This is a genomic window from Natronospirillum operosum (assembly GCF_004768465.1).
Classification (GTDB): Bacteria; Pseudomonadota; Gammaproteobacteria; order Pseudomonadales; family Natronospirillaceae; genus Natronospirillum; species Natronospirillum operosum.
The window spans coordinates 1-56785 of the sequence record NZ_SRMF01000013.1; the positions used below are offsets into that span (position 1 = coordinate 1).

Annotated in this window: 60 protein-coding genes (1 of these 60 cut by a window edge); 10 read left to right on the plus strand and 50 right to left on the minus strand. The window is 61.1% G+C overall.

Annotation, left to right across the window (positions count from 1 at the left end):
* Window positions 1-92 precede the first annotated feature (92 nt).
* From E4656_RS18315 to pomA, 12 genes are all read right to left on the minus strand, one after another.
* Window positions 93-554, minus strand: a complete 462-nt coding sequence (locus tag E4656_RS18315; protein ID WP_240754030.1) for a ClpXP protease specificity-enhancing factor — start codon at window positions 552-554, stop codon at window positions 93-95.
* Complete coding sequence (locus tag E4656_RS18320) at window positions 547-1176, minus strand: glutathione S-transferase N-terminal domain-containing protein (RefSeq protein WP_135484775.1); 630 nt, start codon at window positions 1174-1176, stop codon at window positions 547-549. The genes E4656_RS18315 and E4656_RS18320 overlap by 8 nt, the downstream gene beginning before the upstream one ends.
* 83 nt (window positions 1177-1259) lie before the next feature.
* Window positions 1260-1967, minus strand: coding sequence for a cytochrome c1 (locus E4656_RS18325; RefSeq protein ID WP_240754032.1), 708 nt, complete (start codon window positions 1965-1967; stop codon window positions 1260-1262).
* The gene (locus tag E4656_RS18330) at window positions 1964-3217 is read right to left on the minus strand and encodes a cytochrome b (protein ID WP_135484776.1); all 1254 of its coding nucleotides are present in this window, start codon (window positions 3215-3217) and stop codon (window positions 1964-1966) included. Before E4656_RS18330 ends, E4656_RS18325 begins: the two co-directional genes overlap by 4 nt.
* On the minus strand, window positions 3217-3816 hold the full coding sequence (gene petA, locus E4656_RS18335) for a ubiquinol-cytochrome c reductase iron-sulfur subunit (RefSeq protein ID WP_135484777.1): 600 nt from the start codon (window positions 3814-3816) through the stop codon (window positions 3217-3219). The genes E4656_RS18330 and petA overlap by 1 nt, the downstream gene beginning before the upstream one ends.
* A gap of 252 nt (window positions 3817-4068) precedes the next feature.
* On the minus strand, window positions 4069-4461 hold the full coding sequence (gene rpsI / locus E4656_RS18340; RefSeq protein ID WP_135484778.1) for a 30S ribosomal protein S9: 393 nt from the start codon (window positions 4459-4461) through the stop codon (window positions 4069-4071).
* Window positions 4462-4471: 10 nt separating this feature from the next.
* Window positions 4472-4900, minus strand: a complete 429-nt coding sequence (gene rplM / locus E4656_RS18345) for a 50S ribosomal protein L13 (protein WP_135484779.1) — start codon at window positions 4898-4900, stop codon at window positions 4472-4474.
* Window positions 4901-4990: 90 nt separating this feature from the next.
* Window positions 4991-5284 (minus strand): hypothetical protein, encoded by a 294-nt coding sequence (locus E4656_RS18350; protein ID WP_135484780.1) that lies wholly within the window; start codon window positions 5282-5284, stop codon window positions 4991-4993.
* 13 nt (window positions 5285-5297) lie between these two features.
* A complete protein-coding gene (gene prfC, locus E4656_RS18355) occupies window positions 5298-6875 on the minus strand; it encodes a peptide chain release factor 3 (protein WP_135484781.1) in 1578 nt (525 codons plus the stop codon).
* Window positions 6876-6963: 88 nt separating this feature from the next.
* A complete protein-coding gene (gene cmoB / locus E4656_RS18360) occupies window positions 6964-7971 on the minus strand; it encodes a tRNA 5-methoxyuridine(34)/uridine 5-oxyacetic acid(34) synthase CmoB (RefSeq protein ID WP_135484782.1) in 1008 nt (335 codons plus the stop codon).
* A gap of 6 nt (window positions 7972-7977) precedes the next feature.
* Window positions 7978-8937 carry a MotB family protein gene (locus tag E4656_RS18365; protein WP_135484783.1) on the minus strand — a complete coding sequence of 320 codons (960 nt, stop codon included), beginning with the start codon at window positions 8935-8937 and terminating at the stop codon, window positions 7978-7980.
* A 26-nt stretch (window positions 8938-8963) separates the two neighbouring features.
* Window positions 8964-9716 carry a flagellar motor protein PomA gene (pomA, locus tag E4656_RS18370; RefSeq protein WP_135484784.1) on the minus strand — a complete coding sequence of 251 codons (753 nt, stop codon included), beginning with the start codon at window positions 9714-9716 and terminating at the stop codon, window positions 8964-8966.
* A gap of 130 nt (window positions 9717-9846) precedes the next feature.
* Here pomA and E4656_RS18375 point away from each other — a divergent pair, with 130 nt between their 5' ends.
* From E4656_RS18375 to dxs, 3 genes are read left to right on the plus strand one after another with little or no spacing between them, the layout of a single operon-like run.
* The gene (locus E4656_RS18375) at window positions 9847-10077 is read left to right on the plus strand and encodes an exodeoxyribonuclease VII small subunit (RefSeq protein ID WP_135484785.1); all 231 of its coding nucleotides are present in this window, start codon (window positions 9847-9849) and stop codon (window positions 10075-10077) included.
* Window positions 10074-10973, plus strand: coding sequence for a polyprenyl synthetase family protein (locus E4656_RS18380; RefSeq protein WP_135484786.1), 900 nt, complete (start codon window positions 10074-10076; stop codon window positions 10971-10973). The genes E4656_RS18375 and E4656_RS18380 overlap by 4 nt, the downstream gene beginning before the upstream one ends.
* Window positions 10974-11032: 59 nt before the next feature.
* Complete coding sequence (dxs, locus tag E4656_RS18385) at window positions 11033-12949, plus strand: 1-deoxy-D-xylulose-5-phosphate synthase (RefSeq protein ID WP_205849272.1); 1917 nt, start codon at window positions 11033-11035, stop codon at window positions 12947-12949.
* A 27-nt stretch (window positions 12950-12976) separates the two neighbouring features.
* Here dxs and E4656_RS18390 read toward each other — a convergent pair whose 3' ends face one another.
* Genes E4656_RS18390 through nrdR form a run of 8 tightly spaced genes read right to left on the minus strand, consistent with a single transcriptional unit; the run spans window position 12977 to window position 19802 of the window.
* On the minus strand, window positions 12977-14581 hold the full coding sequence (locus tag E4656_RS18390; RefSeq protein WP_135484787.1) for an HD domain-containing phosphohydrolase: 1605 nt from the start codon (window positions 14579-14581) through the stop codon (window positions 12977-12979).
* Between the two features lie 25 nt (window positions 14582-14606).
* Entirely contained in the window at window positions 14607-15122 is a 516-nt protein-coding gene (locus E4656_RS18395) for a phosphatidylglycerophosphatase A family protein (RefSeq protein WP_135484788.1), read from the minus strand.
* Window positions 15106-16137 (minus strand): thiamine-phosphate kinase, encoded by a 1032-nt coding sequence (thiL, locus tag E4656_RS18400; protein ID WP_135484789.1) that lies wholly within the window; start codon window positions 16135-16137, stop codon window positions 15106-15108. Before thiL ends, E4656_RS18395 begins: the two co-directional genes overlap by 17 nt.
* A 6-nt stretch (window positions 16138-16143) precedes the next feature.
* Window positions 16144-16578 carry a transcription antitermination factor NusB gene (nusB, locus tag E4656_RS18405; RefSeq protein WP_135484790.1) on the minus strand — a complete coding sequence of 145 codons (435 nt, stop codon included), beginning with the start codon at window positions 16576-16578 and terminating at the stop codon, window positions 16144-16146.
* A complete protein-coding gene (gene ribH, locus E4656_RS18410; protein ID WP_135484791.1) occupies window positions 16579-17055 on the minus strand; it encodes a 6,7-dimethyl-8-ribityllumazine synthase in 477 nt (158 codons plus the stop codon).
* A complete protein-coding gene (gene ribBA, locus E4656_RS18415; protein ID WP_135484792.1) occupies window positions 17052-18182 on the minus strand; it encodes a bifunctional 3,4-dihydroxy-2-butanone-4-phosphate synthase/GTP cyclohydrolase II in 1131 nt (376 codons plus the stop codon). Before ribBA ends, ribH begins: the two co-directional genes overlap by 4 nt.
* Before the next feature lie 19 nt (window positions 18183-18201).
* Complete coding sequence (gene ribD, locus E4656_RS18420) at window positions 18202-19347, minus strand: bifunctional diaminohydroxyphosphoribosylaminopyrimidine deaminase/5-amino-6-(5-phosphoribosylamino)uracil reductase RibD (RefSeq protein ID WP_205849273.1); 1146 nt, start codon at window positions 19345-19347, stop codon at window positions 18202-18204.
* Window positions 19344-19802, minus strand: a complete 459-nt coding sequence (gene nrdR, locus E4656_RS18425; RefSeq protein WP_135484794.1) for a transcriptional regulator NrdR — start codon at window positions 19800-19802, stop codon at window positions 19344-19346. Before nrdR ends, ribD begins: the two co-directional genes overlap by 4 nt.
* Before the next feature lie 434 nt (window positions 19803-20236).
* Here nrdR and E4656_RS18430 point away from each other — a divergent pair, with 434 nt between their 5' ends.
* Entirely contained in the window at window positions 20237-20530 is a 294-nt protein-coding gene (locus tag E4656_RS18430) for an HlyU family transcriptional regulator (protein ID WP_167856139.1), read from the plus strand.
* 19 nt (window positions 20531-20549) lie between these two features.
* Entirely contained in the window at window positions 20550-21902 is a 1353-nt protein-coding gene (gene xseA / locus E4656_RS18435) for an exodeoxyribonuclease VII large subunit (RefSeq protein ID WP_135484796.1), read from the plus strand.
* 1 nt (window position 21903) lies between these two features.
* Here the strand turns inward: xseA and der are convergent, their stop codons facing one another.
* From der to ndk, 8 genes are all read right to left on the minus strand, one after another.
* Entirely contained in the window at window positions 21904-23256 is a 1353-nt protein-coding gene (gene der / locus E4656_RS18440; protein ID WP_135484797.1) for a ribosome biogenesis GTPase Der, read from the minus strand.
* 6 nt (window positions 23257-23262) lie between these two features.
* The gene (locus tag E4656_RS18445) at window positions 23263-24411 is read right to left on the minus strand and encodes an outer membrane protein assembly factor BamB (protein ID WP_167856140.1); all 1149 of its coding nucleotides are present in this window, start codon (window positions 24409-24411) and stop codon (window positions 23263-23265) included.
* Window positions 24412-24427: 16 nt separating this feature from the next.
* Window positions 24428-25072 (minus strand): YfgM family protein, encoded by a 645-nt coding sequence (locus tag E4656_RS18450; protein WP_135484799.1) that lies wholly within the window; start codon window positions 25070-25072, stop codon window positions 24428-24430.
* Between the two features lie 30 nt (window positions 25073-25102).
* Window positions 25103-26383 carry a histidine--tRNA ligase gene (gene hisS, locus E4656_RS18455; RefSeq protein WP_135484800.1) on the minus strand — a complete coding sequence of 427 codons (1281 nt, stop codon included), beginning with the start codon at window positions 26381-26383 and terminating at the stop codon, window positions 25103-25105.
* 52 nt (window positions 26384-26435) lie between these two features.
* On the minus strand, window positions 26436-27566 hold the full coding sequence (gene ispG, locus E4656_RS18460; protein WP_205849274.1) for a flavodoxin-dependent (E)-4-hydroxy-3-methylbut-2-enyl-diphosphate synthase: 1131 nt from the start codon (window positions 27564-27566) through the stop codon (window positions 26436-26438).
* Window positions 27559-28323: a tetratricopeptide repeat protein gene (locus E4656_RS18465; RefSeq protein WP_135484801.1), complete on the minus strand. Its 765-nt coding sequence runs from the start codon at window positions 28321-28323 to the stop codon at window positions 27559-27561. Before E4656_RS18465 ends, ispG begins: the two co-directional genes overlap by 8 nt.
* Before the next feature lie 3 nt (window positions 28324-28326).
* The gene (gene rlmN / locus E4656_RS18470) at window positions 28327-29475 is read right to left on the minus strand and encodes a dual-specificity RNA methyltransferase RlmN (protein WP_276605991.1); all 1149 of its coding nucleotides are present in this window, start codon (window positions 29473-29475) and stop codon (window positions 28327-28329) included.
* Window positions 29476-29548: 73 nt separating this feature from the next.
* Window positions 29549-29977 carry a nucleoside-diphosphate kinase gene (gene ndk / locus E4656_RS18475; protein ID WP_135484803.1) on the minus strand — a complete coding sequence of 143 codons (429 nt, stop codon included), beginning with the start codon at window positions 29975-29977 and terminating at the stop codon, window positions 29549-29551.
* A 178-nt stretch (window positions 29978-30155) separates the two neighbouring features.
* Here ndk and E4656_RS18480 point away from each other — a divergent pair, with 178 nt between their 5' ends.
* The gene (locus E4656_RS18480; RefSeq protein WP_135484804.1) at window positions 30156-31559 is read left to right on the plus strand and encodes a hypothetical protein; all 1404 of its coding nucleotides are present in this window, start codon (window positions 30156-30158) and stop codon (window positions 31557-31559) included.
* 34 nt (window positions 31560-31593) lie between these two features.
* On the opposite strand, the gene E4656_RS18485 is transcribed toward E4656_RS18480, so the two are convergent.
* The 12 genes from E4656_RS18485 to iscR all read right to left on the minus strand — a co-directional run bounded on the left by E4656_RS18485 (window position 31594) and on the right by iscR (window position 41767).
* Window positions 31594-32169 carry an HNH endonuclease gene (locus E4656_RS18485; protein WP_135484805.1) on the minus strand — a complete coding sequence of 192 codons (576 nt, stop codon included), beginning with the start codon at window positions 32167-32169 and terminating at the stop codon, window positions 31594-31596.
* A gap of 124 nt (window positions 32170-32293) precedes the next feature.
* Window positions 32294-32716 (minus strand): GNAT family N-acetyltransferase, encoded by a 423-nt coding sequence (locus E4656_RS18490; RefSeq protein WP_135484806.1) that lies wholly within the window; start codon window positions 32714-32716, stop codon window positions 32294-32296.
* A gap of 99 nt (window positions 32717-32815) precedes the next feature.
* Entirely contained in the window at window positions 32816-33847 is a 1032-nt protein-coding gene (locus tag E4656_RS18495; protein ID WP_135484807.1) for a CobW family GTP-binding protein, read from the minus strand.
* A gap of 49 nt (window positions 33848-33896) precedes the next feature.
* Window positions 33897-34316 carry a SufE family protein gene (locus E4656_RS18500; RefSeq protein WP_135484808.1) on the minus strand — a complete coding sequence of 140 codons (420 nt, stop codon included), beginning with the start codon at window positions 34314-34316 and terminating at the stop codon, window positions 33897-33899.
* 20 nt (window positions 34317-34336) lie between these two features.
* On the minus strand, window positions 34337-34870 hold the full coding sequence (gene sufT, locus E4656_RS18505; RefSeq protein WP_205849275.1) for a putative Fe-S cluster assembly protein SufT: 534 nt from the start codon (window positions 34868-34870) through the stop codon (window positions 34337-34339).
* A gap of 30 nt (window positions 34871-34900) precedes the next feature.
* The gene (locus tag E4656_RS18510) at window positions 34901-35269 is read right to left on the minus strand and encodes a HesB/IscA family protein (protein ID WP_135484809.1); all 369 of its coding nucleotides are present in this window, start codon (window positions 35267-35269) and stop codon (window positions 34901-34903) included.
* A gap of 23 nt (window positions 35270-35292) precedes the next feature.
* The gene (locus E4656_RS18515; protein ID WP_135484810.1) at window positions 35293-36558 is read right to left on the minus strand and encodes an aminotransferase class V-fold PLP-dependent enzyme; all 1266 of its coding nucleotides are present in this window, start codon (window positions 36556-36558) and stop codon (window positions 35293-35295) included.
* Window positions 36555-37862: a Fe-S cluster assembly protein SufD gene (gene sufD, locus E4656_RS18520; protein ID WP_135484811.1), complete on the minus strand. Its 1308-nt coding sequence runs from the start codon at window positions 37860-37862 to the stop codon at window positions 36555-36557. The genes E4656_RS18515 and sufD overlap by 4 nt, the downstream gene beginning before the upstream one ends.
* Before the next feature lie 3 nt (window positions 37863-37865).
* On the minus strand, window positions 37866-38615 hold the full coding sequence (gene sufC, locus E4656_RS18525; protein ID WP_135484812.1) for a Fe-S cluster assembly ATPase SufC: 750 nt from the start codon (window positions 38613-38615) through the stop codon (window positions 37866-37868).
* Window positions 38616-38652: 37 nt separating this feature from the next.
* Entirely contained in the window at window positions 38653-40095 is a 1443-nt protein-coding gene (gene sufB, locus E4656_RS18530) for a Fe-S cluster assembly protein SufB (RefSeq protein ID WP_135484813.1), read from the minus strand.
* A gap of 22 nt (window positions 40096-40117) precedes the next feature.
* Window positions 40118-41269, minus strand: coding sequence for an aminotransferase class V-fold PLP-dependent enzyme (locus tag E4656_RS18535; RefSeq protein ID WP_135484843.1), 1152 nt, complete (start codon window positions 41267-41269; stop codon window positions 40118-40120).
* Window positions 41270-41287: 18 nt separating this feature from the next.
* Window positions 41288-41767: a Fe-S cluster assembly transcriptional regulator IscR gene (gene iscR, locus E4656_RS18540; protein WP_135484814.1), complete on the minus strand. Its 480-nt coding sequence runs from the start codon at window positions 41765-41767 to the stop codon at window positions 41288-41290.
* Window positions 41768-41889: 122 nt separating this feature from the next.
* On the opposite strand from iscR, the gene E4656_RS18545 reads away from it, so the two are divergent.
* Window positions 41890-43464, plus strand: coding sequence for an endonuclease/exonuclease/phosphatase family protein (locus E4656_RS18545; RefSeq protein WP_167856141.1), 1575 nt, complete (start codon window positions 41890-41892; stop codon window positions 43462-43464).
* On the opposite strand, the gene trhO is transcribed toward E4656_RS18545, so the two are convergent.
* The 4 genes from trhO to E4656_RS18565 all read right to left on the minus strand — a co-directional run bounded on the left by trhO (window position 43448) and on the right by E4656_RS18565 (window position 46753).
* Window positions 43448-44446 (minus strand): oxygen-dependent tRNA uridine(34) hydroxylase TrhO, encoded by a 999-nt coding sequence (trhO, locus tag E4656_RS18550; protein WP_135484816.1) that lies wholly within the window; start codon window positions 44444-44446, stop codon window positions 43448-43450. The two genes, E4656_RS18545 and trhO, sit on opposite strands and share 17 nt — an antisense overlap.
* 117 nt (window positions 44447-44563) lie before the next feature.
* Complete coding sequence (locus E4656_RS18555) at window positions 44564-44974, minus strand: response regulator transcription factor (protein ID WP_135484817.1); 411 nt, start codon at window positions 44972-44974, stop codon at window positions 44564-44566.
* 151 nt (window positions 44975-45125) lie between these two features.
* Complete coding sequence (gene cysE, locus E4656_RS18560) at window positions 45126-45959, minus strand: serine O-acetyltransferase (protein WP_135484818.1); 834 nt, start codon at window positions 45957-45959, stop codon at window positions 45126-45128.
* The gene (locus E4656_RS18565; RefSeq protein ID WP_240754034.1) at window positions 45959-46753 is read right to left on the minus strand and encodes an RNA methyltransferase; all 795 of its coding nucleotides are present in this window, start codon (window positions 46751-46753) and stop codon (window positions 45959-45961) included. The genes cysE and E4656_RS18565 overlap by 1 nt, the downstream gene beginning before the upstream one ends.
* A 211-nt stretch (window positions 46754-46964) precedes the next feature.
* Here E4656_RS18565 and E4656_RS18570 point away from each other — a divergent pair, with 211 nt between their 5' ends.
* Window positions 46965-47723, plus strand: coding sequence for an inositol monophosphatase family protein (locus tag E4656_RS18570; RefSeq protein WP_135484819.1), 759 nt, complete (start codon window positions 46965-46967; stop codon window positions 47721-47723).
* Window positions 47724-47815: 92 nt separating this feature from the next.
* Window positions 47816-48877, plus strand: a complete 1062-nt coding sequence (locus E4656_RS18575) for a patatin-like phospholipase family protein (RefSeq protein WP_135484820.1) — start codon at window positions 47816-47818, stop codon at window positions 48875-48877.
* A gap of 231 nt (window positions 48878-49108) precedes the next feature.
* Here the strand turns inward: E4656_RS18575 and secF are convergent, their stop codons facing one another.
* The 5 genes from secF to queA all read right to left on the minus strand — a co-directional run bounded on the left by secF (window position 49109) and on the right by queA (window position 54603).
* On the minus strand, window positions 49109-50056 hold the full coding sequence (gene secF, locus E4656_RS18580) for a protein translocase subunit SecF (RefSeq protein WP_135484821.1): 948 nt from the start codon (window positions 50054-50056) through the stop codon (window positions 49109-49111).
* On the minus strand, window positions 50044-51927 hold the full coding sequence (gene secD, locus E4656_RS18585) for a protein translocase subunit SecD (RefSeq protein WP_135484822.1): 1884 nt from the start codon (window positions 51925-51927) through the stop codon (window positions 50044-50046). Before secD ends, secF begins: the two co-directional genes overlap by 13 nt.
* Before the next feature lie 96 nt (window positions 51928-52023).
* A complete protein-coding gene (yajC, locus tag E4656_RS18590) occupies window positions 52024-52374 on the minus strand; it encodes a preprotein translocase subunit YajC (protein ID WP_135484823.1) in 351 nt (116 codons plus the stop codon).
* A 53-nt stretch (window positions 52375-52427) separates the two neighbouring features.
* Window positions 52428-53561 carry a tRNA guanosine(34) transglycosylase Tgt gene (gene tgt / locus E4656_RS18595; protein WP_167856142.1) on the minus strand — a complete coding sequence of 378 codons (1134 nt, stop codon included), beginning with the start codon at window positions 53559-53561 and terminating at the stop codon, window positions 52428-52430.
* Window positions 53554-54603, minus strand: coding sequence for a tRNA preQ1(34) S-adenosylmethionine ribosyltransferase-isomerase QueA (gene queA / locus E4656_RS18600; protein WP_135484824.1), 1050 nt, complete (start codon window positions 54601-54603; stop codon window positions 53554-53556). The genes tgt and queA overlap by 8 nt, the downstream gene beginning before the upstream one ends.
* A 193-nt stretch (window positions 54604-54796) precedes the next feature.
* Here queA and E4656_RS18605 point away from each other — a divergent pair, with 193 nt between their 5' ends.
* Window positions 54797-55249 carry a hypothetical protein gene (locus tag E4656_RS18605; RefSeq protein ID WP_135484825.1) on the plus strand — a complete coding sequence of 151 codons (453 nt, stop codon included), beginning with the start codon at window positions 54797-54799 and terminating at the stop codon, window positions 55247-55249.
* Between the two features lie 99 nt (window positions 55250-55348).
* On the opposite strand, the gene E4656_RS18610 is transcribed toward E4656_RS18605, so the two are convergent.
* Window positions 55349-56785, minus strand: partial view of an acyl-CoA dehydrogenase gene (locus E4656_RS18610; protein WP_135484826.1) — the 3' portion only. The gene runs 1011 nt beyond the window's last position; only the last 1437 of its 2448 coding nucleotides appear in the window; its start codon lies beyond the right edge, outside the window; it ends in the stop codon at window positions 55349-55351.

A 56785-nucleotide genomic window follows, 5' to 3' on the forward strand; every position in this document is an offset into this window, starting at 1 on the left:
GCCGTGTCAACCACCAGACCCTAACTAATCAGCAGATTTTTCTTTGCAGATCAGACGCTTGGGTTGTTTTTTGATCAACCGAAGAAACCGAGTCACTTGACGACCTTGAGTTTCGGCCGCTTGTTCCCGTCCTGACTGCCACCATCCTTGCCCTTGGGACCGCTGCCCTTGCCCGGACCCGGGTCACGAGGGCCACCACCTGATGGCGGGCCGTCATCTTTCACCTCGAACACCATGCCCTGCCCGTTTTCGCGGGCAAAGAGGGCGGCCACAGCATGGCAGGGCACCCGGATATGCTCGAGCTCACCGCCGAAGGTTGCGGAGAGAATGATTTCCTTGTTGCCAAGGTTCAGAGACTGTACCGACCGCAGCGCGATATTGAGGGTAATCCGTCCATCCTGAACATAGGCCTGCGGCACCTGAACACCCGGCACATCGGCCTGCACCACCATATAGGGGGTGCAGCCGTTGTCGGTAATCCATTCGTGCAGGGCTCGAATCAGGTACGGACGGTTATCCGACATCGGCGGTGGCGGTGGCGTCTGTTCACTCACGCATTTCACTCTCTACTTCAGACAGGCTGACCTTGAACGACTCGCGCTCGAACACCCGCTGCATGTATTTACCCAGATTCTTGTCCGCCCGGTCTTCCACATCAACGCCCAGATCGGGGAGCCGCCACAGAATAGGCGCCACACAGCAATCGACCAGCGTGAAGTCCTCACTCATGAAGTAGGGCTTCTCGGCAAAGATGGGCGCGATGCTGATGATGCTTTCGGACAGTCGCTCGCGCGCTTTCTGCACCTCGGCACGATCACGGCCAGCCGTGATGATATCCACCAGAGCACACCAGTCGCGCTGGATGCGGTGAATGTACAGCCGGCATTCGGCACGCGACACCGGGTATACCGGCAACAACGGCGGATGCGGGAACCGCTCGTCGAGATATTCCATCATGACATTCGGCTCGTAAAGCACGAGATCCCGGTCTACCAGGGTAGGGAGACTGTTGTAGGGGTTGATATCACTGACTTCGGTCGGCACGTTGTCCGGATCGGCATCAATGGTATCGACTGCAACGCCCTTCTCGGCAAGCACAATCCGAACCCGGTGGCTGTAATGCGACGCGGGATCGGAGAAAAAAGTCATGGATGACCGCTTGGCCACTACGCCCATGTACGCTCTCCCAGTTATCTAGACACAATGAAGCGCGACAGCCGAAGCTGTCGCGCCGATTCAGGCTTCAGACGCGCCCTGGTTTACTTGACGTCTTTCCAGAGTTCGCGATACAGCAACCATGCGAACACCAGGAAAACACTCAGAAAGGCCATGACGAACCAGCCGATCCGTTGACGCTGCACCTGCACGGGCTCACCCATGTAATCCAGGAAATTGGTCAGATCGACCATGGCCAGATCAAATTCTTCCGGCGACATGGAGCCTTCGTAGACCAACTCCTCGCAGCCGTTTGCACCTGGTGCCTCGGCACAGAGACCCTGCTGATTCACCATGGCATGTGGCATGCCCACATTGTTGTAGAGGGCATTGTTCACGCCATAGGGGCGAATCGGGTCCTCGTAGAAACCGGTCAGGAAGGTGTAGATCCAGTCGGTGCCACGCACCCGAGCGACCAGGGTCAGGTCCGGTGGTGTGGTACCGAAGAACTGGGCACCCAGCGCTTCCGGCATGGCGATCGTCATCAGGTCGCCAATGGGACGGTCGGCATCAAGCAGGTACTCTTCAAACAGGTCTTCCGGGATACTGAGATCACGGGCCACGCGATTGAAGCGGGCATATTCCAGCGAGTGACAGCCGACACAGTTTTCGAAGTAGAGCTGCGCGCCCCGCTGCAGTGACTCGATGTCACGTACATCATTGTCCACGGGACGAACTTCTCCGTAGCCCAGGGCCGACCCGGAAACGAGGGCCACCAGGGCAATGATGATCAAACGCTTCATAGTATTCATCGATTCGTCACCCTCTCCGGTACCGGTTTCGTTTTCTCATAGCGGGTATAGAACGGCATACCCAGGAAGAACGCGAAGTAAATGGCAGTACAGATCTGCGCCAGGATGGTATTCAGCGTGGTTACAGGCTGAATGCCGAGCCAGGTCAGAATCGAGAAGGCAACCGCGAATACCACGATGGATACCCGGCTGATCATGCCCTTGTAGCGCCAGGACCTTACCGGGCTGCGATCCAGCCAGGGCAGCACGAACAGGATGGCAATGGCTGCCCCCATGGTCAGTACGCCCAGCAGCTTGGCTTCGATGAAGAACAGATCGAAGTCCATGGCCCGCAGAATCGAGTAGAAGGCGCCAAAGTACCAGACCGGGTGAATGTTCTCCGGTGTGGTCAGCGGGTCCGCAGGTTCGAAGTTGGCAGTTTCAAGGAAGAAGCCGCCGGCGGTCGGGAAGAAGAAGATAATGCCACAGAACACCATCAGGAAGATGATCACACCGACCAGGTCCTTGCCAATGGTGTAATAGGGGTGGAACGGAATACCGTCACGCGGCACGCCGTTTTCATCCAGGTCCTTCTTGATATCGATGCCATCCGGGTTGTTGGACCCGACTTCATGCAGCGCCACGATATGCAGGAACACCAGCAGCGCCAGCACCAGCGGCAGTGCGATGACATGCAGCGCAAAGAAACGGTTCAGTGTGGCACCTGAAATCAGGTAGTCACCGCGAATCCACTCGACCAGCGGCTCGCCGATAACCGGCACGGCACCGAACAGGGAGATGATGACCTGGGCACCCCAGTACGACATCTGACCCCAGGGCAACACATAGCCCATGAAGGCTTCTGCCATCAGCAGCAGGTAAAGCAGCATGCCGAAGATCCACACCAGTTCACGCGGCTTCTGGTAGGACCCGTACAGCAGGGCGCGGAACATGTGCAGATAGATGACCACGAAGAACATGGAGGCACCGGTGGAATGCATGTAGCGAATCAGCCAACCCCACTCGACATCACGCATGATGTACTCAACCGAACGGAAGGCTTCTTCCGCCGAGGGCACATACTTCATGGTCAGCCAGATGCCAGTCACGATCTGGTTGACGAAGACCAGCATGGCGAGAACGCCAAATACATAGAAGAAATTGAAATTCTTGGGCGCGTAATACTTGGTGACGTGCTTTTCAATCGTGCGCGTCACCGGCAGGCGGGCATCAATCCAGCCCATCAGCCCGTCCTTGTCTTGATTGCTCATCAGGCAGTCTCCCCGTCTTCACCAACTGTCAGCAGATTTCCCTCGCGGAAGTGCGGCGGGACGGCCAGATTGGACGGTGCCGGTACACCCCGGAACACCCGACCGGCCATGTCGAAGCGCGAACCGTGGCAGGCACAGAAGAAGCCACCGAGCCAGTTGTCGTCGAAGGTCTGGGGCGCTACCTCGGGGCGGAACTGGGGTGCGCAGCCCAGATGGGTACAGAACCCTTCCACCACCAGAATTTCTTCTTCACGAGAGCGCACGTCATTGCGTGCGTACTCGGGCTGTTGATCGGCATTGCCCGAATCCGGGTCGGAAAGACGACCTCGCAGCTCGTCAGAGCGCAATGTTTCGAGCATTTCCGGCGTCCGATGCACGATAAAAATCGGCTTGCCACGCCATTCTATTGAAATCATTTCACCCGGCTCCAGGTTCCCGATATCCACGGTTACCGGAGCACCCACGGCTTTGGCCCGCTCACTGGGCTGCCAGGACGCCAGCAGGGGCCAGGCCACGCCGACCCCGCCTGCGGCACCCATCACACCGGTGGCGCCCATCAGGAAGCGGCGGCGGCCTTTATTCACGCCGTCTTGAGTCATTATGGTTTCCTCTGAAATACGAAGGGATCACGATCTTAAAAATGCCGTTGATCTTAATGAAAAAGCACGGCGCTTACAAGGAACTGACACCCTCACTGCAGACTTTACGCTGTGGCAAAAAACGTTGCCAAAACAAGTCACTGCGGCGTCCCTGGCAGGCCTGTGCAGCCCCATCGAAGACACGTCGATCAGCACAAACAAAAATGCCCGCATAAAGCGGGCATTGGCGCACCAACCAGCGAAACCGCCGGATCAGCGCTTGGAGAACTGCGGACGCTTGCGCGCTTTGCGCAGACCCACTTTCTTGCGCTCGACGGCACGCGCATCACGAGTCACATAACCCGCAGCACGCAGTACCCCACGCAAGGTTTCATCATAGTCCATCAGGGCCCGCGTCAGACCGTGGCGGATCGCGCCGGCCTGACCGTTGGCACCACCACCGGCAACGGTGACGAAAACATCGAACTTGCCGGTGTTTTCAGTCAGTTCCAGCGGCTGACGCACGATCATGGATGCTGTTTCACGACCAAAGTACTCATCCAGCGGACGCTGGTTGACTGTGATCTTGCCGGTGCCAGGACGCAGGAATACACGCGCCTTGGAGGTTTTGCGACGGCCGGTACCGTAGTATTGAGTCGTAGACATAGCTTACCTCTCAGATATCCAGTTCTTTGGGCTGTTGGGCGGTGTGAGGGTGTTCGGGACCCGCATACACCTTCAGCTTCTTGAGCATGGAACGGCCCAGAGGGTTGCGAGGCAGCATGCCCTTGACAGCCTGCTCAATAATGCGCTCCGGCGCATGATCACGCAGCTTGTCAAAGCTCATGGACTTCAGGCCACCCGGGTAGCCGGTATGGCGGTGGTACATTTTCTGCGACGCTTTACGTCCGGTGACATGCACCTTCTCTGCATTCACGATAACGATGTAGTCACCGGTGTCCGCATGCGGCGTAAAGATGGCCTTGTGCTTGCCTTTCAGGCGCACAGCCACTTCTGTAGCCAGGCGCCCAAGGGTTTTACCCTCGGCGTTGATCACGAACCAGTCACGCTGGACGTCTTGCGCTTTTGCACTGAAAGTTTTCATTGAAATCTCTAACTCCACCTATAGTGGGGGCTCAGGGGAAGTTATTGCCATGTTTGGAGCGGCGGATTCTATAGAAAGGCAGGGCCTGACTCAAGAAAATTCGCGGTTTTTTTTCAGCAGCAGGATACCGGCCGGAAACATGACCGTGGCCAGCACGGACTCGACCAGCAGACCCGCCGCCGCCCGGTCGCCATCAGTCAGCATGGCCCCGGCAGCGACAAAGACACCCACCAGCAACAGACCCAGCAGAAAGCAGATCATGAAAATACCGGTGGCCACGTCGTCGGTCAGGTCGCGCTGCTGCTGCAGCCACTGTGCCAGTCGCAACGAGGCCAGCCAGGCGGCAACGGAGCAGACAGACACCAACAACAGATAAAGCAACATTCTCTAGTTCTCTCTAATTCTCTCGTATAGCCAGGAAACGCACTTCCGGATGGCGCTCGATCGCCAGCTGAAGATTTACCATGGTAGGTGCAATGTACGTCAGGTTATTGGCGCCGTCCAGCGCCAAATTATCGTAAGCCTTGTCGCGAAACTTCTCCAGTTCCCGTTCGGAGTCGGCCATCACCCAGCGCGCCGTAGCCACATTGATGGACTCATAGAGCGCCTCGACCTTGTACTCCGTGCGCAGGCGATGCACCACCACATCGAACTGCAGGGCCCCGACGGCGCCCACGATCAGGTCGTTGTTACGCAGTGGCCGAAACACCTGCACCGCGCCCTCCTCGGCCAGTTGCACCAGACCTTTCTGCAACTGCTTGGTTTTCAGCGGGTCCTTGAGACGGATGCGTTTGAACAGTTCCGGAGCAAAATTGGGAATGCCGGTAAACTTGAGGGCCTCGCCAGCGGTAAAGGTGTCACCAATCTGGATGGTGCCATGATTGTGCAGACCGATGATGTCACCCGCCCAGGCATCCTCGACCTGAGCCCGGTCACCGGCCACAAAGGTTACGGCGTCGGCGATACGTACATCCTTGCCCAGACGGACATGACGCATTTTCATGCCCTTCTCGTAGCGGCCGGACACAATGCGCATAAAGGCGACCCGGTCACGGTGATTGGGGTCCATATTGGCCTGTATCTTGAACACAAAGCCGGTAAAACGGGTGTCCGCCGCCTCCACGGTGCGCACATCCGTGGCCCGGGACTGGGGCGCAGGCGCCCATTGGGTCAGGCCTTCCAGCATATGGTCGACACCAAAGTTGCCCAGTGCCGTGCCCCAGTACACCGGTGTCAGTTCGCCCGCCAGGAACAGGTCCAGATCAAAATCATGCGAGGCGCCGCGCACCAGCTCGATCTCATCACGCAGTTCGGCGGCATAGTCACCAATGGCGGCATCCAGATCCGGATTGTCGATTCCCTCGATGTGACGCTCTTCCTGAATCACACTGCCCTGGCCGGTGCTGTAGAGAATCACCGTGTCTTCCAGCAGGTTGTATACACCCTTGAAGCTCTTGCCCATGCCGATTGGCCAGGTAATGGGGGCACAGGCAATATTCAGTACTTCCTCGACCTCATCCATCAGCTCGATGGGGTCACGGACATCACGATCCAGCTTGTTCATGAAGGTAATGATGGGTGTGTCGCGCAGGCGCGTGACTTCCATCAGCTTGATGGTTCGCGCCTCCACACCCTTGGCCGCATCAATTACCATCAGACAGGAGTCCACTGCCGTCAGTGTGCGGTAGGTATCCTCCGAGAAATCCTCGTGCCCGGGTGTGTCCAGCAGGTTGACCAGACAGTCTGCATAGGGGAATTGCATGACCGAGGTGGTGACGGAAATGCCCCGCTCTTTTTCCATTTCCATCCAGTCGGATTTGGCATGCTGACCGGACTTCTTGCCCTTGACGGTACCCGCCTTCTGAATCAAGGCCCCGTGCAGCAATACCTTCTCGGTAATCGTCGTCTTACCGGCATCGGGGTGGGAAATAATAGCGAAGGTGCGACGTTTCGCGACTTCCTGCTCTGGAGACATGGTTCTCGGGACACCTGTATGCAAACTGGGAGTGAACGGAAAAGGCCGCGTAGTATACGGATTCAACAGCCGTCAGTCACCCGATGTGCTAAAGATGATACCGCTGCAGCCGACCACCCTCGGGACGTCGGGCGAGCAGCGTGGCGCGCACTGGCGCCGGATGCCCCTCAACGGTCCTGGCCGGGTTGTCAGGGTCCAGATAGTCGGCCAGCGACTGCCCGCGCTTCCAGTTGGTGACGCGCTGTTCCTGCACCGTGGTAGCCGACTGATCCACGCAGCGGACATCCTCGAAGCCCATCTTTTCGCACCACTGGATCAGGGTCGGCACGCTGGGCAGAAACCAGACATTGTTCATACGGGCATAGCGACCCGGCGGCACCAGCGCCAGCCCCTGCTCACCCTCCACAACCAGGGTTTCCAGCACCAGTTCACCACCGGGTCGCAGCGCCTGGCGTAACTCTTCCAGATGATCCAGCGGCGACCGGCGGTGATACAGCACACCCATGCTGAATACGGTGTCGAAGGCTTCCAGTTCCGGCGTGAGGCTTTCCAGCGTCAGCGGCAGCACATGGTGCCGGGCATGCCGGGCATAGCGGTTCACGGCAAAGTGCTGCACCACGGACAGCCAGGACGGGTCGATGCCGATCACCTGTCGGGCGCCGGCGCCCAGCATGCGCCAGCCGTAATAACCATTGCCACAGCCCACATCAAGCACGGTGCGGCCATGCAGGTCGGCCAGATGCGGAGCCACCCGGGCCCACTTGAGATCACAGCGCCATTCGCTGTCGATCGTCAGGCCGAAGAAATCGAACGGCCCCTTCCGCCACGGCATCAGAGCCCGCAGTCCGGTTTCAAGTTGCTTCTGCCGAGCATCGTCGAGGGCATCGGGGTTGAGCAGCGTCACCGCCGACGCGTCGCCCGCCAGTTGACTTGCGGGCAGGTCAGGCAGCCTTGAGAGTGCATCCAGAAACCGGGGCAGATTGCCGTTGTTGTGCTGCTGCAGGCGTTCATGCAGTTGCACTGACAGCGGCGTTTCCCAGTGCGCCAGCGGGGAATCCGCCAGCCCTGCCAGCAGATCATCGTAATTCAGCAACATGAGTACTCAGAATACTTGGTCGGGGTCCAGGCCAAACAATCCCGGGTCACCAAAGTCGACAGGTTCGCCCTGGGCATCCAGTGGAATGCGCTCGCCTTCGAAGTCCGGGTTATCGCGCTGGATGATAATCTCTACACGCCGGTTTGTCGCCCTGCCCTCAGGGGTTTCATTGGTGGCGATCGGCTTGGAGGCACCATGGCCCACCACGGTAAAGCGGTTTTCTTCCATCTCCGGCGCTGCCCACAGGTACTCACCAATCGACAATGCACGGGCTGTCGACAGCTCCCAGTTGTTGCGGAACGGCCCACTGGCAATGGGCACCGAGTCCGTGTGCCCCTCGACCCGAATATCGCCCGGCGTCGTCAACAGCACTTCTCTGACCCGGTCCAGTATGGGCAGAAATTCATCGGCAATGAAATCGGAACCGGAGGGAAACGACTGCTCACGAACGCGAATCACTATGGTCTCATTGAGGGTCTCGATCTGCAGCGCGCCCTGATCGATGTAGTCACCCAGGCGGCCGGCGATCTCTGCGGCTTCTTCCTGCGCCTCTTCGATCATCTGCTCTGTGACGACGATGTCCCGGGTCAGCTCCCCGCGGTCACCCTGACGATCTTCCTGCTGCTGAATTTCATCCTGCGCCAGCACTTCCAGGCTGTCTTCCAGGTCACGGATGGTGTCCTGGCGCACTACATTCAGCGGGGTAGGATCAGGTCGGCCGGGACTGAACTCCTGCGCAATAATCGAGGTACCTCGGGGAATGGCATCGGCCGGCACATCCTGCTGCACACCAAAGGCATTGCGCAGCGAACCGGCAAGACGCTGGAAGCGCAGGGCCTCGATTTCAGAAAATGACAGCAGCAACACGAAGAAGCTGAGCAACAACGCCATCAAATCAGCAAAGGTGGCCATCCAGGGCGGCAACCCTTTCTTTTCTCGTTTGTGCTCCTGATCTTCATCACTCATGGCTCATTCCACCCTTGTCCATGAGATCAGTCGGCACCGCGCTGGCCGGCCGGCAGATAGGTTTTCAGCGCCTGCTCGATAATACGCGGGTTCTGTCCGGCCTGAATGCCCAGCAACGCATCCCGGATCATCTGCTGGGCCATGGTTTCCTCGTCGGAGCGCAGCATGCACTTGTCCTTGATGGGAATGGCGATGACGGTGGCCATGATGGAGCCGTACATCGTGGTCAGCAGCGCTACCGCCATCTGCGGACCGATGGCTCTGGGGTCGTCCAGCACGGCCAGCATGCCGACCAGGCCGATCAAGGTACCGATCATGCCCATGGCGGGTGCCACGTCGCCCAGGGCGCCGAATATACCTGCACCCTGTTCGTGGCGCTCGCGCGTCAGGCGAATGTCACGGTTCAGCAGGGTGCGAACCACATCCGGGTCGTGCCCGCCCACCAGCAACTGGATACCCTTGCCCAGAAATTCATGACTGACCTCCTTGCCTTCCAGCGACAACAACCCTCCTTTGCGGGCCGAGTCGGCCAGCTCCACGACTTCCTCGATGATTTCTTCCGGTTTGATAGCCCGGTAGGAGTAAGCCTTGCCGGCAATCTTGAAGGCGCCGAGAAACTGCTCCAGCGTGAACTTCTGCATGGTCACGAACAGAGAGCCGATCAGAACGATCAAAACGGAAGGCAGATTGTAGTACACGACCGGGTCACCACCGACGATCATCGCCATGATGAGCATCCCGACGCCACCGATCAGGCCGACTATGGTTGCTAAATCCACTGGTAAAGGCTCTCCGTAATTCCTGGATCAATCAGTGAACAGTCAGACAGCACGCATAAGCGTGCCGCTTTATTGACCCCACACAAGCAATTCAGTAGTGTTTGCGCTCCCTGAACTTGGGTGATCATCCATGTCCACTCCTACTAGATCGAACAATTTTGAGAAATCATTAGCGGATCTGGAAAAAATAGTTGCGCAGCTTGAACAGGGAGACCTCTCTCTGGACGAGGCCATGCAGGCGTTTGAACAGGGTGTCCGGCTGACTCGAGACTGCCAGCAACAACTGGATTCCGCCGAGCAGAAGGTTCGCATATTGCTGGATGAAAGCCAATCTTCCGCAGCAGGTGGACCCGCCGAATGACCGAACTCGCGCCGCAGCTCGGGCCGGCGGCCAGGCGTTTCAATGAGTATCTGCACGGCCTGCCGGACCGCTACCCCGCCCGCCACGAGCGCCTGCAGAGCGCTCTGCGCTACGCGCTGCTGGGTGCCGGCAAGCGTGTACGTCCGCTGCTCTGCCATGCGGCGGCACGCGCAGTCGATGCCAGTGACGACGATACCTGGCTGGTGCCGGCGGCGGCACTGGAACTGATACACACCTATTCGCTGGTTCATGACGACCTGCCCGCCATGGACGATGACGCCTGGCGGCGCGGCCGTCCCACCACCCATATTGCCTTTGACGAGGCCACAGCCATCCTGGTCGGCGATGCATTGCAGGCGCTGGCCTTTCAGGTGCTGACCGATGATGGCCCGGTGCCAGTATCACCGCAACAGCAACTGGCCTGGGTGCGGACGCTGGCCCAGGCAGCCGGTGGCCAGGGCATGGTCGATGGTCAGTCCATGGACTGCTTCGCCGCTGCCGGCACCATGGACCTGACAGCGCTGGAGACCATGCACCGGCACAAGACCGGCGCCCTGATCAATGCAGCTGTGGTCATGGGGGCCTGGTGTCGGAGCACGCCACCGTCCGACGACCAGATCACGGCGCTGACGCGATACGGGCAGGCCGTCGGGCTCGCTTTTCAGGTGGTGGACGACATCCTTGACGTGACGTCCGATACCGACACACTGGGGAAGGATGCGGGCAGCGATGCCGCACATGACAAGGTCACCTACGTCTCTCTGCTGGGCCTGCCGGCAGCCCGACGCAGGGCCGGCGAACTGCAGGCCGAGGCCCTGGCCGCACTGCAGACACTGCCGGGTGACACCGCACCGCTGGCCAGCATCGCGGATTACATCGTGGAACGTCTGCACTGACGCAAGACTGACTGGTTATGGCCGGGAGCAGGCAGCTCCCGACAATTGAACGGACAATAATGAGACTATTCACGAACATCCCCACAGAGCGCCCGGTCACCCCACTGCTGGACCGGATAAACAGCCCGCAGGAACTGCGCAGCCTGAACGCCGGGGATCTGTCCCGACTGGCCGATGAGCTGCGCGCCTATCTGCTGTGGTCCGTCGGTCGCAGCGGCGGGCACTTCGGTGCCGGCCTGGGCGTAGTCGAACTGACCATTGCCCTGCACTACTGCTTCAATACGCCGGAAGACCGGCTGGTGTGGGATGTCGGTCATCAGGCCTATCCGCACAAGATACTGACCGGGCGCCGTGAACAGCTGCCCAGCATTCGCCAGGAGGGTGGTCTGGCCGCCTTCCCGGCGCGCGAGGAAAGCATCTACGATACCTTCGGGGTGGGTCACAGCAGCACCGCCATTTCGGCGGCACTGGGCATGGCCCTGGCGGCCAGAAACAGCGGTCAGCAGCGCCGTGCCGCGGCCATTGTCGGCGATGGCGCGCTGACCGCCGGCATGGCGTTCGAAGCGCTGAACCATGCCGGACATACCGACACCAACCTGCTGGTGGTGCTCAACGACAACGACATGTCGATTTCGGAAAATGTCGGCGGCCTGTCGCAGTACTTCTCGCGCCTGCTGGCCAGCCGCACCTACACCAGCATGCGTGAAAACGGCAAGAAGGTTCTGCGCCACTTCCCCGAAGCGGCCCAGATCCTGGCACGTCGGGCCGAAGAACACATGAAGGGCATGGTCACCCCCGGCACCCTGTTCGAGGAACTCGGTTTTCACTACCTGGGCCCGGTGGATGGTCACGACCTGCCCCGCCTGACCGAGGTTCTGGACACCGCCCGCAGCCTTGACGGCCCGCAGTTTCTGCATGTGATCACACAGAAGGGCAAGGGCTTTTCGCCCGCCGAAGCGGCGCCGATCAAGTATCACGCCATCAGCAAGATAGAACCCCAGACGACAACCGGGAAGGCGCCGGCGGCGCCGGCAAAACCCAAATACTCCAACATCTTCGGAGACTGGCTGTGCGATATGGCTGCCGTGGATGAGCGCCTGCAGGGCATTACCCCGGCCATGCGCGAAGGCTCTGATCTGGTCCGCTTCTCACGCGAATACCCGCAGCGCTATTTTGATGTGGCCATTGCCGAACAGCACGCGGTCACTCTGGCGGCGGGCATGGCCTGCGAAGGGGCCAAGCCGGTGGTGGCCATCTACTCCACCTTTCTGCAGCGGGCCTATGATCAGCTGATTCATGACGTGGCGCTGCAGAATCTGGACGTGCTCTTTGCCATCGATCGGGCCGGACTGGTCGGGGAAGACGGGCCGACCCACGCCGGCAGTTTCGACCTGACCTACCTGCGCTGCATTCCCAACATGGTCGTCATGGCGCCGCGTGACGAAGCTGAGCTGCGCCGCATGCTGACCACGGGCTACCACCATCCGGGCCCGGCGGCCGTGCGCTACCCGCGCGGCAGCGGCCCCGGCGTGGTGCCGGACAGCACCCTCGACAGCCTGCCCTTGGGCAAGGCCGAGATCTTGCGCGCGAGCGGCGCCAAGGCCGCCAAGCGTATCGCCCTGCTGGCCTTCGGCAGCATGGTCAGCCCGGCCGCCACGGTGGCCGAGACCCTGGATACAACCCTGGTCGACATGCGTTTCATCAAGCCACTGGATACGGACTGCCTGCAGCAGATCATGGCCGACCATGATGTTGTCGTGACGCTGGAAGAGAATGTGGTGGCCGGCGGTGCCGGTTCAGCGGTGGCGGAATGGATGGCGGCCGAAGATCACCGCATACCGATATTGCAGATTGGCCTGCCGGACCGTTTTCTGGACCATGCCAGCGCCCAGCGCCAGCATATGCTGGCGGAGCTGGACGCGGCCAGTCTGGAGCAGCGGATCGGCGCCTGGACCGCGCGTCAGTTCGAGCGCTGACAGCGGCAGAAGCTCCAGTCAGGGGCTCTAGAGGTAGACAGTCGCGTCGTCGACATCCTTCTGGGCCTCCAGCAGATGTCGCTCGGCGTATTCCTTCCACACCCCGCTGCGCAGGAAGACCTCATACACATCGGCATCGATGTGCTCTTCATCGCGCATATTGCGCAGGATGCTGAAGGCCTGACTCAGGGGCATCGGCTTCTTGTAGGGGCGTTCCTTGGCCGTGAGCGCCTCGAAGATATCGGCCACCCCCATGATACGAGCCGGAATCGACAGCTGATCCCGGGTCAGACCGCGCGGGAAGCCCTTGCCGTTCATCTTCTCATGGTGGCCGCCGGCGTACTCCGGCACCCGGCGCAGGTTGCGCGGGAACGGCAGCGCTTCCAGAATATCAATGGTGATGTCGATATGCCGGTTGATAATGGCCCGTTCGTCATTGTTCAGTGTGCCGCGTGAAATGCAGAGGTTCTCTATTTCCACCTCGGTCAGCAGGGGCTCGGGCTCACCGTCCGCATTCGTCCAGGTCAGGTTGCCCAGCGCCCGCACGCGTTCCTGATCTTCCGGCCGCATGAATTCACCCCCGGTGTTGGCCCGGGTGACGAATGCACAGTCATCATCGATCTGCTGCAAACGGGCCTGCAGGTCGGCTTCCAGGGCCGCTCTCTGGCCCTCGGACACCGCCAGCATGCGCTGCAGATAATCGCGTTCCGTCTGCGCCCGCAGCGCGGAGAAACGCGCCCGCACTGCGTCTATGCCGTCCCACAGCATGTGCAGCTTGGTAGCCTTGTCGACCACATAGTCGGGCGTGGCCAGCTTGCCGCAGTCATGCAACCAGGCCGCCACACTCAGCTCATACCACTCCTCGTCATCCAGATTGAAATCCTTGAAGTAGCCCGTCTTGTCTTCACAGGCCGCCCGCGCAATCAGCTCTGTCAGTTCGGGTATGCGCTGGCAGTGCAGCGAGGTGTGCGGCGAGCGCACATCGGTAATGGAAGCCAGGGCCTTGATAAAGGAGTCGAGCAGTTCCTTGTGGCCATGGATCAGAATCTGGTTGTTCAGTGAGATCGCAGCGTACTTGGCCAGCGCCGCTACCGAGGACAGCACATCTTCGGCAAAGGGGACCACCTGCCCCCGGGGATCCCGGGCGTTAAGCAGCTGCAGTACACCAATCACTTCGCCCTGATGGTCCAGCAGGGGCTGGGTCAGAAAACTGCACGATCGGTAACCGGTCGACTCGTCAAAGCGTTTGGTGCCGGAAAAGTCGAATTCATCAACCTTGTAGGCATCTTCGACAATGACGGGTTTGCGGCTCAAGGCCGCATGACTGGCCACATTGTGATGGTTCGGCTGGCCGTCGCGGAACAGGGGAATCGGTGCCATGGGCACTTCATCACCTTCGTAACCATTGATCTGGATACCCAGCGAGTCGGTGCGCACCACCGAGAAGTGCAATTCCCGGTCCAGGCCATCGCCCTCCACCAGATAGAGGGTGCCACCATCTGCATTGGTCAGTTGCATGGCCTCGGAGACGATACAGTCGAGCAGCGAAGCCAGATTGTTTCGAGATGCCAGCCGAGTCAGCAGATCTTCCTGCTGCTGACCGCTGACCATTGCTTGTTCTGCCGTAGTCATACTTCTTCTCACCTGTGGACAAAAATCAGCCACCAGCAGACAGTGTAGCCGCCCATCCACTAACTAACCAGAGGTGTAGTAAAAGCAGTGCCATCAATCCCGCCAGAACATCATCTACCATGATGCCGAGCCCCCCCTTGACGCGCTTGTCCAGCCAGCTGATGGGCCAGGGCTTGAGGACATCGAAGAACCGGAACAGCAGGAACCCCAGCACCAGATTGGACCAGGTCAGCGGCACGGCAATAAAGACAATCCAGAGGCCCACAAACTCGTCCCAGACAATACCGGGATGATCATGCACGCCGAGATCCCGCGCTGTACGGTCACACAGCCAGATTCCAAGCGCCCCGGTCAGCAGCACCCAGGCAATCTGCCAGGGCCAGTCGAACTGGGCGAACACCGGCACAAACACCAGTGCTGCCAGAGTGCCCATGGTGCCGGGCGCCCTGGGGGCCGTGCCGGTGCCAAAACCGAAGGCGAACCAGTGAATCCAGGAACGGAGCTGGGTGTCATGAGAGCCGGAATTACGCAAAATGGTCATATCCTGTATTGGAGGTACGGAGGCTGAACGGCCGACCCTGCCAGCGAGCCGTCAGTTGCCGGGGCTGGTCGGGCTCATTGGCACGGAGTCGGCCAATGCGGCTGATCGGCTGTGCCTGGTGCTGCGCCAGTGTCTGCAGACGGGTCGAATGTTCCGGCGGAGCGGTGAACAGTACCTGATAATCCTCGCCGCCATACAGCGCCCGGTCCAGCGCCTCGGCCCGGGTATCATGGTGCAGCAGGTCCGGGTTGACCGGCACTTCGTCCAGAAGCAGCTCAGCCGACAGCGCGCTGGCCGACAGCAGGTGCTGCAGGTCCGAAACCAGGCCATCGGAAATGTCGATGGCAGCTGACAGCAGGGGGTTGGCTGCCTGCATGAAGGTCAGTGGCAGCGCCGGTCGATAGAAGGCATCCTGCAGGGTCGGCAGCAGTGGGCGTTCGCCCTGCAGGCCAGCCAAACCGCCGGCGGAGCCGCCCAGAGTGCCGGTCACCCAGAGGTCTTCTCCGGCCCGGGCATCACAGCGCGTGAGCGGTCGCTCACTCAGGCCGTGCACCTGCACACTGAAAACCAGCCCCGGCCCACGCGTCAGATCACCGCCCAGACACCGCACCTGCCAGTGTCGGTTCTCGGCCCTCAGGGTGTCGTGCAGCGCCTGCCAGTCAGCATCACTGAGGCCGTCCGGCAGCACCAGGCCCAGGGTGTAGAACCAGGGCCTGGCGCCCATGGCGGCCAGATCGCTCAGGGCAGCACGCAGCGCCTTGACGGCGGCATCGGCCACTGCGGCAGCGGCCGGGAAATGGGTCCCGGCCACCGCCATGTCCATGGAAATCACCAGCGGCTCGGCGGGCCTGACCGCAAGCGCATCATCACCGTTGTCGATCAGCGTGCGGGGGACGAGATCGCCGAGGCCGGGCAGGTCATCCGCCAACGGCAGCAGCCAGCGGCCGATACGGGCGAACTCACCGTCTGCCGGCGCCCTGCCCTCGGGGTTGAATGCATCGGAACGCCGGGCCATGGTCGTTCAGCGCGCTTGCTCGGCCTGGCGGAGCGTGCGCGACAGCTTGTCGAGCACGCCATTCACATAGCGGTGGCCCTCGGTGGCCCCGAAGGACTTGGCCAGTTCCACCCCTTCATTGATAACCACCCGATAGGGCACATCAATGCGGTGCTGCAGCTCATAGGCGCCCAGGCGCAGAATCGCCATTTCCACCGGTGTCAGTTCGCTGACCTTGCGGTCCAGCACGGTGCCCAGCAATTCATCGAGCTCACCGGTGCGTCCGGTGACCTGATGCAGCAGTTCATGGAAATAGCTCTTGTCGACCTTTTCCATGTTCTGATCCACCATGAACTGGGCCTCTATCTCATTGGCAGACGCCTTGCTGATATGCCATTGATAAAGGGCCTGCATTGCCATGTGGCGGGCCTTGCGTCGGGCTGCGGGTTTGAAATCACTCATTCAGTCATCCATCTGCTGCAGCAGGTTGACCATTTCCAGTGCGCTCAGGGCGGCTTCTTCACCCTTGTTGCCCGCCTTGGTGCCAGCCCGCTCGATGGCCTGCTCTATGGTATCCACCGTCAGTACGCCAAAGGCTACCGGCACATTGTAGGTCAGGGCGGCGCGGCTCATGCCGCTGGCACATTCTCCGGCCACAAAGTCGAAATGCGGGGTACCACCGCGGATCACGGCGCCCAGCGCAACAATGGCGTCGTACTTGCCCGAGGCAGCGGCTTTCTGCACCGCCAGGGGTATTTCATAGGCCCCCGGCACGCGAATCAGGGTCAGTTGGTCGTCCTGAATACCGCGCCGAGTCAGTGCCTCCAGAGCGCCTTTCTCAAGGCTGTCGACAATAAACGCATTCCAGCGCGCAACTACGATGGCATAGCGGCCATTGTTGGCTCGCATATCCCCTTCCAGGGTCTTCACGGTGGTCATCGGGATTCCTCTTGCTTGGGAGCTGTGGGACCCTGCAGGTACTCCACAATCTCCAGATCAAAACCGGATATGCCCCCGAAACGAATCGGGGAGCTCATCAGGCGCATGCGGCTGACGCCCAGATCACGCAGAATCTGGGCACCGGTACCTATGGTCACGTAATTGCCGGAGCGGTTCACGCTGCTGGCCGGGCGCTTGCGGTCCGGATGATCCAGGCGATGCAGCTCATCCATGATGTCGGCGCCGGTATGCTGGTCAATCAGCACCACCACGCCACGACCTTCGCGATTCACTTCGGCCAGTGCCGACTGCAGCGACCAGCCACCGGTATCCACGCCGAGCAGATCGCGCAGCGTCTGGGCGCCATGTACCCGCACCAGCACCGGCTCACCCTGACCGAACTGACCCTGTGACAGCGTCATGTGACGCCCGCCGTCGATCTGATCTTCGTAGACCCGCAGATCGAAATCTCCCCAGGGCGTGCTGATGGGGCGCTGCTCCAGCAGACGAATGGTGCGCTCATTCATCATGCGGTAATGAATCAGGTCGGCGATAGTGCCGATTTTCAGACCATGTTTCCGGGCGAACTTTTCCAGATCCGGGCGGCGCGCCATGGTGCCGTCGTCGTTCATGATCTCGACAATGACCGAGGCCGGGTGGCGACCGGCAAGCCGGGCCAGATCGCAGCCCGCTTCGGTATGTCCGGCCCGGCTTAGTACGCCGCCGGCTTCGGCGCGCAGCGGAAACACATGTCCGGGCTGTACAATGTCATCCGGGCCGGAATTCGGATCAACAGCCACCTGCACCGTGCGCGCACGGTCGGCGGCACTGATGCCGGTGGTAACCCCGGAAGCCGCCTCGATGGAGACGGTAAAATGGGTGCCGTACTTCTCGCTGGAAGACTGCACCATGGCCGGCAGGCTGAGCTCATCACAGCGCTGACCGGTCAGGGTCAGGCAGATCAGGCCGCGGGCCTCCCGGGCCATGAAATTGATGATTTCAGGGGTGACACACTCGCCGGCAACCATGAGGTCGCCCTCATTCTCCCGGTCTTCGTCATCCATCAGGATGACCATCTTCCCCTGTCGGATATCTTCAATGATTTCCTCTACCGTGTTCAGCTCCAAACCGTCTCTCCCCTGTTGATCAGTCAGCTGCGGCGGCTGACGCTGAATGCTTTTCCGGCACGGCGATTATACGCCAGTCGGACCCGAATTGTCGCTGTTCCCGTATCTGCAGACCCAGGCTGTCAGCCATCTGATCCAGTGGCAGGTCGACCACGGGCAGACCCCGGCTACCCAGCCAGCGCGGGGCCATGTACAGCACCACTTCATCGATCAGGTGCTGGCGAATAAAGGCACCACTCAGCCTGGGCCCGGTTTCCACCAGTACCTCGTTGACCCCGCGTTCACCCAATGCCAGCAGCAATTCATCCAGATCCAGATGTTCGCCCCGCCGCGGCAGGCTGATCACCTGTATGCCCCTATGGGTCAGCGCCTCCAGCACCGGGCCCGACTGATCGGCGGCGGTACACACCAGCACATCGGACACATCGGCATAGAATGGGTGGTCCGGCGGCACGCGCAACTGGCTGTCCACCACCACCCGTTTGGGCCCCTGCAACGGAGGATGATCCGGCCAGCGCCGCTTGAGCAGGTCGGGCCTGACCTTGAGACGCGCCTGGTCGTGCAACAGGGTGTCGGCACCGGTCAGCACCACACAGCTGCGGGCGCGCCAGTACTGCACATCGGCCCGGGCGGCTTCGCCGGTGATCCACTGGCTCTCGCCCGAGGCCATGGCCGTGCGGCCGTCGAGGCTGTGGGCGATCTTGAGGCGCACCAGCGGCCGGCCGGTATGCATGCGCTTGAAAAAACCCTGATTGAGCGCATCGCAGGCTTCGGCCAGTACCTCGGTGATCACCTCGATACCGGCCGCACGCAATTTCTCCACACCACGACCGGCGACGCGCGGGTCCGGATCGATATTGCCCACCACCACACGTGCTACCTGTGCGGCGACCAGGGCATCGGCACAGGGCGGTGTGCGCCCGAAGTGGCTGCAGGGTTCCAGATTGACATAAGCTGTGGCGCCGCGGGCCGCTGTTCCGGCTTCCCGCAAGGCAAACACTTCGGCATGCGGCTCACCCACCCCGGGATGCCAGCCGGCGCCGATCTCGACCCCGCCCTTGACGATGCTGCAGCCGACGCGGGGGTTGGGGGCGGCGGTGAACAGGCCCTTTTCAGCCAGTCGGAGGGCGCGTTGCATCCAGCGTTGATCCTGACCCGATCTCATGGACGCAGTTTCTCCAGCCGCTCGATCTCGGCCCGGAACTCGGCAATATCCTGAAAACTCATGTACACCGAAGCGAAGCGGACATAGGCCACCTGATCAAGCTGCTTGAGCGCCTGCATGACGGCCTCGCCCACATTGCGCGAGGAGATTTCCCGCTCGCCGCCGGCACGCAGCTGGTGCTCGATATGGGTGATGGCCGACTCGATGTCTTCCATCGGCACCGGGCGCTTTTCCAGCGCCCGCATCATGCCGGCACGCAGTTTCTCGGCATTGTAGGGTTCACGCGTACCGTCCTGCTTGACGATCTTGGGCATCACCAGTTCCGCCGTTTCGTAGGAGGTGAAGCGCTCTCCGCAATGCACGCACTCGCGGCGGCGACGCACTTGCTGGCCTTCGGCCACCAGGCGGGAATCGATCACTTTGGAATCGGGCTGACCACAGAATGGACAATGCATAGTTCGGGGCCTGTTTTAGCGTGGGGCGATTTTACCGACACAGGATGCACTTGCCTACCTTGGCGCAAAGACTTTGCCGGATCGGCTCAAAGTACTGGCATTTGCAAGCCTTTTCTGCCCCTGAGTCCGAACTTTATTCACATTGGTGCATGACAGAGCCGAGCAGAGGAAAATCCTCTTGCCAGACTCCGAACTGGCTGTCAATATTTTTTTAAGATATTGATTTTAAAGAATTTTTTGAATTGTGCATTTTTTGAACAGTCCAAGTACCCCCTTATGACACCGGCCTCCACGAGCCTTTTTAAATTGTTACTCACAGAGTTATGCACAGAATCTGTGGAAGACTCGCGACAGGCCAGTCATACTCGGGTCAGGCTCGCAGAGCGGCGGACAAACCGCTACAATGGCGCTCCCATTTGCACAGGAAGAACCATATGCTGAACTGGTTGAAATCCCTTCTGGGGGGCGGCGACAGCGCCGCCGGGGCGAACACTGTCCAGCATGAAGAAGACTACAACGGCTACCATCTGGCCATCAGTCCCATACGCGTGGGCGGCCAGTACCGCGTGGCCGGCACCATCAGCCGGGTCGACGATCCGGACCGGGTCTATCGCCTGATTCGTGCAGACCTCTGCCCGTCCATGGATATCGCCGTCGAACAAAGCCTGATGAAGGCCCGCCAGACTGTCGACCAGTTGGGCGACCGCATGTTCGACCAGTCACCCTGAAGCGGAGACTGAATCTGCAATGACTACTGCCGGCGACAACACGCCCATCTCGGTCGCGCAGCTGAACCGTCAGGCCAAGTTCATTCTGGAGCAGCACTTCCCCACCCTGCTGGTACAGGGCGAGATTTCCAATCTGGCGCGCCCCCGTTCCGGCCATATCTATTTCACGCTCAAGGATGCCGATGCGCAGGTGCGCTGTGCCTTCTTTCGCGGTCAGGCCGCACGCCAGCGCCACCCCATACAGGAAGGCGATGCGGTGTTGGTGCGCGGGCGGCTGAGCCTGTACGAAGGACGCGGCGACTATCAGATGATCGTCAGCGGCGTCATGCCGGCCGGCGCCGGAGCGCTGCAGGTGGAGTTCGAAGCTCTCAAGCGCCGCCTGGAAGCCGAAGGGCTGTTTGATCCGGCGCGCAAGCAGCCGCTGCCGACCGCAGTCAGCCGGCTGGGGGTGATCACCTCCGCTACCGGGGCGGCTCTGCAGGATGTGTTGCAGGTACTGCAGCGGCGTGACCCGGGCATGGAAGTTCGGGTCTACAGTTGCCTGGTACAGGGGCGGGAAGCGGCAGCGGATATTCGCCGCGCGCTGCGCTACGCCATCACCGACAATGCCGTGGACGCCCTGCTGCTGACCCGGGGCGGCGGTTCGACAGAAGACCTCTGGTGCTTCAATGACGAAGCACTGGCCCGCGACCTGGCAGCCTGCCCGCTGCCCATTGTCAGTGCCGTGGGTCACGAGACCGACTTCACCATTGCCGATTTCGTGGCTGACGTGCGCGCGCCGACGCCTTCGGCCGGGGCCGAACTGCTGTCGCAGGATCAGCAGGTCTGGCGCCAGCAGTTCCAGCGCCTGGATCAGCAGCTGCGCCTGGTGTTCAACCGTTACCTGACCAGTCAGCGCCAGCGTGTTGATCATCTGTACCAGCGCCTGCGTCACCCCAGTGAGCGCATACGCGAGCAACAGCAGCGCCTGGACGAACGCAGCACTCGTCTGGAGCGTGCCATGCTGGTTCGCCTGCAACACCAGCGGCAACAGCAGAACGCGCTGCAGCGGCGCCTGCAGGCCGCCTCACCGGCTACCCGTCTGCATTATCAACGTACAGCCCTGAACCGTCTCCGGGAGCGTCTGCCCGGGGTCATGCAGCGCTGGCTGCAGAACTATCGTGGTCGCCTCGAGCAGCAGGCCCATGCGCTGCACCTGGCCAGCCCGCTGGCCACCCTGCAGCGTGGCTACAGCATTACCCTGGATGAGCAGCAGCGGGTGATCCGCAGCATCACCCAGGTTGCGCCCGGGCAGACGCTGGAGATCAGAATTGCGGATGGCCGCATCAGGGGCCGCGTGGACAGTACAGAAAAAGCAGAGCGCGGCGACTGATTCAGCGCCGTTGCTTGCGCTTGTTCGAAGTGCTGGCGTAGGGGTTGTCCCCCGAGCGGAATTCCAGCCGCACCGGCGTACCGCGCAGCTCCAGCACTTCCCTGAAAGTGTTCTCCATATACCGCTTGTAGCTGCCCGGCAGCTTGTCGACCTGGTTGCCATGCACCACGATCACCGGCGGGTTGCGCCCGCCCAGGTGCGCATAGCGCAGCTTGATGCGCCGTCCGTTGACCATGGGTGGCTGATGCTCCTGCACAATGCCCTGCATCAACTCGGTCAGGAAATGGGTTGACCACTGTGATGTGGCCGCCTCATAGGCCCGCTGGGCCGACTTGAACAGATGGCCCACATTGGTGCCATGCAGAGCGGAAATGAAGTGCAGGTCGGCCCAGCCCATGAAATCAAGCCTTCGGTTCAGACCGCGCCGTACTTCATCTTTCTGCTCTTCGCTCATGCCATCCCATTTGTTGACCGCCATGACCACGGAGCGGCCGGATTTCAGCACATGGTGCAGCATGTGCAGATCCTGCTCGACCACACCGTCACGGGCATCCAGCACCAAAATCACCACATTGGCACTCTGGATGGCCTGCAGGGTCTTGATGATGGAAAATTTCTCCACCGCTTCGCGTACACTTTTGCGGCGGCGGATGCCCGCCGTATCAATCAGGGTATAGTTGATCTCATCCCGGGTGAACGGAATGGCGATGCTGTCCATGGTGGTGCCGGGGTGATCATAGACCACCACCCGCTCCTCGCCCAACATGCGATTGACCAGTGTCGACTTGCCGACATTGGGCCGCCCCACTATGGCCAGGCGGATGCCCTGCCCGTACAGTGCTTCGGTATCGACCGGCTCGGCGTCCGGAAAGCCGTCCAGCACATCGGTAATCAGGCTGGTCACGCCACGGTTGTGTGACGCCGCCAGTGGGAAGGGATCGCCCAGACCCAGTTCATAGAAGTCGTTGAGTACGGTGTCTTCATTCAGGCCATCGACCTTGTTGACCACCAGTTGCATCGGCTTGCCGGCCTGGCGCAGGTGGTTGGCCAGGCTGTGATCACTCGCCGTCACACCGTCGCGCGCGTCGACCAGAAAGATAACGAAATCGGCTTCCTGAATCGCCGCATAGGACTGTTCAGCCATTTCGGAATCCAGCCCCTCTTCATAGCCGCTGACACCACCTGTGTCGACCACGATATAGGGCTGCTCACCCAGCTTGCCCTCGCCATACTTGCGGTCCCGCGTGAGGCCGGGCCAGTCGGCCACCAGCGCATCACGGGTACGGGTGAGACAGTTGAACAGTGTCGATTTGCCCACATTGGGCCGCCCGACAAGGGCGATAACGGGTGTCAAGGTGGCTTACTCCCGGCCCGGACGTTCACGCCCGGAAATGATCATGCCTTCCATGGATTGAGCATAGAAGCGTTCGCCATCGGCGACTGCAGGCACGGTAAAATGGCGGCTGCCACTGAAATCGAGGCGGCCTATGGTGTCCCCGTTGGCGCTGTCCAGCACATGGATATAGCCCCGCCGGTCGGTAACCACCAGGCGATTGCCGGCTACTGTGAGACCGGTCAGCGGCCGACCACTGTAGCCCTGCTGACGCCAGCGCTCGCCCTGAGTCTGCAGATCATAGGCCACTATCTCGCCGCCTCGGTCGGCCACGAACAGGCTGCGCCCATCGGTGGCCAGACTGGCGGTAACGGACTTGTCGATGGTCCAGCTCGGCTCACCCGTATCGGCGGCCACACCCAGTAACCGGCCCTCAAAGGAACCGGCAAAAATACGGCCATTGACCAGCAGCGGCGAAGTGTCCACATCGACCAGGCGCTGCAGATCCGTGCTGCCGCGCGGATCGGACAGGCGCTGGGCCCAGCGCAGTTCGCCGGTACGCAGGCTGAAGCCAGCCAGGCGGCCATTGGCAAAGCCGGCCACTACCTGGTCACCCACAATCAGCGGTTGCGCCTGGCCATGCAGGGTCAGGCCGGGCTGTTCGCTGTCATAGATCCAGACCCAGCTTTCATTGCTCAGGTCCCACAGCCGCAGTGAACCATCGCGGCCTATCAGCGCCACACGGTCACCTTCTACCACGGGCGCGGCCAGAGTCGACAGATTGAGATGCGATGACTGAAGCAGACTGCCGTCTTCCGCCGACAGTGTTTTCAGATCGCCGGCCTTGCTGACCAGATACAGCCGACCATCGGCCAGGGTCACCCCGGCCTGCCAGGGCTCGTATTGCTGCCGCCACTGAACCCGTCCGGTGTCGCGGTCCAGCGCCGCCACCTGGCCATCCTGATAGGCCACGTACAGATGATCGTCACCCAGTGCCGGGCGCAGACGTTCGGGCCCCTGTCCGGGCTGCCAGTCACGCACAAAGCGGAAGCCCCAGTCCAGGCGCACCCGATCATCGGTCAGGGCCGGCGGCTCCGGAGGCGGAGTGCGCGCCAGGTTACCGCATCCGGTCAGCACCAGCAGGGCTGTCAGCAGTACTACGATTGAAACGCGCATCGACATCAATGACCTCTCAGAGTACACCATAGGTTTCAGCTTTGGCCTGCAACAGCGGCCGGTTCAGGCCCTGGGACTGAGCCAGTTCCCAGGCTTCGGCATAAGCAGCCCGGGCCGCATCACGATCACCCAAGCTGGCATGCACATCACCTCGCAGTTCGGCATAGCCGACGCGCTGGCTGCCCGGGTCCAGGCTGTCCAGCGTGGACAGCACGGCATCGTATTCTTCCTGCGCAAACAGCACCCGCGCCAGACGCAGGTTGACCAGCCGCTGCAGGGACTGTTCCGGTTCCTGATCAAGGACCCAGCGCAAGCGGTCTTCAGCCGCTTCCAGCTCACCCTCGGCAACTGCATAGCGGGCCTGCAACATGGCGGTATAGAGCGTATAGGTGCTCTGCGGGTGATCCGCCGCCAGGCTCTCGAACAGACTGTCCAGCTCGGTGCGCTGATCATCGGTCAGTTGCTGAGCATCACCCACCAGGCGCAGCACCTGCTGATACTGGTCCGAGGCTGCTTCGCGTGCCTGCTGCTGCTGATTCTGATAGAACCAGAAGCCTCCATAGGCCAGAATGGCGACCAGAAAACCACCGATAATCAGGTTGCCCCAGCGGGCAAACCACTTCTTGATCGCTTCTATCTGTTCTTCATCAGTATCGTACACGCTAGACTCCTTGAGACCCTTCTTATTCGCTTATTCGTTGTTCAGCGCCGCAGTCAAGCGGGCGCTGTCATTCCAGGCCAGTTCATACTGGTCCTCGCCGGTGCGCAGGTCCTTGACCGTGAACACCTGCTGCTGCAATTCATCCTCACCGAGGATCAGGGCCAGCCGGGCCCCGCTGCGATCAGCCTTTTTCATTTTCGACTTGAAGCCGCCGCCGCCCAGGTGTGTCTGCAGACGCAGCGTCGGGTTGGCCTCACGAATCCGCTCGGCCAGTGGCAGCAGCGCCATGTCAGCGTCCTCACCCATGCTGATCAGATACGCATCCACGGTCGTGAATACCGACTCCGGCACCACGCCCAGGGTTTCCAACAACAGCAGCAGGCGCTCCACGCCCATGCCGAAACCGATGGCCGGCACCGGCTTGCCGCCCAGTTGCTCGACCAGGGCATCATAGCGCCCGCCGCCCAGCACAGTGCCCTGGGCTCCGAGCGCATCCGTAATCCACTCGAAGACAGTGCGGCCATAATAGTCCAGCCCGCGCACCAGCCGCGGATTGACCCGATAGCTCACGCCGGCCTGGTCCAGCTGTGCGCACAGCACACTAAAATGCGCGGCCGACTCGTCATCGATGTAATCCATGAAATCGGGCGCGTCATTGAGAATCGACTGCGTGTCCGGGTTCTTCGAATCCAGAATGCGCAGCGGATTGGTCTCCAGACGGCGCCGTGAATCTTCATCCAGACGCGCTTCATGCGTGCGCAGGAAGGCTACCAGATCATCCCGATAGCGCCCCCGGCTGGCCGCTGTACCCAGAGTATTGAGCTCCAGCCGCAGATGCTCGGCAATGCCGAGCTGCTGCCACAGGCGCGCGGTCATGATGATCAGCTCGGCATCGATGTCCGGCCCTTCCAGACCAAAGATCTCGGCCCCGAACTGATGAAACTGGCGGTAACGGCCCTTCTGCGGCCGCTCGTACCGGAACATGGCCCCCGTGTACCAGAGTTTCTGAATCTGGTTGTGCAGCAGGCCATGCTGAATGGCCGCGCGCACGACACCCGCCGTGCCTTCCGGACGCAGGGTCAGGCTCTCGTCATTGCGATCGGCGAAGGTGTACATTTCCTTCTCGACAATGTCCGTCACTTCGCCGATGGAGCGCTTGAACAGCGCCGTATCCTCGACCACCGGTGTGCGCACTTCCCGGTAGCCGTAGCGGTCGAACAGCACTCGCATCTGCTGTTCGAGATACTGCCAGGCCGGCGAGCGGTCGGGCAGTACATCATTCATGCCACGTATGGCTTGCAGGTTTTTCAAAACGATTCCTTAACCTGTAGATTTGATCTGTTGTGCACGGCTGGCACCGGGATCATTCGGTATCACCGCTGCGCGCGATGACTGCGCGCTCGGCAGCCTCCCGCTCGGCTACCTTGTCCCGAATCATGCGTTCGAACTCGTCCACCAACTGGCCATTGCTGAGCTTCCGGTTGGGACGGCCATTCAGATAGATCAGATTGGCCGGTGAGCCACCGGTAACGCCCAGGTCGGCTTCTTTCGCCTCTCCCGGCCCGTTAACGATGCAGCCGATCACCGCCACATCGAGAGGAGTCTTGATGTCTTCCAACCGCTCTTCAAGCTGATTCATGGTGCTGATAACGTCGAAATTCTGCCGGGAGCAACTGGGGCAGGCAATGAAATTAATGCCTTTGTTGCGTAAACGCAGGCTTTTCAGGATATCGAAGCCCACCTTGATCTCTTCCACCGGATCGGCGGCCAGCGACACCCGCAGCGTATCACCAATGCCGTCCATCAACAGCATGCCCAGACCCACCGAAGATTTGACAGTGCCGGAACGCAAACCGCCTGCCTCGGTAATACCCAGATGCAGGGGCTGATCGATCTGATCGGCAATCAGGCGATAGGCCGCGACCGCCATGAACACATCCGACGCCTTCAGACTGAGCTTGAAGTCACGAAAGTTCAGCCGCTCGAGAATATTGATATGGTCCAGCGCGGATTCCACCAGCGCCTCCGGGGTGGGTTCCCCATATTTGCGCTGCAGGCGTTTTTCCAGCGAACCGGCATTGACCCCGATGCGGATCGGGATGCCCATATCGCGCGCCTTGTCGACAACCGCGCGCACCCGATCTTCCTTGCCGATATTGCCCGGATTGATGCGCAGGCAATCGACCCCCAGATCAGCCACCCGCAGGGCGATCTTGTGATCGAAATGTATATCGGCGATCAGCGGTACATTGACCTGCTGACGAATCTTGCCGAACGCCTCGGCGGCATCCATGCTGGGCACGGAGACCCGCACCAGATCAGCGCCCGCGTCTTCCAGCCGGCGGATCTGTGCCACTGTGGCATCGACATCCGTGGTTTCGGTATTGGTCATGCTCTGTACCGAGACGGGGGCATCTCCCCCCACCGGCACATTGCCGACCATGATCTGTCTGGATGGCCGACGCCGAATCGGTGAGACCATCTGCTTATTCATCGTTGCGACTCCGCAGGTAGCGACTGTCGGGGAAGCGTTCTTCCAGCAATTCCAGCAACCCCGAGTAGGTTTCTTCGCGGTCCATGGCTTCGGTTACACGCAGTCCCAGAATCAGGCTGTCTTCCGTATGGTCGGTGACATCGGCCCGCACCAGATTTTCAAAACCTTCGAAATAGTCCAGGGCCCGCTGGGTATTGCCCTGCACCAGGTGGATATTGGCCATGTGCCAATAGGGCATGGGCAGCATGCGGTTCAACTGGATGGCGCGATCGAAATGTGTCTTGGCTGTCTCCAGGTCATTCTGATAGAGGTTCAGAATGGCGCGGTCTTCAAAGGCGGCACCGCGATTGGCGTAATCCGCATCGGCAGTAACCTGCCGGAACGCTTCCTCTGCTTCGTCGAGACGGCCCTGACGAAACAGGAACTGTGCATAGGCATGCCGGTATTCGGTCTCGTCGCTCATCGACAAGGCGCGCTGATAGTAATCCTCGGCCAGTTCCGGCTCACCCTCGGCCTGATACACCATGGCCATGCCGAGATAGGCGCCACTGGCATCGCGGTCCAGAGACTGCGCTTCACGGAAGGCGCGCCGCGCCTGCTGGCGGTTGTCAAACTCCAGATGGCGGAAACCGATCTCCACATAGCGCTGCGCGGTCTCCGCATCCTGCGAGCTGGTCTGGCTGCCCACACTGGCACAGGCCGTCAGCATCAGAGCAGCGGTCAGAACGATAAGACGTGTCGGCCACAGAGATTTCATGGTTCAGAGTCTTCCTGTTCGTGCACTGGCAATTTCGGCCGCAGTACTGCCAATCTGCACCGCCTTGATATAACGCTCACTCCGTCTGGTCCTGTCCTCTACCTGTCCGACCAGTTGGCCACAGGCCGCGTCAATGTCATCGCCGCGGGTCTTGCGAATGGTGACATTGTAACCCGCCTTCAGCAACAGCTCGCGGAAGTGGTGACAGCGGTTGTTGCTGGGCCGCTCGTAGCCGGAATTGGGGAACGGATTGAACGGAATCAGATTGATCTTGCAGGGCGTCTGGCGCAGGACTTCTGCCAGCTCACGGGCCTGCTCGGCATGGTCGTTGATGCCGTTGATCAGGGTGTATTCGATGGTCAGCTGGCGTTTGTCCGCCAGCTGACTCAGATATTCATTGCAGGCGGCCAGGGTTTCGGCGATGCCGTACTTCCTGTTCAGCGGTACAATTTCGTCACGCAGCGCATCGTTGGGGGCGTGCAGCGACAGGGCCAGGCTACAGTCGGTATCTTCCGCCATGCGCCGTATGGCCGGCACAACACCGGAGGTGCTCAGCGTCACCCGGCGTTTGGAGATACCATAGGCATTGTCTTCCATCATCAGGTCGATGGCTGCCATCACCGGTTCGTAGTTGAGCAGTGGTTCACCCATGCCCATAAAGACAACATTGGTAATACGGCGTTCCCGGCGCTCCTCGGTACCTTCCAGTGCCTTGGCAGCCACCCACAGCTGACTGATGATTTCCGCCGCCGACAGGTCGCGGTTGAAGCCCTGCTTGCCGGTGGAACAGAAGGAGCAGTCCAGCGCGCAGCCTATCTGCGATGACACGCAGAGCGTGCCACGATTGGCCTCCGGTATGAACACGGTTTCCACCGCCGAACCACCGGCCATGCGCATCAGCCATTTGCGTGTGCCATCCTGGGCCGTGCGGTCGTAGAGTATTTCCGGCACATCCAGCACGGCCACTTCGCGCAGCCGATCACGCAGTTTTTTGGACAGGTCCGTCATGGCATCAATGTCATTGACCCCACGCGCATGAATCCACTTCAGCACCTGCTTGGCACGGAAGGGTTTCTCACCCATGGTGCTGAAGAGATCTTCAAGCTGCGCCCGGGTCATTCCGAGCAGGTTGATGGCACTATTATCCACAATGAATCCTGTCTGCACTGCAAGGGCCGCCAGGGCAAATGACCATGACTCACTGCGAGCCATGGTCACAGGCGCCTCAGGAGCGGCTGAAAATTTCGTCGGCGGAGAAGAAGATACCGATCTCGCGGCGGGCAGATTCCGGAGAATCCGACCCGTGTACGGCATTGGCGGACACTTCTTCCGCAAAGTCGGCCCGGATAGTGCCGGCAGCGGCTTCCTTCGGGTTGGTCGCACCCATCAGGTCACGGTTGAGGGCCACTGCGTTTTCACCTTCCAGTACCTGCACCATGATCGGGCCGGAGGTCATGAAACCGACCAGGTCATTGAAGAACGGACGCTCCCGGTGCTCGGCATAGAATTCACCGGCTTTGTCTGCGGACAGATGAACCATCTTGGCTGCCACTATCTTCAGACCGGCCTTCTCGAAGCGGCTGTAGATCTCGCCGATGACATTCTTGCCCACGGCATCGGGCTTCACGATGGAAAAAGTCTGCTCAATTGCCATTATCATTGATCCTGTAACTGTTGGAATTTCAAGGCGCGCGAATTATACCGTTCCGAGCCATCCGACTCCATGCGCAATGCACGTTTTTTGCAGGCCAGGCGGCATTTCACCTTGCCAGCCCTCAGTCAATGGACTAAAACCATGTCATATCAGTGTAAAACCGAGGATGACGCTGCTTATGCGCCATGTAGTATCCCGTGTTCTGCTCCCGCTGCTGCTGTTGAGCGGGGCGCCCGCCCTGGCTGACGAGCCCAATATACTATTGGCCACCAAAGCCAGTCCCGAAGTGGCCAGCCATGATGCCACCTTCCGCCGTGTGGTTCAGCACGCCATTGATGCACTGGAAGACTTTGAGGTCAGCTGGATTCGGCCCGGTCTTGACTGGTCCGACCCGGACAAGAAGCAGCAGATGCTGTCCAGCGCTGCCTCTTCCCGTCTGCCCATTGTGGCACTGGCCAACCTGACCGTCAGCGAGCAGCGGCGCGGGCTGAGCCGTACCTCGACCGCCCGGTTGCAGCTCGAGTTCGTCAACTCGGTGGGTGGTGAAGTCACCCTGGCGCGGCAACTGGAATTCGAGTTCAATACGCTGGACGGCCTGATGGCCCAGATCGAGTATGAACTGACGCGCAACCTGAAACGTCATTACGGGGAACTGGGTCAGGTGGTCCGGGTCAGTGACCAGCGCATCTGGTTTGATCTGGGCCGCAACGCAGGGGTGCGCGTGGGCGATGTGTACCGCGTCTATGGCCAGGGCGAAGCGCTGGAGACCTCCAGCGGCGACCGCTATGGTTTCCTGGACGAACACGCCGGCATCGTGGTGGTGCGCGAAGTGACCAATGTATACGCCGTAGCCGACATCCTGCTCGGCCAGCGCAGCATCGAGGCTGACCACTGGGTGGAACAGGTGGACGGCCAGGCCGAAGACTATCAGGGGCGCATCCTGACCAAGCTCAATGACGAGGTCGCCATCAGCCTGGGCCACCGCGCCGGCATCAGCCGGGGCGACGAATTTGCCGTCTACAAGGACCTCGAGAACATTGGCGACGATGATGCCTTCCGGGTTGAAGTCGCCCGCATCCGCATCACCAGTGTGCACGAGAATCACGCGCGCGGTCAGATCATGCGCTCCGACCGCTATGACCTGGCCCGCGGTCTGGTGGAGCCGGGCGATACCGTGCAGGAAGTGCGCCGCCGCGGTGATGTGATGGTGAACTTCGGCTACAACTCGCTGGGCCTCACCAATGACGACATCACCCATGCCTATACGCTGGGCCTGCGCTTCGAAAGCCAGCAGAATCTGGATGCCTACTACCGCATCACCATGGGCTATCTGGATACGGCCTACTTTGCCGTTGGCCTGATGGGCGCCGTCAACCGCTCGGAGAGTTTCTTCTACGGCGTGGATGCGGTCTGGACCGACAGCCTGGGCACCAATCTGTTAATGTCGGTCAATGCGCCGACGCCCTTCCAGGAGCATATCCGGCTGAATACCGAAGTCGGCTACCTGGTCTCGGAAGACGACAGCATCAATGGTCTGAACATCAGCGTGGGCCTGACTCTGCGTTCGACTGGCAACCAGTGAACGCAGCAACGGATGCCTGCCTGACCAGCCCGGGTCAGGGTACCTGCATGGGCTGGCGGGCGGGATGCTTGAGGTGGTCGCCAAAGCGCCGGCTCAGATAGTCCATCTGGTCACCGCGAATATGTCGGTTGGCCAGATACATGAACTCGAAGATATTGGGCCGGAACGGTACTGCCAGCAGCTTGATGCCGGCCTGCTCGGGCGTGCGCCCGCCCTTGGCCTGATTGCAGCGCCGGCAGGCCGTGACCACATTGGTCCAGGCATCCCTGCCACCCTGCACCCGGGGTACCACATGGTCACGGGTCAGATCCGCCAGCTGAAAGCGATGTCCGCAATACAGACAGCGCTGCTGATCACGCCGAAACAGGATGGGATTGGTCAGCGCCGGGACCGTGCCGTCAGAGGGATGATTGCCGTCGCAGGCGACAATGGGCGCAATATCGAGCACCGAGCGTTCGCCGGCCCGATTGATGCCGCCATGCAAGCGCAGATTGTCATCACCCAGGGTCCACAGCACCTGCCCGCGCACATAGAGCACCGCTGCTTCTTCCCAGCTGATCCAGGCAACCGGCAGGCCGCCCTTGGTCAGTCGCATTACCCGAAAGGGCATAACAGACTCCCCTTGCCTCACCTCAGCTTTTGTAACTACTTATAGCATGATTGTGACAAAGGGGTGAAAATTTGCACAGTAGAGCCCTGTTGTACAACAGAAAAACCTGCGCTGACGGGCTGTTTTATGGTCTGGCCAGTTGACGTTCGATATGGCAGTAGGTCAGAGTGCCTTTCCGGTGGCGAGAGTCGGCGATTTCGACAAACCCCAGGCGCTGGTAGAACGGCAGCGACGGCACTCGAATGCGGCACCAGAGGCGTGCAACATCGGCTGTTTGCGCCTGCGTACTGACATGCTCGACCAGGCGGGTGCCCAGGCCCAGATTGCGATAGTCCCCCAGCACTGCCAGCTTGCGCAGGCGGGCTTCGGTACCGGCCACAAACAGCGAGGCAACGGCGACCAGACGACCTTCCACGCGCAGCCCAAAATGCTGACCGCTGGTATCGTCTTCCAGCACACTCTGGCTGACAGGTTGGTCAGGAGCAAATACCACCTGGCGGATCGGCCAGGTCTCATTGGCGTTCAGGGTGTCGATTTCAATGTTCACGGCGGACTACCTGCCCAGTGCTGGGCGCTAACTTGAACGGGTCGCGCATTCTATACCTTTATGGCACTGCGGAACAAATCCCCGCTGACCCGAAACCTCTCAGGGGGTTGGCAGCGGCTGGCGAGCGGCTTCAAGGTGCTGCCTGAGCCGACCTGCATCCAGCGCCCTGTCATCTATCAGTTCAACCACGGCTTCGTCCTGCGGCCCGCAGAGTCCGGCTGAGAGGTCGTCTCCGGCCACATTGAACCAGAGCCAGCCGCGCTGGGTCAGCAGCACGCCCTTGCTGCGCATGACACCCAGCCCCAGCAGGCACTCCAGCAATGCATCCGCATCCCAGACTTCCCTGACGCTGATACGCCAGCCCAGGCTGTGGAAGCCGTCACTGGCATGCGCCAGCTCGATCCACTGCCCCGGTTGCGGCGGCTCGGGCGCCTGGCGCCAGTCCAGTGTTGGCGGCGACATCGCGCGGGCAGCAGATGCGGGGATGGCAGCACCGCGTTGCGCCCGGTTCTGCAGCCAGCTCAGGGCTATTTCGCCCGCGGAGACGGTTCTGATACCCGCCTGGCGCGCCGGGTGGGCCTGCGCCTCCGGGCGCTCCAGCAGCCACTGTTCGGCCTGCTGCAGGATCTCGGGCGGGCAGAGGTCGGCCTTGTTCAGCACCCAGCGATGTGCCGCCTCGATCTGATCACGGAACAGCTCATGCTCCTGATAGCGGCGCTGTACCACCTGCCGCGGGTCGAGCAGGGTCAGCACCCCTTCCACCTGCAGCACCGAGGCATAGTCGGGGCCCTGCAACAGCTGCAGTATCTCCTTCGGATGCCCCAGGCCGCTGGGTTCGATCAGCAGGCGGTCCGGGCGCTCCTGTCGCAACAGGGCATTGAGCGCGACACGGGTGACTGGCCCGGCAGCACAGCACATGCAGCCGCCGGGTATCTGTTTCACGGCGACACCAGTGTCGCCGATCAGGCGGGCATCCACGCCAATCTCGCCGAATTCGTTGACCAGTACCGCCCAGCGCTCATCCTGCGGCCTGTGGGCCAGCAGGTGGCGAATGGCCGTGGTCTTGCCCACACCCAGAAAGCCCAGCAGCAGGTGTACGCGCACATCCTGTACGGGTGCCTTTGACACCATGGGTTCATCCCTCCGGACAAGGTTCAGACAGTGACAGTTTCAGTGCTGTTCAGACGGCGTCAGCGGTGGCCCGGATGCGTCCGACCATGGCGCGCAGGCCATTGCCCCGGGTCGGGCTGAGATGCTTGATCAGGTTCAGTTCATCGAAATAGGCATCGATGTCGAACGCCAGCACTTGCGCCGGTGTCTTGTCGTTGTAGGCCGCCAGCACCACACCCAGCAGACCGCGCACGATATGGGCATCACTGTCGGCGACAAAGCGCAGCCGACCGTCCTGCAGATCATGGACCAGCCAGACCTGGCTCTGGCAGCCCCGCACCAGATTGTCCTCGATACGATGTTCGTCGGCCAGTGGCGGCAGTTCACGCCCCAGATCAATGATGTACTTGTAGCGTTCTTCCCAACTGTCAAAAAAGGACAGGGTGTCGACGATGTCCGCTGCCGTAATGTCTGTACCGAATTCTGCCATTGTTGCGTCTGCTGTCCTGTTCAGAAAAATAGGCCGGTTTCGAGCTGGGCTTCTTCGCTCATCATGTCGCGGTGCCAGGGTGGATCAAAAACCAGCTCCACCTCGACGCTGTCCACATTGGGCACCATGGCCACCCGGTACTCGACATCACCGACCAGCACCGGCCCCATGCCACAGCCGGGTGCGGTCAGGGTCATGCGGATATCGACGCGCCGGGCAGCCTGATCAATCTCCACGCCATAGATCAGCCCCAGGTTGACCAGATCGACCGGTATTTCCGGATCATAGACGGTACTCAACGCCTCCCAGACCTGATCTTCCCGAATGCGGTCATCCTCGGGTGCCGGGAAATCCAGCCGTGCCGGCTGCTGGCCAATGGCGGCGGCATCGGTGCCATCCACCCGCACCATCTGGCCGTTCCAGGTCAGGGTGTAGTTGCCACCCAGCGACTGCGTGATGGTCACGAAGGTGTCTTTGGGAATGGTCAGCGGTGTACCGTCCGGCACGCGCCGGGCCGGACAGTCTTCCAGCGCGACCACCATGCGTCTTTCCATGGGCAAACCTCAGTCAGTACTACGGATCGCTCAACCTGCGTTGGCGATATTGAAGCTCTCACCGCAACCGCAGTAGTCCTGCGCGTTGGGATTGTTGAAGCGCAGCTGACGATTGACACCCGCCTTCACATAATCGATCTCGGTGCCATTCAGCACCGCCAGATGAGCACTGTCCACGAACAGATCCACACCCTCGTCGAGATGATAATGCAGGTCACCCTCGGTGCCCTGCTCCACCATGTCGACCACGTACATGAAGCCGGTACAGCCGCTTTCCTTGACGCTCAGACGCACCGCACGGGCGTCGTCCCCGGTCTCGATCTGACGGCGAAAATGCTCGATGGCGGCCGGTGTTACACGCACCACGTCCGCTGTCGGGCTGAACGATTCTACACTCATGACACCCTCCTGAATTCGGGTTATCAGAAAAACTGTCGGGCCTTGTCCAGGGCCGCGAACAGGCGATCAATATCCTCTCGGGTATTGTAGAACGCCAGGCTTACACGCACCGTGCCCGGAATGCCGAACTGATCCATGATCGGCTGCGCACAATGATGGCCGGTGCGCACGGCGACCCCCTGATGGTCCAGCAGGGTACCCAGATCAGCCGGGTGCGTGCCATCCACCAGGAAACTCATGACCCCGGTTTTGGCCTGGGCGGTGCCGACCAGACGCAGACCCTCGGTGGCTCTGGCCCGTTCTTCGGCATAGGCCAGCAGGTCGTCTTCATGGCGCTGCGCGCCGGCCCGATCCAGACTGTTCAGATAGTCGATGGCGGCGCCAAAACCGATCACATCGGCAATGTTCGGCGTGCCGGCCTCGAACTTGTGCGGTACCCCGCCATAGGTGGTACCGGCAAAACTCACGGTCTCTATCATTTCGCCGCCGCCCTGCCAGGGCGGCATGGACTCCAGCAGTGCCAGGCGGCCGTACAGGGCGCCAATACCGGTGGGTCCGAATACTTTATGTGCGGACACGGCATAGAAATCACAACCCAGGGCCTGCACATCAACCGGGAAATGACCCACTGCCTGCGCCCCGTCGATCAGTGTCAGCGCCCCCACGGCATGCGCTGCGGCAATGATCTCCTCTACCGGGTTGATCGACCCCAGCGCATTGGAAACATGCCCCACTGAGACCATGCGCACGCGCTCATCCAGCAGGGCACGGAAGGCCTCCATGTCGAGCGTGCCGGTCTCATCGACCGGGATGGGCTCGACTGTGGCGCCCAGAGGCTCAGCCACCAGTTGCCAGGGCACGATGTTGGAATGGTGTTCCATGGCCGAGACCAGCACGCGATCGCCGGCCTTGAGATTGGCCCGGCCCCAGCTCCAGGCCACCAGATTGATGCTTTCGGTAACACCACTGGTCCAGACGATTTCGCGCCGATCAGCCACGTTCAGAAAGCGCCCCACCGTGTCGCGGGCATCTTCGAAGGCCTGCGTTGCCCGCTCGCTCAGCGCATGTGCCGCCCGGTGCACATTGCTGTTGTAACCTTCGTAGTAGTCGACCAGCGCCTGAATGACAGCGCGCGGCTTCTGCGTGGTGGCGGCATTGTCCAGATAGACCAGCGGGTGGCCATTGACCTCCTGCTGCAGAATCGGGAAATCACGCCGTACGCGCTCCACGTCAAAGGGCACGGGCCGGGCAGCCTCAGCCGCCGTGTTCGGGCGCAGGGTCTCGGTCATGAGGTGGCCCCCTCCAGATGCCGGGCCAGCGGCTCGGGCCGGCCCAGCAGCCAGCCCAGACGCCGGCGCAGATAGCTCTGCACACTGGCCTCGGGCGCTTCGCGCAGCAGTTCGTTGATAAAGCCGAAGCTCAGCATGACCTCGGCTTCCGCCTGCGATATACCGCGACTCTGCAGATAATAGAGGGCGGTGGCATCGAGCCGGCTTACAGTGGCGCCGTGGGCACAGCGCACGTCATCGGCATAGATTTCCAGCTCGGGCTTGGTATCCACTTCCGCCTTGCCGGACGTCAGCAGGTTCTTGTTGCTCAGTTCGGCCAGCGTCTTCTGCGCATCCGGGTGAATATGAATGCGGCCGTTGAACACGGCGCGCGCCGAATCGCCAATGATGCCCCGAAAGGTTTCGCTGGTGGTGCCATGCGGCACGCAGTGTTCGATATTGGTGTGATAGTCCACCAACTGGCGGTTGCGGGGCAGATAGACCCCGTTGAGCACCAATTCGGCACCTTCGCCGCGATGATTCACCTGATAGTCGATCCGCTTCAGGCGGCTGCCCTGGGCCAGCGTAAAGCCCTTCATGCGCGCCGAGCGACCCAGGTTGACGTGAACGCCGCCGACATGGATCAGGTCTTCCTGCTCCAGATTGACCCTTGAGTGCCGGAACTCGGCATCAGCCGCCACCTGCACCTCGGTCAGACTGTTGACGAAGCCGTTCTGACTGGCTTCGGTGGAGGCGAAATGCTCCACCACACTGGCACTGGCCTGCGCCTCGAGCACGATCAGCACACGCTGGCTGGCCGTGGTGGCGCTCGCTTCCGGCGTCGAGATATGCACGATATGTACGGTCGATGCCAGCTGCGCTCCCTGTGGCACATGAACCAGTACGCCGTCCTCCACCCAGGCATTGCTGAGGGCGGCAAACAGATGGCGCTCGCTGTCCACGATCTGCCCCAGATGCTGCTGAATGACAGCCTGCTGGTCGGCACCGGCGTCCGCAAAGCGGACCACACCGGCCGGCAGTTCGGCGGACGACAGCGCCGGCGCAAAGCGGCCGTTCACGAATACCAGACGCGGCGCCTCGGCATCGATCCATTCGATATCGGCTGCGTCTGCAGCCTGCCCCCAGCCGCCGAAGTCGGTCTTCTGCAGCGGTGCCAGCGGCGTATATTTCCAGTGCTCGGTGCGGCGGGTTGGCCACGGCGTGGCAGACCAGCGCTCGGCCCCGGCGGCCCGCAGGTCCTGCAGCCAGTCCGGCGCTGTCTGCTGTTGCGCCAGTTGCAAAGCCTGTTGCTGAAAATCAGTCATGCCTCAGGCCACCTCGCTGTCCAGCCAGCCGTAACCATGAGCTTCCAGCTCCCTGGCCAATTCCTTGGTACCGGATTTCACAATGCGGCCCTGGGCCAGCACGTGCACGAAATCCGGTTCGATATAGTCCAGCAGGCGCTGATAGTGCGTGACTACGATAAAGCCGCGCTCAGGCGTCCGCATGGTATTGACCCCGTCCGAAACCGACTGCAGCGCATCGATATCCAGCCCGGAATCGGTCTCGTCAAGGATGCACAGCCGCGGCTGCAGCAGCATCATCTGCAGGATCTCGTTGCGCTTTTTCTCGCCGCCGGAAAAGCCTTCGTTGACGCCACGCTTGAGGAAGGACTGATCCATGCGTACCTGCCGGCAGGTCTCCCGTGCCAGCTTCATGAATTCCACCGAGGACATTTCTTCCAGCCCCTGATGCGCGCGCTTGGCATCCAGGGCCGCCTTGAGGAATTCCATGTTGCTGACGCCGGGGATCTCCACCGGGTACTGAAAGGCCAGAAAGATGCCCTCGCGGGCCCGCTCTTCGGTATCCAGCGCAAGCAGGTCCTTACCGTCAAAATCGACGGTGCCGCCGGTCACTTCAAAGCCTTCACGGCCGGTCAGCACATTGCCCAGGGTACTCTTGCCGGCCCCGTTGGGGCCCATGATGGCGTGCACTTCACCGGCCTTAACGGTTAGGCTGAGGTCACGCAGAATCTGTGTTTCCCCGACGTTGGCACTCAGATTGTTAATGGTGAGCATAGTGTCTCTTCCAGTAATGCAAATTTCTGTGATCGTATCAGCCGACGCTGCCTTCCAGGCTGACTTCCAGCAGCTTGCCTGCCTCCACGGCGAATTCCATGGGCAGCTCCCGGAACACCTCGCGACAGAAGCCATTGACGATCATCGAGACCGCCTTTTCCGCATCCAGGCCGCGCTGCTGGCACAGGAACAGCTGGTCATCGCTGACCTTGGAGGTGGTGGCCTCGTGTTCAACGATGGCCGACGGGTTCCTGCTTTCGATATAGGGGAAGGTATGGGCACCGCACTTGTCCCCGATCAGCAGCGAGTCACACTGGGTAAAGTTGCGCGCCCCTTCGGCCCCCGGGTTCATCCGCACCAGGCCGCGATAGGAGCTGTCGCTGTGACCGGCCGATATGCCCTTGGCAATGATGGTCGAGCGGGTATTCTTGCCCAGGTGGATCATCTTGGTGCCGGTGTCGGCCTGCTGATAGTTGTTGGTCAGCGCCACCGAGTAGAACTCCCCGACACTGTTGTCGCCCTTCAGGATGCAGCTCGGGTATTTCCAGGTCACGGCCGAGCCGGTCTCGACCTGGGTCCAGGAGATCTTGGCATTGGTATGGCAGATGCCGCGCTTGGTGACAAAGTTGTAGATGCCGCCCTTGCCTTCGGCATCGCCGGGGTACCAGTTCTGTACCGTGGAATACTTGATCTCGGCATTGTCCAGTGCCACCAGCTCGACCACGGCAGCATGCAGCTGATTTTCGTCGCGCATGGGTGCGGTGCAGCCTTCGAGGTAGCTCACATGGCTGCCTTCTTCGGCCACGATCAGGGTGCGCTCGAATTGGCCGGTGTTCATTTCGTTGATGCGGAAATAGGTCGACAGCTCCATCGGGCAACGCACCCCTTTCGGGATGTAGACAAAGGAACCGTCAGAAAACACGGCCGAGTTCAGCGCCGCAAAGAAGTTGTCCTTCTGCGGCACTACGGAGCCGAGATACTTCTGCACCAGCTCCGGATATTCGTGCACGGCCTCGCTGATGGGGCAGAAGATGACCCCGGCTTCCCAGAGTTTCTTGCGGAAGGTGGTTACCACCGACACGGAATCGAACACGGCATCGACCGCTACCCCGGCCAGCATCTCCTGCTCGTGCAGCGGAATGCCCAGCTTCTCGTAGGTCGCCAGCAGCTCCGGATCAACCTCATCCAGACTCTGGGGCTTGTCATCCATGCTCTTGGGCGCGGAATAATAGGAGATTTTCTGGAAGTCGACCGGCGGATACTTGACCTTGGCCCAGTTCGGTTCCTTCATCTCGAGCCAGGCACGATAGGCCTTCAGACGCCATTCGGTCATCCACTCCGGCTCCCCCTTCTTGAGGGAAATAAAGCGCACCACATCCTCGTCCAGCCCCGGCGGCAGGGTATGCGAGTCGATACTGGTATGGAAACCGGCAGCGTACTCTTTTCTGCTCCTGATCAGACTTTCGACCTGTTCGGACATCTTTTCCTCGCTCCGGCAGCCGTCAGACTGCTGCTTGACTCAAACTGGTTACCACCTGCCGAATGTGGCCGATGGCAAATTCAATCTCTTCTTCCGTTGTGTAGCGCCCCAGGCTGAAACGCAATGATGCATGCGCCAGCGCATCGGGCACGCCCATGGCACGCAGCACAAAGCTCGGCTCCATGGACGCCGAGGTACAGGCTGACCCGGTGGCCACGGCCAGTTCACGCAGGGCCAGCATCAGGGCTTCACCGTCCTGACCGGCAAAGCCGACATTCAGGTGGCCACAGGCGCGTGCGGTCGGATGGCCGTTCAACTGCACGCCCGGCAGATCCCGGATACCGTCCCACAGCCGGTCCCGCAGCTCAGCAACACGCGCCGGTTCGCACTCCAGATGCTGCCGCGCCAGTTCGGCAGCAGCACCCATGCCCACACACTGGTGGGTGGCGAGCGTACCGGAGCGATATCCCTGCTCGTGGCCGCCGCCGTGAATCTGTGCCTGCGGCCTGGGCGTCAGACCACGCCGGATATACAGGGCGCCAATGCCCTTGGGGCCATACATCTTGTGCGCCGACAGCGCCAGCAAATCAATTTGCATGGCTGCCACATCGATGGGCAGGCGCCCGACGCTCTGTACCGCGTCGACATGAAACAGGACGCCCTGTTCCCGGCACAGGGCCCCGATGGCTGCCACGTCATTGACGGTGCCGACCTCATTGTTCACATGCATGACACTGACCAGCCGCGTGTCTTCACGCAGCGCCCGGGCAACCTGTTCCACGGCTACCCGCCCGCTCTGATCCGGCTTGACCCGGGTCACGTCAAAGCCCTGTTGCTCCAGCCAGCCGGCGGTATCCAGCACCGCCTTGTGCTCTATGGCCGACACCACCAGATGACCACTGCCGGCCGCCTGCATCACGCCCTTCAGCGCCAGGTTGTCCGCCTCGGTGGCACCGCTGGTCCAGATCACTTCCCGACCTTCGGCGTTGATCAGTTCAGCCACCTGCAGGCGCGCCCGCTCGACGGCTTCTTCGGCCTGCCAGCCATACAGGTGCGAGCGCGATGCCGGGTTGGCAAAGCGTCCGTCCCGGGTCAGGCAGTCCGCCATCTGGTCGGCTACCGCCGGGTCCACCGGAGTGGTGGCGGCATAGTCAAGATATACAGGCTTACGCATCATGTACTCTACCGGGCTTCACGTGATCCGATTCAATTCAATCTGGTTGTCTGGCCTGGCCAGAACGCTGTCCTGGCGCTGGCGAACGGCCTGGATATCGCGCCGTGCCACCAGATCACCCAGGCTGATATCGCTGAGAAACTGGTGAATCTGTGCACTCAGGTCTTCCCACAGGTGATGCGTCAGGCAGGTTTCGCCGCCCTGACAGCCACCCTTGCCCTGACAGCGTGTGGCGTCCATCGATTCACTGACGGCATCCACCACCCTGGCCACGGAAATATCCGCCGCCGGTCGGGCCAGACGATAGCCCCCGCCCGGACCGCGCACACTTTGTACCAGCTCGTCGCGTCTTAGCCTGGAGAACAGTTGCTCCAGATACGACAGCGAAATACCCTGTCTGTGCGATATGTCAGCCAGACTGATCGGCCCCTGCGACTCATGCAGGGCGAGGTCCAGCATGGCTGTTACCGCGTAGCGTCCCTTGGTCGTCAAGCGCATGGAAAGTGAGCCTCTAGAACCGGAAGTCAGAACAGATTATGGAAAATCCGAGTATTTTAGTCAAGTATTCAGCGCCTGCCCGGGAACCGCACGGGGAGCGGGATTATAGCAGGCTGACCGCTGTGAGCCAGCCTGCCCTGCATTGCGACCGGCAGGATCCGCAATTCCTTCGCGGCCGCTGCCTGCCAGGCTGTGCGCTGGCACTGACACTGCTGGCAGGCACCGCCCACGCCGCTTGCGGCAGTGCCATCCACCCCTATGTGGTGCAGGGCCCTGGTGAAGCCAGCCCGATGGAGGGTGAAACCGTCACTGCCACCGGTACGGTGACCGCGGTGACACCCGATCTGCGTGGTTTTTTCATTCAGGGGCCGACCGACGGCGACCCGCGGACATCGGAAGCCCTGTTCATCTTCTCTCCCGAGCGCGCTGTTGAAATCGGCCGTCAGGTGGCCGTCACCGGTGAGGTCAAGGAATTCCACGGGCTGACCGAGCTGACGGCGGTACGCCGAGTCACTGATTGCGGCCCTGGCGAAATGCCTGAACCCGTGCTCCTGGGCAGCCCTGCCGAGCCGCTGGAAAACATGAGGGTGCGGATACCGGAGTCGATCATCGTCGACAACTACCGGCTGTTCGATGTGGGCGAACTGGTGGTAGCGGACGGCACCCATGAGTGGACCCTGGAAGATGCCAGCAATGAGCGGCGCCTGCAGGAGATTCCCTGGGGCCTGCCGCAGGACCCGACTCTGGTCGCCAACGGCAATCGAGTGGGCGAACTGACCGGCGTGCTGACCTGGCGCTGGAACCGCTGGGTGATTCTGCCCGACGAACCGCTCACCATCGAGCCGGCCGACTGGACGATCCAGCCGCCCGAGAACAGCCAGCTGCGACTGGTCAGTTTCAATATCGAGAATCTGTTCAGCGGCCTGCACGGCGATTTCAGCCACTCGCGCGGCGCCGGTTCCGCCGCCGAATGGGCCCGGCAGCGGCAGAAAGTGGCGTCCGCCCTGCAGGCCCTGGATGCCGACCTGCTGCTGTTACAGGAAATGGAACACGATCAGGGCAGTGGCAGTGAGGTGCTGGCCGAAATGGCAGCGCTGATCGCCAGCCGCGGCGGCCGGCACTATGAGGCCATAGCACCGAGTGTGCGCCCGGGTGATGACGCCATCACCAATGCCTTTCTGTATGACCCCGAACGCCTGCAGCCCGAGGGCGAACTGCAGCGTATCGAGTCGGACCCGCGCCCGGCACTGATACAGGCCTTCACCCGGCTGGACAGCGGCGCAACCGTTGAAGTCATCAATGTGCACATGAAGTCGCGCGGGCACAACTGTGACCACCTGTGCAAGGCGGAGCGGGCAGAGGAAATGGAGCTGATCATGACCTGGCTGGGCGCGCAGGACGAACAGCCCTTCCGGCTGCTCGGCGGCGACTTCAATACCCTGACCGGAGAGTCACTGTGGGCGCCGCTGGTGGATGCCGGCTGGCAGCGCCTGGATGTCGAAGCGCCCACCTACTGGTTCCGTGGCCGGGCCCAGCAACTGGACCATATCTGGCTGCACAGTGCCCCGGCCGGTATCAGCGGCCAGGTGCAGCCCGGCCACGCCGAAATGCCGCCGCTGCCCTACCTGCACCCGCTGTATGATCCGCAGTCACCCTGGGGCGCGTCCGACCACAACCCGGTCATTCTGCACTGGTAGCCCGACTGGCCTGCGCCTGCTGACGGCGCCGGGCGTGCTTCTCTTCACGCCGACGCTGCAGATCGAGCTCGGCCTCGGCGCCGATATGCGCCTGGCCGCGCTGGCGGGCCAGTTGCAACTGCTTTTCGCGCTCGGCATAGCGCCGACGCTGCTCCGGGGTCTTCTGGTCATGGCAGTGCGGGCAACTGACCCCGCGTACAAACTGCGAGCTCTGCCTGTCCGTAGCCGACAGCGGCATCCGACAGGCAGCGCAGAGCTGATAGTCACCGGGCAGCAGGGCATGATTGACCGTCACCCGGTTGTCGAATACAAAACACTCGCCCTGCCACAGGGATGCCTCTGCCGGCACCTCTTCCAGATAGCGCAGAATGCCGCCCTGCAGATGGTAGACCTCGTCGAAACCCTGCTCCTTCAGATAGGCCGTGCTTTTCTCGCACCGAATACCACCAGTACAGAACATGGCCACCTTGCGGTGTTTCTGCGGGTCCAGATGACGTGCCACATAGTCGGGGAACTCGCGGAAGCTGGCCGTGGCCGGGTTCACCGCCCCTTTGAAGGTACCGATGTCCACCTCGTAGTCGTTACGGGTATCGATCACCAGCACCTCGGGGTCCGAGATCAGCTCATTCCAGTCTCGGGGGGCTACATAGGTACCCACCACGCGCTGCGGATCAATACCTTCCACGCCCAGCGTCACAATCTCTTTCTTGAGCTTGACCTTGGTGCGATAGAACGGCTGTTCTTCGGCGTGTGATTCCTTGTAGTCGATACCGTCAAAGCGCGGGTCGCGGGCAAACCAGTCCTGCAGGGCATCAATGGCCGCCCGACTGCCGGCCACGGTGCCATTGATGCCCTCGCTGGCCAGCAGCAGCGTACCGCGAATCTGCCGGGCATCGAGCAAGGCTTTCAGCGGCTCACGCAACTGCTGATAATCTTCCAGCGCCACAAAGCGGTACAGGGCGCAGACAACAATGTTCGGCATTTCTGCTACATCCTCCGGCTGATCGGATCGTAAATCCGGTGCCGGCGACCCGCACGGGCCGCCTGGGCGCGCGATTATAGCAGAATGGCGCAGCGCGGCGCATCTGCTGTGCGCAGGTCAGAGCCGGCACCCCTGAAAGCGCGGATGGGCCTGGAAACTGCGTGCCCGGGCACTCGCCAGATCAGCGGCTGCCGGTCGATAGAGGCCGTGACAGGGTTCCTTCACCCGCCGATAGGTCAGTGACCCGACCTCAACCGGCTCTTCCGTCTGCGCGAATACCAGCAGCTCAGCGCCGTAGCATTTCAGCAGTTCGCCGACCAGTTCGGCGCGGTTGGACACCCCGAAACGGTTGTACAGAGCGCGACAATGATACTTGATGGTGTAGTCGGTCAGGTGCAACTGATCCGCCATGTCCTGATTGGACCGACCGGCGATCAGGCCACGCAGGACAAAGCGCTGGCGCGCGGTGAGCTGACGTGCCATGCGGTCGATGGGCAGCGCCTGCAGAGGCAGTCTTGATCCGTTCATGATTCCCTCCTGGATACGGTGGTGGAAGCCGGCCACAACGCTCCGTTGCGGCCGCTGGTCAGGCCTGTGCCTGAGCTTCACTATCCTAGAGGGTGACGACACCCGGGGTTAGCGGTCGGGGTGACCTTTTCAGCCCGGGTGATTCGTCAGGTTATGTCTTGTTGCCCGAATCGGCCTCGGAGGCACCGGGCTCTTCATCGCCGCCACAGGCGCGATCGGCATCCGCCACCACGGAGAAGTCCTTGTCATCCAGCCGCGGCAGCTCGCCGCTCTTGAACCCCGAATCCATGCGATTGAGCGTGCGGCACATGGCGTCGACACGTTCGTCAACGGCATGCATGTGATCGAGCAGGGTCTTGATGGAATGGGCGATAGGGTCCGGCATGTCCGATACCCCATAGGCATCAAAGCCGAGCTTTTTGGCCATCTCGGCCCGCTGCTGGTCTTCGGCACTGCCCGGGGCGGGTTCGTCCCGGCGCTTGATGATGCGCCCTGGCACCCCGACCACAGTAGCGCCCGGCGGCACTTCCTTGGTCACCACTGCATTGGAGCCGATACGGGCATTATCACCCACGGTAAACGGGCCCAGTACCTTGGCACCGGCACCCACCACCACATTGTTGCCCAGAGTCGGATGGCGCTTGCCGTCTTTCCACGAGGTCCCACCCAGTGTCACGCCATGATAGATGGTGACGTCATCACCGATTTCGGCCGTCTCGCCAATGACCACACCCATGCCGTGATCGATGAAAAAGCGGCGGCCGATACGGGCTCCTGGATGAATTTCAATACCGGTCAGCCAGCGCGCCAGTGTCGAGATAAAGCGTGCCAGCCATTTCAGCCCCATGCGCCAGAGCCGATGGGACAGACGATGGAACATCAACGCATGCAGGCCGGGGTAGTTGGTCAGCACTTCGAAGCTGTTGCGCGCCGCCGGGTCCCGATGGAATACGCTGCGAATGTCTTCTCGAACGGTTTTGAACATCAGTCTGTGTCCTGCTCACGGTCGGCCGGCCCGGCGTTCGCCGAACGCGCACGGGCCAGTGATTTTTCGGTCTGGCTGACGATGCCACGCAGAAGGTTGAGTTCCACCGGCTCGGGCTGAGCGCGCATGTAGAAGCGGCGCAGTTTCAGCATCAACTGACGCAGATTATTGGGGTCAGCAAATTCAATATCAACCAGAACGCGCTGCAAATGCTCGAAATAGCCTTCCAGCGCCTCGGCGCCGGCCAATGGCCGGACCTCGTCGTAGGCTTCCGGCGCCGGCGCCAGACTGGCCAGGCGCAACTCGTAACAGAGTATCTGCACGGCGGCGGCGATATTGAGCGAACTGTAATCCGGATTGGCCGGGATATGCACATGGTAGTGGCAGCGTGCCAGTTCTTCGTTGGTCAGGCCGCTGCGCTCCCGCCCGAACAGCAATGCAACCGGCCCGGTGCCCTCCGCACGCCGGACAGCCGCCGGCACCTCGCGGGGCGTCAGCATGGGCCAGGGCAACGAGCGGCTGCGCGCACTGGTGCCCACTACCAGATCGCAGTCGGCCAACGCGGCGTCCAGCGTGTCCACCACCCGCGCCCTGGCCAGCAGATTCTCGGCACCCGATGCCCGTGCCGCTGCCGCCTCATCCGTCAGCGGCTGGCCGGGACGAACCACCACCAACTGGGTCAGCCCCATGGTCTTCATCGCCCGCGCTGCGGCACCAATATTGGCCGCCAACGAGGTTTCCACCATGACAATGCGGGTTCGTGCCAGCAGCGAGGCGCTCTGTTCAGAGGTCATGGCGGACCCGGGGGGTTTGGCTGATTCAGGCAACAGGAACTCCGATCAGGGTGTTGGACAAGGGGCCAGATTGCCGGGCAACCGGGGTTGAAAGGGTAGCACAGGGCTGTCAATCACTGTACATTTCTGCATCGTACGGGGATGCACAGCGCCCATATTCTGCTAGAATCGCGCGCTTATTGCTATTTAACAGTTCAGGCCCGACGCTACTATGCACCCGACGCTGACCATTGCTTTGAGGGCAGCCCACGCGGCTGCCGAGAAACTGATCTATACCCGTGAACACTGGGGACGCCTGGTCGAAGAAGCCGGCACTGACGCCTCCGTAGACCAGCTCGTCACCGGGGCTTCCAGACGCATTCACAATACTCTGCGCAAGTCGCACCCTGACCAGATATTCGAATGCACGCGCGAGGGTCGTTACGAGCCCGAAAAGCGGCAGGCGGATGTCAGCTGGCACGCCGAGGTGCTGCTGGGTGAGAACAATTTCCGCCATGGTCTGGCCGAGTGTGGCGTCATGGTCAGCCAGTGGCAGAAAGGCCGCATTGAACACCTGACCCTGGTCTTCCCGTTCCTGTCTCTGGAAGTCGTGGCCTCGCGCGGGCGCGGCATTCAGGTCAGCGGCAGACGCGTTCGTACCGGCAAGGCCGATCGCCTGCCTGGCGTGCTGCTGGGCAGTCACCCGGCAGTGGGGGATGCCTGTTTCAGGCTGGTGACGGCCGGCGCAGACCTGCGGGTTTCCGGCTGTGCCCTGCTGGACCTGACCCGTGTGGCTGCGGGCCAACTGGACCTGGCGGTCCATGGCAGAGTGGCAGCCGGGGAGCTGGCTGCAGCGCAACTGATGGCCACCGAATCGGGTGCCGTGACCGGTGATCTCAGCGGCGCACCACTGGACAGTCGCACCCAGTCTGTAGTGTGCGCCAACCCCAGGCTGTTCAAGGCTGCTGTTTCAGCCTTGCGTCAGACCTGATAGCAGGTGACAATTTGCTGCCGGTTCGCTCCCGATGTCTGAAGTTGTACTGGAGCCAGCAGCACCACTTCTTCGATCGGAGTCATTGCTGAATGCATGCCTTACAAATTCTGGCTGGAACACGCGCTCTGGAACGTATCCGGGAGCACCAGTTCAAACCTGATGACATCCGGCTGATTCTGGGCGCCTCCGGTGGACCGCGCTGGTTCGTGTTGAGCCATCTGGACCAGTTGATCGCGCGCGAACTGCTGCCACAGATCAAGCGGCCAGTGCACCTTGCCGGGTCCTCCATCGGGGCCTGGCGCATGGCCTGCTATGCGGCACCGGACCCGGTCGCCGCACTGAAGCGCCTGGAAGATCACTACCTGCACCAGAGCTTCCCCAAGGGCATGACACCGCAGGCCGTCACCGACCAGTGCGCCGACATGCTGTCCGAGGTACTGGGTCCGGACTATCGGCCCCAGATCAACCGTCTGCTGCATATCATTACCGCCCGCTGCAAGGGGCGCACCATGGAAGAGGACCACTGGCAGCAGTTCTATGCGTTCGCGCTGGTCGCCAGCGGCAATGCGCTGTCACGGCGTACGCTGCGGTGGCACTTCGATCGTCACCTGGTGCAGTCCCAGCCCGGCAGCCTGCCGGTCAAGGGCTTCGCCGATTTTCGCACCACAGCCAGTCAGCTCAATCATGACAATCTGTTTCCGGCCCTGATGGCCAGCGCCGCCATTCCCATGGCCATGGCCGGCATTGCGAGTATTCCCGGCTCGTCCCCCGGTCCCTATCGGGACGGTGGCATGGTGGACTACCACTTTGATCTGCCCTTCGAAACGCCGGATGGTGTCATCCTGTACCCGCACTTCCAGCCCCAGTTGAAACCGGGCTGGTTCGACAAGCAGCTGCGCTGGCGGCGGGTCAAGGCCCGCAACTACAAGGATGTGGTGCTGCTGACGCCATCACCGGCCTTTATCGAAAAGCTGCCCTACGGCAAGGTGCCGGACCGGCGCGACTTCCACAAGATGACCGATGCTGATCGCATTACCTACTGGAAGCGCAGCGTGCAGGCCGGAGAACGACTGGCGGAAGAATTCAATGAGTGGGTCTCGGGAGGCGGCTCGGCCTCCATGGTCAAGCCCCTGATTCCTTCCAAGCTCTGAGCGCCCCGACAAGCCTGCCGGAGCCAGCCCATCTGCAACCGGCCTGATCCCGAGGGATAGAGTGCGTGGCCGGACAGGCGGCTGCAGATGGGCTGGGATGGGGGACATTCCAGAATGTTCTCAGTATAACGCAAAGAGGCCGAACGTCTGTTCGGCCTCGTTACCAATTGCTACTTTTTGTCAGCACTTCAGCCCGATCAGGGTACTGGTGCCCCTGCCAGTTGCCGGACGCTAGTCCTCATCCTTCAGCCAGTCGGGAATTTCCTCCGGCTCGTCATCATTCTCCTTTTTCTCCGGTCGGGCCAGATCCTGCTTGGTCAGATTCATCTGCACCAGCAGATTGGAGGTCACGTAGATGGAGGAGTAGGTGCCGACCACAATACCGATCAGCAACGCCAGCGCGAACATGCGGATCATCTCACCGCCGAAGATCAGCAGTGACAGCAGTACCAGGGCTGTGGTACCGGAGGTCACCAGCGTCCGCCCCAGCATCTGCGTCAGCGACAGATCAATGATATAACTCACATCATCACGCCGAATATTGCGGAAGTTTTCCCGAATCCGGTCCGAGACCACGATGGAGTCATTCAGCGAGTAACCAATGGTCGCCAGCAACGCCGCCAGTACGGTCAGATCGAAATCAAGCTGGAAGATCGAGAAGATGCCCACAACAACGATGACATCATGCATCAGTGCGCCCACGGCCCCGACACCGAACTTGAACTGGAAGCGCATGGCGATATACACCATGACCGCCAGCAGGGCGATGATCATGCCCAGGCCGCCGCGGTCACGCAGTTCCTCACCGACCTGAGGCCCCACGAACTCGCTGCGCCGCAGAGTCAGTTGCTGATCGAGATCGCCGCGCAGCTCCTGTACCAGTTCATTGCCCAGTTCCGGGTTGTCGTCCTGCTGCAGACGAATGACCACATCGCGCTCGGAACCGAAGTACTGCACCCGGGCCTCCGGGAAGCCCAGATCACGCAGTTGGCTGCGCACGACCGACAGATCAGCCGGTTCCTCGTAACCGATCTCCACCAGGGTGCCCCCGGTGAAGTCCAGACCCAGATTCAGCCCCTGAAAGGCCAGCGAGCCCAGAGAGGCAATGATCAGCAGTCCGGAAAAGGCAGCGGTAGTCAGCCGCTTCGACATGAATGGAATCAGCTTCATTTGCGCCATGCCCAGACTCCCCAGATCGGCACACGCTTGAGATCACGCCCGCCATAGAACAGATTGACCAGACTGCGCGTACCCAGAATGGCCGTAAACATGGATGTCAGAATGCCCACCGACAGTGTCACCGCGAAGCCACGCACCGCGCCTGTGCCGACCGCGAACAGGATCACGGCGACAATCAGGGTGGTGATATTGGCATCCAGAATGGTCACGAAAGCGCGGTCGAAACCGGCCTTGATGGCCGCCTGTGGTGTCACGCCATTGTCGAGTTCCTCGCGTATGCGCGAGAAGATGAGCACATTGGCATCCACGGCCATACCCACGGTCAGCACGATGCCGGCGATACCCGGCAGCGTCAGTGTCGCACCCAGCGTCGACATGATGGCCATGATCAGCAGCAGGTTGACGGACAGTGCGATATTGGCAAAGAGACCGAAGGTGCGGTACCAGAGAATCATGAAGGCAATCACCAGCATGAAGCCCACGATAACCGAGGTCACGCCCATGCGGATGTTGTCCGCCCCCAGACTCGGGCCTATGGTGCGCTCTTCGACAAAGTACATGGGAGCGGCCAGTGCGCCGGCCCGCAACAGCAGGGCCAGTTCCGAGGCTTCCGCCGCCGAATTCAGACCGGTGATCCGGAACGACGGCCCGAAGGCACTCTGAATGGTGGCCAGACTGATGATGGAACGATCCACCACATTCTCATACTCGGCCACGCGCTCACCATCCACGGTTCGATAGGTGGTGATGGTGTTGTACTCGATGAACAGCACGCCCATGTTGCGCCCAACATTCTGGCGGGTCGCCTGCATCATGCGCGAGCCGCCGGCGCTGTTCAGGTTGACGGACACCTGTGGCCGGTTGTTCTCGTCGTATTCGAAGTTGGCGCCGGTGACATTTTCGCCGGTGGCAATCACTTCGGTACTGAGCTCGGCGGTACCGCTGCGGCCACTGCCCTCACGGAAAGGATACTCTTCCCGATCCAGTGGCGAGGCATCAGAGCGCGCCTCCAGGCGGAACTCCAGCTCGGCAGCGCGGCCGATTACCCGCTTGGCGGCAGCGGTATCCTGAATACCCGGCAGCTCGACCACGATGCGGTTGTTGCCCTGCCGCTGCACCAGCGGTTCGGCCACACCCAGCTCATTCACCCGGTTGCTCAGCGTGGTCAGGTTCTGTTGCAGTGCATTGCTCTGCAACTGCTCGATGCGATCCTCGGAGATGACCAGCCGCAACTGTTGCAGCTGCCCGTCCGAAGTACTGGAACGGCTGAATTCCGGAAACTGGCGTCGAATCAGGTTTTCCGCCTCGGAGCGGTCTTCGGTGGTACGGAAACTGGCCGTGATGACACGGTCATCAGTCTGCTCGATAGTGGCAAAACGGATATTCTCGGCGCGCAGTTCCCGGCGCAGCGTGGAGGCATAGTCCGCCATGCGATCACCGAGATACTCATCCATGTCCACTTCCATCAGAAAGTGCACACCACCACTGAGATCCAGACCCAGCGCCATGGGACGGGCGCCAATGGCCTGCAGCCAGCGCGGGGTGGTTTCAGCCTGATTCAGCGCCACCACAAAGTCGTCGCCCAGAGCCTGCTGCACCACGGTACGGGCCACCAGTTGGTCTTCCGGGTTCTCCAGACGGATCAGCAGGGTGCCGTTGTCACGCTCGGTCCGCCGCACGGCAATGTTCTGCTCCTGCAGCAGCTCGAGGGACTCTTCTTCTACCTGGGAACCAATGCTGCCGGTGGCAGCACTGGGAGAAATCTGCAGTGCGTAGTCGGCCGGGTAGAGGTTGGGCAGACTGTAGACAAGCCCCATGAGTACCACAATGGCGACCATCAGGTACTTCCAGAGCGGAAAGCGGTTCAGCATAGTGCTATCCCATAACGAGTAGCGACCCGCAAGGCGGGCCGTGGTCCGGGGTCGTTACACCGACCCGGCGGACGCTGCCGGGCCGTACTGCAGCACTCAGAGCTGCTTGAGGGTACCCTTGACCAGGGTGGCAGAAACGGAAGAACGCTGAATCTTCAGTTCCACGCCTTCTGCAGCTTCCAGCACGATAAAGTCATCGGTGACCTTGGTGATCTTGCCGGCAACGCCGCCTACAGTGACCACTTCATCGCCCTTGGACAGACTTTCCATCAGCGCACGATGCTCTTTCTGGCGCTTGGACTGCGGACGCCACAGCATGAAATAGAAGATCAGGACGAACAGACCCAGCATGATGAAAGAGGGAATCGGGCTGGGGCCGCCTGCTGCCAGGGCACTCGCCGGAACCGTCACACCCAGAGACAACAGCAACAGAGACAGGGCTTTCATTGTAATGGAACTCCTTTAAATTAACGTCTTGTCGGTAATGCTTCAGCTTCTGTTCAGGCGGCACCTTTACGGCCCCGTCTGGCATAGAAATCGGCTACAAAGTCGGACAACCTACCTGATTCGATGGCCTGACGCAATCCGGCCATAAGACGCTGATAATAGCGCAGGTTGTGGATGGTATTCAGCTGTGACCCGAGTATTTCCCGACAGCGGTCCAGATGATGCAGGTAGGCGCGGGAAAAATTCTGGCACGTATAGCAGTCGCAATCCGGGTCCGGCGGCCGGGTGTCATGACGATGCGCAGCATTGCGAATCTTGACCACCCCTTCCGTCGTGAACAGATGCCCGTTGCGCGCATTGCGGGTGGGCATGACGCAATCGAACATGTCGACCCCGCGCAGCACGCCTTCGACCAGGTCTTCCGGTGTACCGACCCCCATCAGGTAGCGGGGTCGTGCACGCGGCATGTGCGGCGTAGTGTCCTCCAGCACCTGCATCATCTCGGCCTTGGGCTCACCGACAGACAGCCCTCCGATGGCATAGCCGTCAAAACCGATCTGTTCCAGCCCGGCCAGAGATGCCCGCCGCAGATCCGCATACATGCCGCCCTGTACGATACCGAACAGGGCTGACGGGCTGTCACCGTGCGCCTGCTTGCTGCGTTCTGCCCAGCGCAACGACAGCTCCATGGAGCTGCGGGCTTCTTCCCGCGTGGCCGGATAAGGCGTGCATTCGTCAAAGATCATCACGATGTCGGAACCCAGATCACGCTGCACCTGCATGGCTATTTCCGGGTTCAATTCTACCGGTGAGCCGTCAACGGGTGACTGGAATGTCACTCCCTGTTCCGTAATTTTACGCATGGCTCCCAGACTGAACACCTGAAAACCACCGCTGTCGGTCAGAATCGGCCCCGACCAGCCATTGAAGTCGTGCAGGTCACCGTGCGCGCGAATGACTTCAGTGCCGGGGCGCAACATCAGGTGGAAGGTATTGCCCAGAATGATCTGCGCACCAATGGCCTCGATATCGCGCGGCAGCATGCCCTTGACGGTGCCATAGGTGCCGACCGGCATGAAGCATGGCGTTTCCACCTTGCCGCGCGGAAAGGTCAGCGTACCCCGACGGGCACTGCCCTCTTCCCGGTGCAGGGTAAAATCCATGAAACAATGGCGGGATTCACTCATGCGGGCTCTCCTGGTGTTCTTTGCGGGTCAGAAACATGGCGTCGCCATAGCTGAAAAACCGGTACCGCTCAGTGATGGCGGCCTGATAGGCCCGCATGATGGCTTCGTAGCCGCTGAAGGCACTGACCAGCATCAGCAGGGTGGACTGTGGCAGATGAAAATTGGTCACCAGTGCATCCACGACGCGGAACCTGTAGCCCGGGTAGATAAAGATGTCCGACTCGCCGGTAAAGGGCTGCAGAGTACCCGAAAGGGCCGCACTTTCGAGGCTGCGTACGGACGTCGTGCCGACCGCCACCACGCGGCCCCCGCGCTGCCGGCAGCGCTCAACGGCCGCCACGGTATCGGCGTTCACCTCGATGCGTTCGGCATGCATCAGATGGTCTTCCACACGCTCCACCTTGACCGGCTGAAAGGTGCCTGCTCCCACATGCAGCGTCACGAAGGTCTGCTCGACCCCGCTCTCGCGCAGGCGCTGCAGCAGGTCTTCGTCAAAGTGCAGGCCAGCCGTGGGCGCGGCGACGGCGCCTTCATGCCGGGCATAGACCGTCTGATAGCGTTCGGCATCGGCGGTCTCGTCCGGGCGGTCGATATAGGGCGGCAAGGGCATATGCCCCTCGGCATGCAGCACGTCGAGCCAGCTTTGACCCTCCTGCAGAGCCAGTTCGAACAGGTTCTCCCGGCGCCCGGTCACAGCTATTTCCACACCGGAGGCCAATACCAGTGAAACGCCGGGCCTGGGCGCCCTGCTGGCTCTTACGTGAGCCAGAGCCTGCCGATCATCCAGCACGCGTTCAATCAGTATTTCGACCCGGCCACCACTGGCCTTGTGACCAAACAGCCGGGCCGGAATCACCCGGGTATCATTCATGACCAGCAGATCACCGGGCTGCAGCAACTGCTCGATATCAGTGAAAACCCCGTGTAAAAGCTGTCCTGTCGGGCCATCCAGGCAGAGCAGACGGCTGGCGGTGCGCTGCTCGGCAGGATATCGTGCAATCAGCTCTGGTGGCAGCTCAAAGTCAAAGTCAGTAACGCGCATAGGCGACTCGAAAATCTGGGAGCGGTAGTTTACCTGCCGAGCCCGAAGCTGACCAGCCGGCATGCAGTGCTGCAACTGTTAACTGGAAAAATGGCACGACAGCCCCCATATAGTGGGCATAGTGGCGTTATCCCGCAGACATTCGTTTCCGGTTAACATAACGACGACAACCACTGATCTGGGAGGATCCCTCATGAGAAAATTATTGATCGCCATGCTGGCCCTGAGCCTTGTCGGTGGCGCCAGTGCAGCCGGGCAGTACGGCAGCAATCATTCCACTGGTGTCATGGTCGGTGCCTACGAGCCTGGCATTGGTGGTATTTTCAATTACAGCGTTCCCCTGAACATTGATGGGCTTGCCCGCAGTGGACTGGGGCTGGTGGCGGAAGGCCAGATTGGTGGTGGTCTGGGCGATGGCGAGTTCGGCATGAGTACCATGATCGGTGCCAAGCTGGTTTTCGTCATGAACAACTCCACTGACCTGTATGGTGGCCTGGGTGTCGGTACCGAGCTGCAGCCCGACACCGAGATTGGTGCTGGCGGCCAGATCGGTCTGAACCTGAATCTGGACGGCACGCGGGTCTTCTTCGAAGCCGGCCAGCACCCGGGCAACAACAACTACCTGGGCGTTGGTCTGCGCTTCTGAGCCAGTTTCCGGCCAGCAGTCACGAAAAAGCCCGGCAAAAGCCGGGCTTTTTTATGACCGCAGGGGCAGTCTGCCGCCCCCTGCACTATCAGCAAGTGATCAGACCGGATGCTGCTCGACCAGTGACTTGTCCTTGGCAGGCTCTTCAAAGGCAAAGTCGTCCACCGTCAGCATGTCCAGCACTTCGGCTTCATAGGTCTGCATGAACTTCGCATCCTCTGCCGAGATCAGACCCTTCTTGGCCGCCTCTTCGAAGCGCTGCTCCGGATGCAGGGCCGTGGCCGGGATCTCGCCCCTGGCATAGGCCTTGTTGACCACCCGGTACAGGGCATCGGCCCGGGTGTTTTCCTTCAGCAGTGCATTGTAGCGCGCCAGCGGGTTGTCCTGCTGCCCCTTTTCCTGGCTCAGCCAGGTGTCTTCCATCATAAAGCTGCGCAGCGGGCTGTCGGTGGAAATACCCGTTGCAATGGCCCGCTTCAGATCATCCGACGGACCGCGCCAGCGCCGACCCAGCGGCATGATGACAGGCTTGATCGCATGGGCCAGAACACGATTGGGCAGATTGTCGAGCAGCCCGATGATGGCATCTTCAATGCGCATCAGCATGAACTCTGCGCTGTACTTCATCAGGTCTTCTTCGCCCGGAAAGCGTTTGCCCTCGTGCCACTGTTTCAGCACCATGGAAATCATGTACAGGTTCGACAGTACATCGCCAAGCCGGGCCGACAGCATTTCCCGCTGTTTCAGCGAGCCACCCAGGCTGGTCATGGCCACATCCGCCAGCAAGCCAAAGGCAGCGCTGAAGCGATTGACCGCCCTGGCATACGGTGCCGCCGAGGCGTCAAACGGGTTGCGCCCGGTCGGCACATGGAGCGCCGCACTGAATGCCCGCGCCACATTGCCGGCGATCAGGCCCACATGGCCGAAGAACGCCTTGTCGAAGGCCTTGATATCATCATTGTCCTTGGCCGCCAGCTCATCCAGCACATAGGGATGGCAGCGAATCGCCCCCTGACCGAAGATCATCAGGCTGCGAGTCATGATGTTGGCACCTTCCACCGTAATCGCCACCGGGGTGGCCGAGAAGCCCAGCCCCAGATAATTGCGCGGCCCCAGTGTTACGGCACGGCCACCATGCACATCCATCGCATCCATCATGATCTGCCGCTGAAATTCCGTCAGTTGGCTCTTCAGAATGGCTGACGGCACTGCCGGCTTCTCGCCCCGGTCGATCATGTTGGCGGTATGGCCCACGGTGGCACGGGAGATATAGGCCATGGCGGTCATGCGCGCCAGCGGGTCCTGCACCCCTTCCATGTCGGCCACCGGCAGGTTGAACTGCCGCCGAATCCGGGTGAAACCACCCGCCAGTGCCGGAATGTAGCGCCCGGCACCACTGGCACTGGAAGGCAGGGTAATGCAGCGGCCGACCGAGAGGCACTCAACCAGCATGCGCCAGCCCTGCCCGATCATTTCTTCACCACCGATGATGTAATCCAGCGGAATGAACACGTCCTTGCCCTTGATGGGGCCATT

Coding starts and splice junctions, on each gene's coding strand:
- tgt (WP_167856142.1), bottom strand. CDS start 53,561: ATGAGTGAATCCCGCCATTGTTTCATGGATTTTACCCTGCACCGGGAA.
- E4656_RS18465 (WP_135484801.1), bottom strand. CDS start 28,323: ATGAAATCTCTGTGGCCGACACGTCTTATCGTTCTGACCGCTGCTCTG.
- E4656_RS18535 (WP_135484843.1), bottom strand. CDS start 41,269: ATGCGTAAGCCTGTATATCTTGACTATGCCGCCACCACTCCGGTGGAC.
- trhO (WP_135484816.1), bottom strand. CDS start 44,446: ATGCCGAACATTGTTGTCTGCGCCCTGTACCGCTTTGTGGCGCTGGAA.
- E4656_RS18365 (WP_135484783.1), bottom strand. CDS start 8,937: ATGAGTGATGAAGATCAGGAGCACAAACGAGAAAAGAAAGGGTTGCCG.
- cmoB (WP_135484782.1), bottom strand. CDS start 7,971: ATGTTGCTGAATTACGATGATCTGCTGGCAGGGCTGGCGGATTCCCCG.
- sufD (WP_135484811.1), bottom strand. CDS start 37,862: ATGACTGATTTTCAGCAACAGGCTTTGCAACTGGCGCAACAGCAGACA.
- petA (WP_135484777.1), bottom strand. CDS start 3,816: ATGACTCAAGACGGCGTGAATAAAGGCCGCCGCCGCTTCCTGATGGGC.
- thiL (WP_135484789.1), bottom strand. CDS start 16,137: ATGGCCCGGCGTTCCGATGCATTCAACCCCGAGGGCAGGGCGCCGGCA.
- rpsI (WP_135484778.1), bottom strand. CDS start 4,461: ATGTCTACGACTCAATACTACGGTACCGGCCGTCGCAAAACCTCCAAG.
- E4656_RS18605 (WP_135484825.1), top strand. CDS start 54,797: ATGAGAAAATTATTGATCGCCATGCTGGCCCTGAGCCTTGTCGGTGGC.
- E4656_RS18330 (WP_135484776.1), bottom strand. CDS start 3,217: ATGAGCAATCAAGACAAGGACGGGCTGATGGGCTGGATTGATGCCCGC.
- E4656_RS18325 (WP_240754032.1), bottom strand. CDS start 1,967: ATGAATACTATGAAGCGTTTGATCATCATTGCCCTGGTGGCCCTCGTT.
- xseA (WP_135484796.1), top strand. CDS start 20,550: ATGACTACTGCCGGCGACAACACGCCCATCTCGGTCGCGCAGCTGAAC.
- E4656_RS18515 (WP_135484810.1), bottom strand. CDS start 36,558: ATGACCGAGACCCTGCGCCCGAACACGGCGGCTGAGGCTGCCCGGCCC.
- nusB (WP_135484790.1), bottom strand. CDS start 16,578: ATGAGTGATTTCAAACCCGCAGCCCGACGCAAGGCCCGCCACATGGCA.
- E4656_RS18350 (WP_135484780.1), bottom strand. CDS start 5,284: ATGTTGCTTTATCTGTTGTTGGTGTCTGTCTGCTCCGTTGCCGCCTGG.
- sufT (WP_205849275.1), bottom strand. CDS start 34,870: ATGGAAAGACGCATGGTGGTCGCGCTGGAAGACTGTCCGGCCCGGCGC.
- E4656_RS18495 (WP_135484807.1), bottom strand. CDS start 33,847: ATGGTGTCAAAGGCACCCGTACAGGATGTGCGCGTACACCTGCTGCTG.
- iscR (WP_135484814.1), bottom strand. CDS start 41,767: ATGCGCTTGACGACCAAGGGACGCTACGCGGTAACAGCCATGCTGGAC.
- ribD (WP_205849273.1), bottom strand. CDS start 19,347: ATGAGATCGGGTCAGGATCAACGCTGGATGCAACGCGCCCTCCGACTG.
- sufB (WP_135484813.1), bottom strand. CDS start 40,095: ATGTCCGAACAGGTCGAAAGTCTGATCAGGAGCAGAAAAGAGTACGCT.
- ribH (WP_135484791.1), bottom strand. CDS start 17,055: ATGACCACCGTGAAGACCCTGGAAGGGGATATGCGAGCCAACAATGGC.
- E4656_RS18395 (WP_135484788.1), bottom strand. CDS start 15,122: ATGACCATTTTGCGTAATTCCGGCTCTCATGACACCCAGCTCCGTTCC.
- E4656_RS18375 (WP_135484785.1), top strand. CDS start 9,847: ATGTCCACTCCTACTAGATCGAACAATTTTGAGAAATCATTAGCGGAT.
- secF (WP_135484821.1), bottom strand. CDS start 50,056: ATGGCGCAAATGAAGCTGATTCCATTCATGTCGAAGCGGCTGACTACC.
- nrdR (WP_135484794.1), bottom strand. CDS start 19,802: ATGCATTGTCCATTCTGTGGTCAGCCCGATTCCAAAGTGATCGATTCC.
- E4656_RS18575 (WP_135484820.1), top strand. CDS start 47,816: ATGCATGCCTTACAAATTCTGGCTGGAACACGCGCTCTGGAACGTATC.
- ispG (WP_205849274.1), bottom strand. CDS start 27,566: ATGAATAAGCAGATGGTCTCACCGATTCGGCGTCGGCCATCCAGACAG.
- rplM (WP_135484779.1), bottom strand. CDS start 4,900: ATGAAAACTTTCAGTGCAAAAGCGCAAGACGTCCAGCGTGACTGGTTC.
- E4656_RS18485 (WP_135484805.1), bottom strand. CDS start 32,169: ATGCCCTTTCGGGTAATGCGACTGACCAAGGGCGGCCTGCCGGTTGCC.
- secD (WP_135484822.1), bottom strand. CDS start 51,927: ATGCTGAACCGCTTTCCGCTCTGGAAGTACCTGATGGTCGCCATTGTG.
- E4656_RS18445 (WP_167856140.1), bottom strand. CDS start 24,411: ATGCGCGTTTCAATCGTAGTACTGCTGACAGCCCTGCTGGTGCTGACC.
- E4656_RS18430 (WP_167856139.1), top strand. CDS start 20,237: ATGCTGAACTGGTTGAAATCCCTTCTGGGGGGCGGCGACAGCGCCGCC.
- E4656_RS18555 (WP_135484817.1), bottom strand. CDS start 44,974: ATGAACGGATCAAGACTGCCTCTGCAGGCGCTGCCCATCGACCGCATG.
- E4656_RS18510 (WP_135484809.1), bottom strand. CDS start 35,269: ATGAGTGTAGAATCGTTCAGCCCGACAGCGGACGTGGTGCGTGTAACA.
- dxs (WP_205849272.1), top strand. CDS start 11,033: ATGAGACTATTCACGAACATCCCCACAGAGCGCCCGGTCACCCCACTG.
- E4656_RS18480 (WP_135484804.1), top strand. CDS start 30,156: ATGCGCCATGTAGTATCCCGTGTTCTGCTCCCGCTGCTGCTGTTGAGC.
- yajC (WP_135484823.1), bottom strand. CDS start 52,374: ATGAAAGCCCTGTCTCTGTTGCTGTTGTCTCTGGGTGTGACGGTTCCG.
- E4656_RS18565 (WP_240754034.1), bottom strand. CDS start 46,753: ATGACCTCTGAACAGAGCGCCTCGCTGCTGGCACGAACCCGCATTGTC.
- prfC (WP_135484781.1), bottom strand. CDS start 6,875: ATGTCTCCAGAGCAGGAAGTCGCGAAACGTCGCACCTTCGCTATTATT.
- E4656_RS18570 (WP_135484819.1), top strand. CDS start 46,965: ATGCACCCGACGCTGACCATTGCTTTGAGGGCAGCCCACGCGGCTGCC.
- E4656_RS18320 (WP_135484775.1), bottom strand. CDS start 1,176: ATGGGCGTAGTGGCCAAGCGGTCATCCATGACTTTTTTCTCCGATCCC.
- E4656_RS18380 (WP_135484786.1), top strand. CDS start 10,074: ATGACCGAACTCGCGCCGCAGCTCGGGCCGGCGGCCAGGCGTTTCAAT.
- E4656_RS18500 (WP_135484808.1), bottom strand. CDS start 34,316: ATGGCAGAATTCGGTACAGACATTACGGCAGCGGACATCGTCGACACC.
- ndk (WP_135484803.1), bottom strand. CDS start 29,977: ATGGCAATTGAGCAGACTTTTTCCATCGTGAAGCCCGATGCCGTGGGC.
- sufC (WP_135484812.1), bottom strand. CDS start 38,615: ATGCTCACCATTAACAATCTGAGTGCCAACGTCGGGGAAACACAGATT.
- cysE (WP_135484818.1), bottom strand. CDS start 45,959: ATGTTCAAAACCGTTCGAGAAGACATTCGCAGCGTATTCCATCGGGAC.
- queA (WP_135484824.1), bottom strand. CDS start 54,603: ATGCGCGTTACTGACTTTGACTTTGAGCTGCCACCAGAGCTGATTGCA.
- E4656_RS18390 (WP_135484787.1), bottom strand. CDS start 14,581: ATGACTACGGCAGAACAAGCAATGGTCAGCGGTCAGCAGCAGGAAGAT.